Raw genomic sequence first — 57,671 nt, 5'->3', positions numbered from 1 at the left:
AAGCAGTTGCTCATCTTCTTTTCCATGAACTTCAATAATGCATATTCCTTTTGCTGTTGCAGGAAGTGTTTCCAAAATAGCACTGATCACCGGAATGGCCGTAGCATCTCCCACCAACAGATACCAATCTGCAGCCGGATACAACTCCCTACCTTCCAAACGCATCATCACTCCTAGCTTTGAGCCTGCTTCAGCTTCTCTCACCCATTTGGAGGCGGGGCCTCCGTCTCCATGATCTACAAAGTCGATGATTAATTCACTCTTCTCCAGATCAATTCCTCTGTGGGTATAAGTTCTGATAGCCGGAGCTATTTCTTTTGGCGGATACACCCACTGATGATTTTCGTCCAGCGTCGGGAAATGAATTTCGTTCAACCCAGCCGGAGGAACAGCAATCTTATTATTGTCTCCCACCATGGTATTTTTGAATACCTGAACTTCCGGTGAGTATAAATACACTCTGATAAAATGGTCAGTAATGTATTCTTTTCTGGTGACTTCAGCAACAATCTGCCCTGTTGAAATTTTAGCCATAACTGATTTTTTTTTTAAGTTAAAATCCGGTTTCCGATTAATTCAGAAACCGGATTTGAAATACAATATATTTTCAGATCAAAGCATTGTTACCTTCATCGTATTTTTAAAATTCAAAAGTGTAAGAAAGGTTGAATGTTCTTCCTCTTCCTTTATAATTGAACAATTCCGGAAGTCCGTAAGTAGAATACAATACCTGAGAACGCTTGCTCCATATGGTCTGATAATCTGTATTGAATAGATTCTGAATTCCTAAATTGAATTTTCCAAAATGGAATCGGTATCCTATCATCAAATCTGAAGTATTGTACCCTTCCACCACATTATTAAGCTCGTCTTTCTGTTTGAAATTCTGCAAAGACTGGAATCTGAAAGACCAGCTTTTAATGTTATATCCAATATACGTCACCAGTTTTGAAGGAGAAGCATTGTAAATTTCCTGTTTCTGCCATTCTCCTTTGTTATCTACCTCAGATTTGATTAAAAGACCGCTCGCCCCGAAATAAACGCCATTGTTTAAGGAATAAGAAACCTCAGCTTCAATTCCCATGTTTCTTAATTTCAAATCATTCACAAGAATCTGGAATGTCTTTTTGTCTACAGCAACGGTTTTGTCTGAATTACTTAAAAATCCTGCAATCTGAGCTCTTAAACCTCCTTTATTGATACGGTAACCTACCTCAAACTGATTCGTTTTGATAGCCTGAAGGGGCTGTTCTTTCACATTAATACTGGATACTACATCCCAGTTGGTTCCCACCAATTTATACTGTCCGATTCCGTAAAATTTAGCAGGATCTGCTAAGCTTGCCCCTTGGGAAAAAGTTCCCCAAACCTGATGCTGCTCATTGAATTTGTACAACAATCCTGCATTGGCTAAAGTCACATTATAAGAACTTTCACCTCCAGAAATTGCAGATGCTGAGCTTCCATATCCCATGGCAACCTGTGTTTGCTGTTCCGAACCGACAAAGTCATCCATTTTCACATTGATATGCTGGTAACGGATCCCTGCATTCAATTGAAGTTTTGGAAAAATATTATATTTTGCCTGAACATATCCTGCATAGCTCTGTGAATGATTGGTTGGATATCTTCCCAGGCTGTATTTGGTTTCATTCACTAAACCTCCGCTGGACATTGTCTTTGCAATATCATAGACAGATTGTGTCCCTTCAAATTTTTCAAAATCAAAATCTGCTCCATAGGTAATATTCAGCCCTCGCCATGATTTCGATAATAAAGCTTTAATCCCTGAATAGTAAGTATCCTGCTGTGAAGAGGACATATAAGGTATTTTTCCTGACTGCAAAGTAACATTTCCCGGGAATGGATAGAATCCTAATTTTTCACCACGGGTAGCCAATTGTACATATAAATCCTGTCCACCCAAAATCCCGTTTCCGTTATACGCTACGGTTGCCATATAACGTTCTGTTCCTACATTTTTATCAGATGAAAAACCATCTCTCATTTCCAATAACGACGCATTTTTTGTCGTGAATGCACTCAGGTTTTGACCTAAAAATAAACTTCTGTCTCCGTTAAATTTAGAATTGTAATACTGAACAGAGGCTGTTATTTTATGTTTATTGTTAAACTGATACCCACCTGTAGCCAATATGTCAATGGACTGGTTATACTGAAGGTCAGTCTGTGTAATATCTGTAAAAAGCTGTTTCTGATCTGCTCCATACACCCCGCCATTTTGCTGGTAAGCTACTCCCAGTCTTCCGAAGAACTTATCTCCTTTAGTGGCAATAGACTGGGCTGCACGGAAATCATGGTCATCTTTTCCCATAAATCCGGTACGTACTCCCAATTCTGTTTCTCCGCTGATTCCTTTTTTGGAAGGTGTTTTGGTAATGATATTGATAATTCCGCCGGTAGCGTTACCTCCATAAATCGAGCTTGCTCCTGAAAGCACTTCAATTCTTTCGATATTAAATGGATCAATGGCGTCCAGCTGACGGCTTATGGCACGGATACTGTTCAGGGAAACACCATCGATCATTACAAGTGCTGAACGTCCTCTCATATTCTGTCCGTAATTGGTTCTTCCCTGTGGACCAATATCCATAGACGGAATCAGAATCGATAACATTTCTTTAATAGGAACTCCACTTTTGGCCTGTTCCTGAATCTTTTCTTTCTGTACGACCCAAACCGTTCCCGGAACTTCGGAGATTTTTGTGGGTTTTCTTGAGGCTACGATTACCACATCTTCAATACCTTTAGAGGCAATAGAATCTTTAGCTGTCTGGGAAAATAATACTCCCGAAACTAAAAGACCTATGAATGCATACTGCTTTTTCATTCTTTCTTCTCAAAGTTTTATAATCTCACAAAGATAATTCTTATTTAGAAAGAATAAAAATAACAGAATATAAGATTTTCCCTTATTTTATGATAGTAAACATCTTTTTACAGAAAAGTTTTCAAAATCTGGATATATATTAAAACCATTAAGAAGAATTTAAGGAGTAAAGTATAGTTAAGATAAATCATTCTGATTTTTAAGCTTAAAACGAAGCTCATCTTAATACTCTAAAAACCTTAATACAATTTTAATGTTTCAAAAAGTTTAAAATTTGACATTTTCTTAAAAAGCGTAAAATCCCAGCCCAACGAAGGACCAGGATTTTACTAGTAAAAACAAGGTATTTTTTATACTGCAGGCCCTGCCGCATCTTTTATTTCTTCTAACAATTTTCTTCTTTCACGAAGTCTTCTTCTTGCGATAACGGATTTACCTCCCAACACTCTTATAAACCTGAAATACTGGAAACGCTTTGCTCCGAAATGATGGGTCGCAACATAAATCAGCACTCCAAATCCGACTAAAATAATATATCCAAATATCTTTTTGGTGGCTATGATGATCGCATTGAGCTGAATGGCTTTCATATTGGCTGCTACATTCTGAGGAGTAACGGTCATTCCATCCATATAAACAGCAAGATCACCAATTGCTGTAACCTGAAAACGATACTGAAACCATGAATAGAGTGTTGAAAAAATTCCTACGGCAAGAAAAGTTCTCCAAACCAACACAAGCCCGATCGCTGCCAGCATTTCATCCATTTCAAGCTTATCCAGTGTATAAAACCATACGGAAATAAACAGTGAACACATTCCGTAGCCTTTTAAAAACATAGGCAGATACCAGTTGTCATAACTGAACTCCAGTACCATCGAAAAATACATAATAATGGCATATCCAATCATTGCTGCAAAACCGGAAAAAATGTACATTTTCAAAGGTTTTTCTTTTTTGAACCAGAAAATGGCTACGACTCCGGCTAAAATAATTCCGGGAATCATCAGTAGATTCAGTCTGGTATTGGTCAACTGATCATAACCCAAAACTCCCACTGCAAAAGTATTCTGAATAGAAGCTGTTCCTAAGAACATTCCCAGCCAAAAAAGCATAAACAGACCATGCTGAACATTATTTTTTGTAAAAATTTTGAATGAAAGGTACGGTCGCTTTAAAGTTAGCTGACGGATAGAAAGCAGTGCAAAACTCACAAAAGCTGCAATACTTGCATTCATGATATTCTTCGAATTGAACCAATCCTGCTGTCTTCCAAATGAATACACATACGCCGAAAACATGAACGTTGAAATGAAAAGTAAAATACTCAGCCAGTCAATATAATGCAGAGGAACTTTTAACGCAAAATATTTATCATGCATAAAAATCCAGTGTATTAAAGCTAAAATAAAGCATAAAACTGCTGTAAACAGGTAAAACTGCTGCCAGTTGTAGATAAGAGCAAATTCAGCAGCATAATAGGTTGCTACCTGATTCATTACCAGAACGAAGGTATAGAAAGCTCCATAAAACATTCCGCGGTTTCCAATCATCACCATTAATGGCAGGAACAACTCTATGGTGACCATCATTTTCATAAAACCAATCAGCAGAGAAGTAAATATGAAAACCATTGGTTGTAAAGTAGTTCCGTTTATGTAGCTAAGCAAACCTAAAAGTACCAGAAGTAAAACCAGCTTATCCCTTACTTTAAACCTCATTTTGATTCTGAGAACAACAGGCATACAGGCCCCCATCCCGATGGTTGTAGCGTAGTTTGCCCATATAAAATATTCTGTCATGGCGCCGGTACCACTTACCAGAGAACTGATATTTCCTGTGTACACCCCACCGATAGGCATTACCACAGCAAGCAGTAATACAATCAGCAGCAGCTGTACGGGTTTTGGTACCCAATCGCTATATAATCCTTTGTTGTACATATTTTTTTAGGTAATAGGTTTCAGATATCAGATGGCAGACTTTCAACATTCAGCCTTAGCTTTCCATACGCATAATGTCTGGAATCTGATATCTTCCATCTTTTAGTCTTTATTAATATTCACGTTCATATTCATTCCCGCACTCAGCTTATCCAGATCTTCTTTTTTGTTGGAAGTTGTAAATTCTATTCTTACAGGAATTCTCTGCTGTACTTTAATGAAATTACCAGTAGAGTTATCAGTAGGTACGCTTGAATATCTTGATCCGGTAGCTGCAGAAACTGCTGTTACTACTCCTTCAAACTTTTTACCTCCTAAAGCATCAGCTGTCATAGCAATTTTTTCTCCCACTTTAATATTGGGCATCTGGCTTTCAAGGAAGTTAGCGGTTACCCATTTTTGACCGTTAAGGACAATCGTTGCTACCTGTTGTCCCAGCTGGATCAACTGACCTTCAGAAATGGTTCTTCTACCCATCACCCCATCATAAGGCGCTGTAATAACAGTATACGAAAGATTGATTCTGGCCATATCCAAGGCAGATTTCGTTCTTTTAATTTCAGCATCATTAATTCCCAATCTGCTTTTCACTTCCGTAGTAGAAAGGTTGGCGGATTGTTTTTGGTTGACCAGAGTTTCATAAGCTGCCTTTTGCGCATCATATTCTGTCTTTATCTGATCATATTGCTGTCTTGTAACAGCTTCGGCCGCCAAAAGGTTTTTATATCGGTTTAAATTCTGCTCAGCATTCCATAGTCTGGCTTTTGCTCCTGCAATATTAGACTGCATTACGTTGATATTGTTGGAAACAGTATTTACTGAAGAACTTGTTGCTGTTTTTTGAGCCATTGCATTCTGATAAGCAGCTTCTGCCTGTCCCAGTTGTGTAAGAATTTCACGTTCATCAAGGATGACCAAAGTATCTCCTTTTTTAACATTTTGGTGTTCAATGAACTTAATTTCTTTGATATAAGCAGAAACTCTTGTATTGATAGGGTTAATAAATTCCTCTACCTGTGCTGCTTCTGTATACGTTTTGCTTCCGATGTGGAAATATTCACGGATTAACCAGAATAATCCGAAACCGATCACCAGAAAAACGATGATATTGGAAATGATGGCTCTGATTTTATTGGTTTTATTTTTCTTTTTCTTGTTTTCTGCAGCAGATGTAGCTGGAGTTGGTGTTGTATTTTGAGTAGTTTGTTCCTTGTTTTCCATTGTGTTGATTTTCAGTTTTAAAAATTAAAGTGTTCCCGTAGATTTCAAAAGGTTGTAATACTGATACAAAACATTGATTTCAGCATTGGCATAATCAAGTTCTGACTGTAGTTTCTGGTTCTGTGCATCAATCATTTCTGCCTGCACAGCCAATTGGTTCAGATACTTGGCTTCAGTAATCTTGTAGTTTTCTTCTGCCAGTCTTTTAGAATCATTCAGAATATCAGCCTGCTGAATCGCTTCCTGATATTTTGTATAGGCAGCATTCACTCCCATATCTACATTCTGTTGTGTCAGGGTCATCACATCATTCGCCTGATTTTTTTGCAGTTCACCTAATTTTACTTTTTCCTTCGTTTTATAAAGAGTATCTATATTATAGCTCAGAGAAACTCCGGTCTGCCAGCCACCTGAGTACATATCCAAAACAGGATTTCTGGTCGTGATCGGTCTTTGCAGTGTATATCCGCCAAATCCGGCCAGCGTAGGTGCATTATCGGTTTTTATAATCTCAATATTCTTATCTGCAACCGCAATATTTTTTTGAGCAGATTTCAACAGCGGATTGCTTTCATGAGCAAGATCCGTGTAATACTCCATGCCTATTCCGGATTCTTTGTTCTCCAGATTTTCTGTAGGAACAATCTCCGTGTCAGAAGATAATCCTAAAGCAATATTCAGGTTATAATTAAGGATTTTTTTATTGTTGGTAAGGGTAAGAATTCCCTGATCCAGATTTTTGATTGCCAGTTCTCCACGAATCACTTCATTTCGGGTCACCATTCCCTGCTGGTAGAACTTCTGGATATTTTTAAGACGTTCCTGAGCCAGTTTTTTGTTATTCTGAAATACCTCTTGCTGATTGATGATTTTATAGACGTCCAGATAATTGGAAATCACTAAAAATTTTACATCCTGCTTGTTTTTCTCTAAATCCAGTTCGGAAAGCTGTTCACGAAGTCCCGCCATTTCAATAGATTTTTTCACCAGCCCTCCTTTGAAGATCAGTTGTGTTGCCTGTACCGCGTACGAACTTCCATAATGCGGCATTGGAACATTTGTAGAATTCGAAAAGTCTTTGTCGATAGCGATAGCATCTCCTAAATAGAACTGACTTGTAGAAGCTGTGATCGTAGGAAGTTTCTGAAGCTTAACAACATTTGTATTTTGTTTTGCAATACCAATGTTCTGTGCGGAAACCTTGAGCTGCTGATGATTTTGAACAGCGAGTTCCGCCACCTCACCTGCGGTCATCTGTTTAATCTGTTGGGAAAAAAACAGCGCAGGAAAAGCTGCTATCAGTACAGATAGTGCTGTTTTTATTTTCTTTGTCATTTTACCTTGTTTTACAGATGCAAAGTTAGGTCAACAACAAAATCAATCAAATGTTTGATTTCTGGAAAAAGATGTTCAAATGTAATATTTTAGCTTTCGAACTGATGCCTATACTGTGTAGGACTTACCTCCAGATGCTTCTTAAAAAAGTGAGAAAACGAGTATTGATCACTGAATCCGAGAATAGAGGAAACCTCTGAAACCGGTTTATTGGAAGAGTTTAAGAGTACTTTTGCTTCATTGATGACAATTAAAGCAATAATCTGACTTGCAGACTTGCCTGTGATGGTCTTTACAACGGAAGAAAGATGTCTGGTTGTAATGGATTGCCGTTCGGCATAAAACTCAACGGTTCTTTCTGTAAGATGATGTTCTGCAATATCAGTAAGAAATACAAATACAATTTCTTCCTGTCTGGACATCTGATTCATAGAGTTGTTATCTTCCTTGGAAATAATTCCCGCCATCTGATAGCAGAAAACAGAGAAAAGATGCTCTACCATTTCTTTCTTATAAAGCATTTCAGTCTCAGAATCAAGGATATATTTCAGGAAATTGACGCTTTTCCAGACCACTTCCATTTCATCTTCAGGAAAAGGAACTCCTTTATTCATCTGCTGTCTGAAATAACGATAGGTAATCAGACGGTTAAATTTCAATGATAAAGCCGAAATAAACTCTCTTTTATAAGAAACCATCCTGGATTGGAAATCATCTGTCACAGATACTACTTCATAAATGGTTTGCGGATCGGTTACCATAAACATATTAGTAGAAACCTCCAGATCACTGAAGTGCTGACGAAGTTTTATAGTTCCTGATTTAATGAATATAAAAGCAGGATTATCAGGACGGAAAGGTTTATCGACAGCAATTCTCTCGAAAATATTACGTTCCGTAAAAATATCAACTCCAAATTTTTCAAGGGGAGACATAAGACAAATGTAAGGAATCTTACCAGTGATTACAAAATTTTATTATTTTAGCATTAATCCAATTTTCCTTCAGCATGAGAAAGGTTGATCTATTATTTGCCGAATACAGTAAAAGCCATAGAAACGCGACCAACAAGTTCATTCACTGGATTTGTGTGCCTTTAATTTTCTGGACAATTCTTGGTTTTACCTCCCTTATTCCCTCCCCTCATTTTTGTGCTTCCTATTTCGGATGTGCCAGTATCATAAGCATTTTGGTGATTATTTTGATCACATTGTTCTATATAAGACTTTCTTTTCTGATCGCTATCATGATGATTGTGATCATGCTTATGATGGAACATTTCATTTACCTTACCAATATCAGTATGGGAAGACAATCATGGATGATTTATCTTTCCGTATTCATCATTACCTGGATTTTCCAGTTTATAGGGCATAAAATTGAAGGAAAAAAACCTACTTTTCTTAAAGATCTGCAGTTTCTTCTGATAGGACCGATCTGGCTTTTAGGCTTTATTCTGAAAAAAGCAGGGGTCAAATATTAATCTTCCAGCGCATATACCGCAAAACTTGCCAGCCAGTGATCTCCGCCATAATTTCCCTGGAAAAGCAGTGGCAATCCATTATTTAGAAATACATCTGCTGTTTTTCTGAAATCTTTTTTCAATGGATGATTGGCAGGAAGTGCATTTGAGATTCCTTTCATACACCATGCTTTAGAAAAAGACAATCCTACAAGGTGAACGGTTTGGTAATCGCTCAAATCACTAACCACAGGGATTTTTTCAACATTTTCTAAACTTCTTTTTTCGTAGAAAGCATTCAGCCACTGTACAAATTCTTTTTGAGGAAGAACTCTTCGCATTAGATCAGCAATTTCCAGACTTGGCGAAAAGAAATCGGAGCCGTCAGGTTCCAGATAAGCTGGCGTTTTCTGATCTTTCAAGAAAAAGTATTTTGCCTTTTCCATCAACTGGTTTTCAAACTCTTTATCTTTATTAGCTCTTGCCCAATCTATAGCAAAAGCCATAGCAAATGCAGTATTAGGATGAACCCCGGTTCTATTGGGATACGTTTGTTTTGGAAGATAGATTTTCCAGGATTTCAGAATCTGATCTGCAAGCGGTTTCAGATTTTGGTGCCAAATTTTGGCTTTCGGATGATCCCAATTGGTCAGTTCTTCATCCAGCTTTAAGATCCATGCCCAGCCGTAGGTTCTTTCAAAAGTTCCTGTCAGCTGATATTTTGTAAAATAATCTGCTTCTGTCTGTAGTTTTTCTTTTTGAAATGATTCATCAAGAATTTTTTCAATCTCTTTAGCATTAGACAGATTGGGTTTTATTTTCAAAAGTCTTGTGAGCATCCAATGTCCATGAACAGAGCTATGCCAGTCGAAACATCCATAAAAACTAGGGTGGAGATCTTTGGGAGTCAAAGGAACTTCACCGGCATTATTGATAATATGGGCTGTTTTATTTGGATATTCCTGATTGATACAGTGAAGAGGTTTATCGGATAATTTCATGGCCATTTCGTCTGTAAGTTTCGGAATTTCCTGGGCATACATCAGAAATGGAGAAAACACAAATGCTAAAAGACTTTTTTTCATGAATTAAAAATAAAAATAATTTATCAGTCTCAGCAATTTTCAAAGCGGTTTTAGAGCTATTTATTGATTTTATATTAACATTCTTTCGTTTTAAATCTTCATTCATTTTACAAATGATCATTTTTGAGCACACTTTTTGATCATCACCATAAAAAACTAATTAACCCATGAAAAAAATTATTTTCCTATTATCAGGTCTTATCCTTATCAATTGCAGCAAATCAGGTGGTGAAAAACAAGAATTGAAAGCCGACCTGATGGAAGTTATAACCGAAGACAAAACACCTTCTTCCGCAGCGGCACCTTTACCTCCATCAGCTTTTATTTCTGAAAAACTGGCTTCTGATGAGAACGGAACCAACAAAGATGTTTACACCCCAAAGAAAACTGATACAATCTCCAAAAAAATCATCAAAAACGGTGATATGAAGATTCAGGTGGGCGATATTAAAAAGACACAAAATCAGGTCAATGAGATCATCAAAAAAAACAATGCTTATATCCAGAAAGAAGAGTTTCAAAATACGGATATGGATGATAATCTTACTCTGATAATCCGTGTGCCTCATAAAAATTTTGATGCATTGATCAATTCCTTTTCGAATGGTGTGGGAACTGTTTTGTCTAAAAACATTTCATCTAATGATGTCACAGAAGAATATACCGATATCGCCATAAAACTGGCTAACAAAAAGATATATCTTGAAAAATACCGTGACATGCTGAAAAGTGCTGCTACCACGAAGGATATGCTGGAAATCCAGGAAAATATTCGTGAACTGGAAGATGAGATAGATGTAGCTGAAGGCAGACTTCGTTTTATAGATGACCGCGTGAACTACAGTACTCTGAATTTAAACTTATACAAAGAGAAAGTAAGAAGCTCAACCACTTCAAAAATTGGTTTTGGAAGCCGTTTTATGGATTCTCTGACGGAAGGCTGGAACAGTTTTGTAAGCCTTCTTCTGGGAATGGTTTCATTATGGCCTTTCTTTTTGCTGATTCCTGTTATTATTGTTCTTTGGAGAAAATGGAGATCAAAGAAGAGAGATGAGAATTAATTTATTAAAAAATCCGGGCATCTTCGATGCCCGGATTTCTACTGCATTATCAACAATTTATACTGTTTCCAGTACTTATTTAAAATCAATAACAATGCAATAGTCTTGTTAACAGCTGTTAAATATTATTGAAAATTTATTTTCTGATGGTTTTGGTAATACTGCTTCCATCTTTATAAAGGATTTTCACAAAATAGATTCCGGACTGAAGTCGACTTATATTCATGCTATTCTGTACCGGATTCATGAAAGTCATAATCTGAAGCCCGTGAGGAGTAATGACATCTACTCTGCTTATTTTATTATAATAGCTTTCAGGCGCAAAATTGATCAGATGCTCAGATATTATGATTGAAAGATCATTTTCTTTACTGGCAAAAACGGATGCTTTACAAGCCTGCCCTTCATTACAGTCACTTACCACTTTCCAAACTGCATTACTTCCCGGTGCCTCTCCCGGATTAGCATACCATTTGTTTTCCCAGATTTTGCAAGCATGGAATACTTTTGTTCCTGCTGTTGGATAAGTTTTTGTTGGGCTATACTCTTGCGCGCCGCAGTAAGTAACCGAACCACTTGATGTACAACCAGGTCCTTCGGTGCATGCACTTACTTCTTCCCATACCATATTGGTTCCCGGCATTTCTCCCGGATTTGCATACCATTTGTTTTTCCAGATTTTGCAAGAATAGAAAACTTTTACACCTGCTGTAGGATATGCATTAGCAGCATTATATTGCTCTGCTCCGCAATAGGATTGTCCATTTCCTGGTGTAACTTTCTTCGTTCTGACTTTTAATTCATTGCTCGCATCAGAGAGCTGATTGTTCATAGCAACGGATCTTATGGTATAACGATATTCTGTGTCTTGTGCCAATCCTGTTCTTAAAAAGCTTGTTTGTACGGTTTCTCCTACTTTGATTCCATTTTCAAAGATTTGATAATTTTTAATTCCCTGTGAATGGGTAGAAGCCATCCACATGAGTGAAACTGAGTTTTCAGTAACTGCCATCGAATGGAGATTGGATGGTGCTGTAGGTTTTTCAATTGTCCCCTCACTGTTTGTTTTCACGTTGAGTGGCGCGCTTTTCCCTGAAGTAAGCCCCGAAGAACCTTTCGCCTGTATTTCATACATATAAATTGTGTTAGCAGTTAAGCCAGTATCCTGAAAAGTAGGTGTACTTACCTGCTGAATATTTTGCCCATTACGGAAAATAGTATAAGATACTGCGTCTGATTGCGGGTTCCAGCTTATTTTAGCAGAAGAACTTGTTACTCCTACCTGAGTTAATCCTGTAGGAGTGGCAGGTGCAGAAACGTCTGTTCCGGAGGTTACATTCACATCAATTACATTATAAAATGCATTAGTGGTATCTGCTACATCCCAAACCGCTAAAATAATATGATAACCTGTACGGTTAGCAGGAACAGTAATCTGATGAGAAACATTATCCTGTGGTGGTGTTCCGTTGTGTGTGACTGTACCAATAAGCTCAAGATCCTGACGGGAAAGCGGTTGATTAGGATCCCAGCCCTGCTTTGTCATATAATAATGCCATTTTGCAGTCGCATGATACGCCGAGTATTTCCAGATAAAGGCATTCACACCCGTAGAAATATTGGTTTTTTTCCAACGATCAGCAGTTTGGAGATCCAATGTAGTGTCTCCGCCTATACTTCCATTAGCGGAAGCAATCTTTCCATCTGCCGGGCCCAATGCAGGAAAACCTTTTGGCGCTTCCAGAGATCCGGGTTCATTAATTACAGAACCGTATTTTCCAAATGCCACTGAATAGCCAAGCGAGGCTTTATCCAGACTTCCCTGATATCCTCGTGAGGCAGGGCTCATTACATATCCGTGTGCAGACAAATGAATTAAAGAGGGTACCAGCATAACCAACATCAGCAATACCGGAAAAAAAATTTTACGTGTCTTCATATTTAAATATTTAGGGTTGATTGTATCGGAGCAATTTTCTATAAAGCTAATTTTTCAAACCCTTGCCCTCTAAATCACTAAAGAAACACAAAAGGGATTAGCTTAAATTCAGCGAAAAACTTAAATTATAAAATTTTTAACAAAAATCAAATTAAACAAAATAAATTAGTTAATATTTTAAATTAAAACATAAAATAATAATTCATAACATATTATTATTAACATATCATCATGATGTGTTAAAGCATAAAAATAGGAAAAATTAAATAATTAATCACATGTTATTGAAATAAATTTTACTTGAATCAACCTTAAAGAGAGAAAAAAAGAGGTAAAATATTGTTATTGATATGACTGTTAATGAATTACCGAAATTTTTTTTCAATCAAAAAAAAAGAAAGGCTGAGAGAATATTTAATTCTTTCAGCCTGTAAATTGTAAAGATTCTTAAGATTACATTGAATCAAAAAAGAATAAAGCTTATTTCCCAAGTACAAATACTGCAGGAATTTTATGAAGTTCCGGCTTTTGTTTCTGCCAGTCTTTTATGGTTTTTGTCTTGATAAATTCATGTTCAGGATCGTTGATATTGGCCGCAATACAAAGCTTTGTATTGGGTGATAAAAACTTACACAAATCTTCAAAAAGCTGGTTATTCCTGTACGGTGTTTCCATGAAAATCTGCGAATATCCGGTTTTCTGAACGAGGCTTTCAAGATTCATAATATGTTTCTTTTTCTCTCCTTTATCAATAGGAAGATAGCCATGGAAAGTAAATTCCTGTCCGTTGAACCCACTGGAAATCAAGGCCAGGATAATAGATGAAGGTCCAGAAATAGGGATCACTCTGATATTTTTCTCATGACACCATTTTACAATCAGGTTTCCAGGATCTGCGATACATGGTAATCCGGCTTCTGACAGCAATCCAAAATCCTGTCCTTTCAGCATTAGTTCCTGAGCTTCCTTGATATCTGCATTTTCTGTGTATTTATCCAATAAGAATAATTTCAGATCTGCCTGCTTTTTTTCCGGAGCAAAAAACTTAACAACCTTTCGTGCTGTTTTCTCATTTTCCACAAAGAAATAATCTGTTTGCATGATATAATCCTTCAAAACAGGTGAAAAGTGGTTGATAGAAGTATTTTCTGATAAGTAAGCAGGGAGTAAAAAAAGCATTGTATTATTTTTTAGTTCTTTCGTTTAATGTAGGTTGTGGGAAGTATTTTGTCAAATCCATAGAAAAGGTAACGGAGGTGATTTTCCAGGTTCCATTGATCTTCATTAATGTCCAGATCTCTTTTCCCCAGTTTTCCATTTTACCGTCGTACCAAAAACTGTAATCGAAATTGGCAGAAGCTATTGCTCCATCTTCCACAATCTTAATATTGTCAAATTTTTCTTCAGATTTATCATCTTTAAAACTTTTGATAAAAGCTTTATAGTCGTCAGCAAAATAATAATCTGCCTTGGGATTTTTCTCCAGACGCTTAGCCTGCGTTCTATCTTTGTAAATTCCAGTCCAAAGCACCGGCTCCTGGAACAAGGAAAGATATTTGGCTTCATCTCTGGATTTAATACATCCCATGAAGTCGTCCATTACTTCACGGATTTCTGTTTCACCTTTGGTTTGGGCAAAGGTGAAATTAATGCTTAATAAAAGCAGTAAAAGCAGCTTTTTCATGAATATTATTTTGATATTTGGTTCCTGATAGCATCACACCCTTTATCCAAAAGCTGGAAAACCTTTTCAAAATCAGTCATATCCCCCCAATAAGGGTCCGGAACCTCAACATTTTTGTAATCTCCCAATTCTTCTAAAAACAAGGACACTTTCTGGCGTTCTTCTTCGTTTTTAGCTTTAGAAATTACCTCTTCACATACATTAATATCCATGCAGTAGATTTTATCAAAAGTTTCAAAGTCTTTTCTGGTTATAGGTCTTGATCTTTGTTGAGATATATCAATATGATGATTAAATGCAGTTTTAATGGCTCTTTTATCAGGGTGCTCGCCTTCATGCATTGAAATCGTTCCAGCTGAATCTACCACATAATGATCTGGTAGTTTTGCTTTCATAATACCTTCCGCCAAAGGGCTTCTGCATATATTTCCCAGACAAACCATTAGTATTTTCATATCCTGTTTTATTTAAAAAGAGTCTTTTATCATGACAAAACTAAATAAAAAATGAAGAATAAAACTATCCTTCATTTTAATTTATTTCAGCTCAATACTATTATTGTTTGATTCTTTCAGTAAGGTCTTTTACGTACTTCTTGATTTCTTTATCAATTTTAGAAACGTCTTTGATGGTATCGCAAGCATACATTACTGTAGAGTGATCTTTTCCTCCCATCTCCTCACCGATTTTACTAAATGTAGAATTGGTTAATTCTTTGGAGAAATACATAGCAAGCTGTCTTGGTAATGCAATCTCTCTTTTTCTTGTTTTTGACAGTAACTGCTCTTTTTTGATTCCAAAATAATCACAAACCACTTCCTGAATATAAGGAATGTTGATGACTTTCTTCTGGTTAGCAGCAATTCTGTTGATGGTTTCCTTTAATAATTCAAGACTCAGATCTCTCTTATATACTGTAGAGTAAGCGATCACCGAATTGATCACTCCGATAAGTTCTCTTACATTGGTTTTTGTTTCAACAGCAAGGAAATCAAGCATATCTCCCGGAAGAATAATCCCATCTCTACTTAGTTTATCTTCGATAATCTGTCTTCTTGTGGATAGATCCGGAGATTTTATTTCCGCAGAAAGTCCCCATTTGAAACGGGAAACAATTCTGTCCTGAATATCCATAATATCTGCAGGCGCTTTATCGGAAGTAAGGATAATCTGTTTTCCGTTCTGATGCAGGTGATCAAAAATATGGAAGAAACTATCCTGTGTAGCAGATTTTCCTGACAAGAACTGAATATCATCAATAATCAGAACATCTACCATTTGATAAAAATTAGCAAATTCAGTCTGCTTATGAGCTTTGGCAGCAGAGATAAACTGCTGGATAAACTTTTCAGAAGACAAATAAAGAACTACTTTATCAGGAAACTGATTTTTTACTTCAAGCCCAACAGCCTGACCTAAGTGGGTTTTTCCAACTCCATAACCTCCATATAAAAATAACGGGTTGAAAGCTGTTGCACCAGGTCTCTTTGCAATGGATCTGGCTACAGTGGCTGCAAATTTATTGCTTTCTCCTTCTACATAACTATCAAATGAATAGTCCGGCTTCAGGTTAGAATCTATATTTACTTTTCTAATTCCAGGAACTACAAACGGGTTTACAATATTAGCAGAAAAGCCTTGTGGCATTGTTTCCTGTGTTTTTGGGGTAGGAACGCTTTGTCCCTTGATATTCATGGTAACAGGTTTTTCTTCACCTTTTGGTCTGTTTTCCATCACAGAATACCATAATTTCACTCCTTTTCCAATATTTTTCTTCAGGGCAGCAGAAAGTAAGGACAAGTAATTGTCCTCTATATATTCCTTGTAAAAATCACTCGGTACGATCAACGTAAGGTTGTTAGCTACTAATGAAAGCGGCTGAACCTTGTCGAATAACATATCGAAAGATTTTTCAAGTTTTTTCAGGTCAGAATTATCTTCAGCTGCGTTCAGGTTATCACGCATAAACTGAAGGCATTTCTGCCATATCATCATTAAATTGTCATCCATTTTTATGCCCCGATTATTCTTTGTTTGTACTGTGTTTAGAAGGAAGACAAAGGTCTAATTTTTTCTTTTCAAAAAAAAATATTGGAGGTATTGATTATTTAAAAATATATTTGTATGTATAATTTAAGACCTAAAATGATACACACAACACACTCAATACGAGTACGTTACGCAGAGACGGACCCAATGAAATATGTATACTATGGTAATTACGCAACGTACTTCGAAGTAGCGAGAGTTGAGCTCTTCAGAAGCATAGGAATTTCATACGATGAAATTGAAAACCAAGGAATTTGGCTCCCTGTTTCAGACTACAAAATTAAATATATCCGTCCGGCTTTGTATGATCAAAAATTAGAAATTCATACTTATGTAAAAAAAATTCCGGGTGTAAGAATTGAATTTGAATATGAAATTTACAATGAAGAGCATATTAAAATAACAGAAGCTTCCACTACTCTTTTCTTTTTGGATGCAAAAACCAACAAAGTTATCAAGTGTCCGGATTTTCTTATGGAAATGATTGAGAAGAACTGGAAGGAAAGGGAGTAGTTAGCAGGTGGCAGGGATTAGGGATTTGAGAGGCGTTCAACAGAATACAGGTAGAGGCTATTAAAGTCAATAGTGAGTTTTGCTTCGCAAGTGAAGAGTGAATTCTTTAATACAGTTAAAATACCTATCTCTACTTAACCCATAAACAAAATAAACCAGCAACTCGCAACCCATAACAAACAAAACCGCAACACGCACTCTGTTTATGAATTAATTCGCACCTTTGTACCTTTATTTTAATCATCCCTTATATATTATATTATGAAGATTGCATTTTTGGGACCTCACGCCAGTTTCACCCAGCTTGCCACGGCACAGCTTTTCCCTGATGACGAGCTATTACCTCAAGCCAGTATTCTGGATTGTTTTAAAGCCGTTGAAAGCGGAGAAGCAGTAAAAGCGGTTGTGCCTTTGGAAAACTCCATCGAAGGAACCGTTTCTATGACGCTGGATTATCTATATAAAACCCCGTCTATTAAAATTGAAGCAGAAGCAGTAATGCCTATTGCCCATCACCTGATGATTCACCCGGAAAACTCTATTGAGAATATTGAAAGAATATATTCGCATCCGCAAGCTCTTGCACAGAGCTTCCACTTTCTGGACACACATTATAAAGAGATCCCAAAACAGGACTTCTCCTCTACAGCAGCGGCGGCAAAATTTGTTTCAGAAAATCCGGACACTCCTATTGCAGCAGTAGCCAACCAGTTTGCTGCTAATTTATATGGATTAAGGATCATCAACCGCGATATTCAGGATTTTGAACAAAATCACACCCGATTTATCATCATCTCCAAACAACAGAACAAATACCAAAATGACAAACTGGAAACTTTAGGGGAAAAATCAGGAATGCTGATTACGCTGCCTGAAGATCATCCAGGTGGATTACACCAGGTTTTATCTGTTTTCGCGTGGAGAAAGATGAACCTTAGCAAAATTGAATCCAGAACATTAAAGACCGGGCTAGGAAATTATTTCTTCTTTATTAATGTAGAAGGATCTTGGGAAGATGTTCTGCACGAAAATGCCCTTAAAGAGCTTGAATCTATTGAAGCCAATGTTGATTTTCTTGGAAATTACAAAGAATTTCTCCTGGAAAGCTAAACAAAGTCAACAAAAAATGATAAAAAACACTGCCATCAGGTGGTGTTTTTTCTTTTATATCTATTAAAATCACAAAAATTTTAAGAGAAGTCATTCAAGGGATAATAACTTCATTTTACACTATAATAACCCACCATTAAGGGAGAATTATTTTTTATTAAAACCCTTATAAACAGGATATTAATTAAAAAAGAAATATAATAATTCGTAATTAAATTATGACACCAAATTAATTTAAATACAAACATATATTTAAATATATTACATCATATTAATATTAAAATTAAAAATATCACAACGGTTGGTATAATTTTTATTGTATATTTGCTAAGCAACTAATTAAAATCTTGATCATGAAAACTAAACTTTACAGCTTAATGCTAGCGTGCGCAGCTATACCTCTATTTTCTCAAGTCGGTATCAACACAGCTACTCCAACTGCGACTCTAGATGTTAACGGAACATTGAAAGTTAGAGACGTTCCAGCAGCTACTGCACTTCCCGGATATCAGGTTTTAGCAGTTAACCAGGGAACTACTCAGGTCTTTTCTATGGATCCGGCAATATTAATAGCTGCCTCCGGAACCAATACCACAGTGTATAATGCAAGAAAAACTACAGGTGTCAATATCCTGAATTTAGGAGTTTTACCTTCAGATTTCCAGCCTGTCAACTTTTTACAAGCTGACAGAACAATAGGGAGTGCAGCTTTATTTACAAATGCTGATGGTTCTTATAATATTCCATCTACTGGTGTGTATGCTGTTGGCTTTGCATTCAGATATGGAACAGGATTACAGGCTTCATTGCTATCAGGTGCTCCAGGTATCGGAATAGCCAGAACCAGATCTGCAGTAACAACTCTGATAGATACACGCCCATTCAGCGGTATCAACCTTGCATTAGCAATTAACATTACATTTTCTGATTCCAGCATCAACTCCTTATATTCTTTTCAGGCGGGTGATAAAATTTCATTCGGACTTGTTGATACAGGAAATATCAGTGTAGGTTTGTTAGGATCCAGTGTTGCGTCCTTTTACGTCTACAAAGTATCAAACTAGTAAAACATATTGTTAGTTATCTATACCGTTAACCCATCGCTTATACTGTGATGGGTTAATTTTTTTAAATAGCTTTTCAAACATTTCTCTATATTTGATAAAACTAATGAAATGAATGAATTTGTTGCTGTTATAATCCTTATCATAATCTTTATCATTTTCAATAATCTGAATACTAAAATCAGAAAACTTGAAAAGGAAATCTCGGATCTTAATTATAAAATAAATAAGACTCCGGCTCCGGCTGAAGTGATTCATAAAAAAACTTCCACAGAAGAAACTATTGTTGCACAGCAAATACAACCTCATCAGATCTATCATGAAGATGTAAAACAGGGTGAAGGAGCCAAAGAAATACCAACACCAGAGCAAAAAGACTGGCTCACTCCTGTTTTTGATTTTTTAAAACAGAATGCACTGACCATTATTGGTATTTTCACCCTTGTTCTCGGAATCGGGTATTTTGTAAAATATGCTATTGATAAAAACTGGATCGGAGAAACAGCAAGAACTGCTATCGGATTGTGTACCGGAGCGGGAATTATCATTACCGGACATTTCCTCCGAAAAAACTATACCACATTTGCTTCTATCATAACCGGCGGAGGTATTGCCGTGTTATACTTCACAGCTACCATTGCTTTCCGGGAATATCATCTTTTTACACAGAATACTGCATTTCTTATTACTGCTTTGATTACCGCAGCCTCTATTCTCCTATCCTATTATTATAAGAGCGAGGTTTTGATTATTTTTTCATTAATAGGCGGTTTCGCTGCTCCATTGATGATCAGCACCGGACAAAGCAATTACCTTTTCCTTTTTATTTACCTTACTCTCTTAAATATAGGTATGCTGACAGCTTCTTTTCTTCAGCATTGGAAAAGCGTAGGATGGACAGCCTATCTTTTCACAACGGCCTATCTTTTTTACTGGACGAATGAGAGTACAGAATTGCTAAGCATTACTTTTTACCTGATCAGCTATGTGATTTTCTACATTTTTGCTCTGTATGATTATTTCAGGAAAAATGTACTTTCAACATCAGATATTTTAATACTTGCTTTAGCTAATTTTTCGAGTGTTCTCGGATTGCTTTACATTTTTGACACCCTAAATTATGAACCGCCAATCATCTTCCCTCTTATTTTTGCAGCCGTAAATTCCATTCTGCTATTTAGAGAATATGGTCAAAAAAACTTTGGTATTCCTTATTCTGTTTTTGCAGGACTGGTTACCAGCCTTATCACAACAGCTATAGCCATTCAATTCAAAACTCATCTCATCACCAGTATTTGGGCCATAGAAGCTACACTGCTTCTTTTCATCTGGAAAAAAACCGGACATAACATTTTCAGGATTTTCTTTTATATTCTTTTTCCAATGGTCATGATCGCTCAGATTGTAACGTGGACAGAATATCTAGGCACCAACGACTTTAATATTGTATTTAATCCACCTTTTATTACCAGTTCGTTTACCATAGCTTCTATTATTGCCAATTTATATTTATTAAGAAATACTAAACAGGAATCAAAACCCAATACCTTTGTTGAAGATCTCATTACCGTTGCCAGTTATGGAGTTATTTATATTACTTTTCTTCTTGAGATCACTTACCACATTTCAGATATGCCATGGGAAGCGATTACCAGCACAGGAATGCTATTTACGATTTACTATATTTTCTTCTTATTACTTTTCAGAAAAACATTAAATATCAGCAGTAACATCCAAACGGCTCTTATCTATCTGCTTTTTATTCTGGCAACCCTTAATTTATCGGCTTCAGTTTCATCAATTGTCCCCGCTATTTTAACAAAGAGGTTACATTTAAGTTTTTATTTACTGCATTTGCTTCAGTGGATACCTTTTATATATGTATGCTTCAGAATCATTCCTACTTCAGAGTTTAATAAACGTCCGATTTCTTATTGGATGCTGTCTTTGGCCGTTATTATTTGTATTAGTTATGAATTCCATCATTCTTATGTCTTGATGATCTCCCATGATATTCCTCATTCTTATGAAGTAAGTGAGCATTTCAATATTCTTTACCTTCCTATTATATGGACAATTCTTGCCAGTATTTTTATTTACACCGGCTTGAAAAAAGATATTCAGGAATACAACAAGATTGGTTTTGCACTGATAAGCCTTATGGTGTTAAAACTTTATGGTTACGATGTGTGGCAAATGGATAATATCTCAAGAATCAATGCTTTCATTGCACTTGGAATCATCTTATTATTAAGTTCTTTCGCTTTCCAGCGATTGAAAAACATGATAAGAAATATGGTTGATAAAAAAGATAAAACTGAAGATGGCACAGACTGATAATCGGGATAAAAGTTTTTATTTCTAAATAAAACGTAAAACAATTCAACAATTCATTCACATTTTATAAAAAATAACTATATTTATCACGTTTTTAACAGTTACATATTCTGATTATGAAAAAATTACTCTATTCTTTTTTAATACTATCTTCTGCTACTTTATTTGCACAGCAAAAAAATCCTGCTGTAAAGTTTGCAGTTGCTGATAATGCTATTGGAACAGTAGAATTATTCAATGCAAAGAAAAACGTATTACAGGTTTCGAAAGTATACAATTCTCCGGCAAATCTTCCCCAAAGTTTAAAAAAATACAGCTCTGTTTTTACAAAAGGGGTAACTGAATACAAATTCAAAAACGGAGAAAATGTATTTGACAGAATGGCACTATCCAATATGAATGCTCAATATAATCTTCCGGCAGATAACCCTGTATTTATTGAGGGATATGAATTTACGGACACAAGCACAATGATCTATCCTGAAATCACGAAAAGAGCAGAAACAAAAGATTACAACGGTAAGAAAACATTGTTTATCTATACTACCGAATAATTTGAATCATACAAAAAAGGATGCCGTTTGTCAGCATCCTTTTTTATTTCTAATATTTATTGTTCCATTTTTTCTTAAGCTCTTCGTAAATCTTCTTTTCCGTTGAATTATTACCGGGCTCATACAGTTTTACATTCCTGATTTCTTCGGGAAGAAAATCCTGTTCTACAAAGTTACCTTCATATGAATGGGCATACTTATATTCTTTTCCGTAATCCAGATCTTTCATCAGTTTTGTAGGAGCATTTCTCAAATGAAGCGGCACCGGAAGGTTTCCTGTTTGTTTCACCAAAGCCAATGCTTCATTAATAGCCATATAAGCAGAATTACTTTTAGGCGAAACCGCAAGATAGACTGCTGTTTCACTTAATATGATCCTCGCCTCAGGATTTCCAATGACATTGATCGCCTGAAAACAATTATTAGCGACCACCAAAGCATTAGGATTTGCCAGCCCTACATCCTCAGCGGCCAGAATAAGCATTCTCCTGGCAATAAATTTAATATCTTCTCCTCCGGCAATCATTCTTGCCAGCCAATATACCGCTCCGTTAGGATCTCCACCACGCATGGATTTGATAAAAGCAGAAATAATATCGTAATGCTGCTCTCCATTTTTATCATAAAGAGCCATTGTCTCCTGAAGAACTTCCAACACATCGGAATTAATAATTTTCGTTGTATCTGAATTTTTATACTGATTCAAAACCAATTCTACAGAATTGATCAATTTCCTGGCATCACCCCCGGAATATTGAATGAAAGCTTCTTTTTCAAGGATTTTAAAATCGGTTTCTTCATCTTTATTAAATCTTTCGGAAGCAATATCAATCAATTCCTCCAGCTTTTCATAACTCAAAGCTTTTAAAATATAAACCTGACTTCTTGAAAGCAGAGCCGAAACCACTTCAAAACTTGGATTTTCCGTAGTAGCTCCTATTAAAACAATCCAGCCTTTTTCTACAGCGTGCAGCAGTGAATCCTGCTGAGATTTATTAAACCGGTGAATCTCATCAATAAATAAAATGGGCGATTTTCCTGAAAACAGATTCTGTTTCTTAGCATCATCAATAACATCCCTTACATCTTTCACTCCTGAAGAAACGGCAGAAAGTTTATAGAACTTCCTCCCGGACTGCTCTGAAATAATTTCCGCCAATGTGGTTTTTCCTGTTCCGGGAGGGCCCCAGAGAATGAGTGAATTCAGGGTATTATTTTCGATCATTTTTCTGATCGTTCCTTTGTCGCCGGTAAGGTGCTCCTGCCCCAATACATCGTTCAGGGTTTTGGGTCTCAGTTTTTCGGCTAGTGGAATATTTTGATTCAAAGTAATTCTTTTTTAAGATCAATGTTCCGGATTTTTGATCACCGAAACTTATAACAAATTTAAACTAATTTTCATTTTTTTACCCTATTTTTGCATTGTTTTGAAACTTACATTCAATAAAATCATTACATTTCCACTGGTAATTTTGATAAAATTCTACCAATGGTTTATCTCGCCTTTACTTCCCAAAAATTGTCGCTACGAACCTACCTGTTCCCATTACATGATTGAATCACTTCGCGTTCATGGGATCTTTAAAGGTTTCTGGCTGGGATTTAAAAGAATTTTAAGATGCCACCCCTGGGGAGGAAGCGGTTATGATCCCGTTCCACCCAAACATAAATGTCAATAATCAAACTATTAAATCAATAGAAAATGAATACTATTTTTTTCAGAATTTATCTTGTGCTGTTTGCGTTCACAACGCAGCTTTTTTTTGCACAGGAATACCCTGGAGGTTTATCTGACGGAACTTTAGATGTCAACGGAAACAATGTTTCGGTAAAAATCTATTCCACTACAGAAATGGGAGACCTGACAGCTTTTCCGGACAGAGAATCAAATAAGAGCTATTCTTTTGTTGTGATCCTTAACGGATCCAGCCTTGAACCAGCTTATTATAATTATGCAGCTTCGGCGTTAGGAAGGTTCAAGGATTCTAAGTATCAGTTTTTTGATAAAAATTTTAAACTGATAGATGCTTCTGCTACTCCTGAGAATGTTACCTCCTTCAAATATGCAGTAAAATTAGCAAAACCTATCACAGATTCTGACAAAGTAGAACTTAAAACTTCCTTTAAAATATGGGATCCTTCAAAAGGGATTCATATCGGGTCTTTTACCCTTCATTTCTACAGTTTGATGTTTGTATTTGCCTTTGGTTTCGGCTATGTTTTAATGACCAGAATCTTTAATATCGACAATATCAACCAGAGATATCTCGAACCTCTTTTCACATGGACATTGATTGGGACTATTCTGGGAGCAAGATTAGGACATGTTATTTTCTATCAGCCGGAATTATTCAAAGAGGATTTCTGGAGTGTATTTTTACCAATCAGTACAAAAAATGGCTTTAAATTCACGGGATTTTCAGGATTGGCAAGCCATGGAGCTACTATCGCTTTGATTTTCACTACGCTTTATTATTCATTTAAAATCATCAAAAAGAATCCATTCTGGGTATATGACAGATTGGGTATCGTAGTAGCTCTGGGAGGTGCATTTGTAAGAATGGGAAACTTTTTCAATTCTGAAATTGTTGGTAAACCAGCTGATCCCAACTCTCCGTTTGCTCTTCTTTTCCCACAGCAAAGCAGTGAGTACGGTCTTACTGTACCTCGTTATCCCAGCCAGCTATTCGAAGCTGTAGGATATGTTCTATTATTCATTTTATTATGGATCTTATATAGAAAAACGGATAAAAAATATCAGCAGGGATGGTTATTCGGGTTGTTCTTTATTATTCTTTGGGCAATCAGATTCTTTGTAGAGTTCCTGAAAGAGCCACAGGGAGATGAATTCATCCAGATTGGAGGTCTGAATACAGGCCAGGTTCTTTCCATTCCTTTTATGATTGCAGGGGTAATTATTATGATCATTTCTAAGAAATTCAAGATCACTCCAGAAGAGAATGAGAAACCGGAATATATTGAAAAAGCTAAATAAGCAACCGGAAATTGAAAACTCCAGTTTTAAGATAAAAAAGGCAAGTTTGTAGTATTACAGACTTGCCTTTTTAATTATATAAGCACTCTAAGATTTCTCGTCTTTTTAAGTTCCTTTTTGTTACAAACTTACCTCTGCCTTCCTATTTAGTTCTTCAAAAACATTTCCGAATTCATCAATAACATTACTTGGCAACATTGCTTCTTTAGAATATTTTTCTGCAGCAAAATCAGCGGCTCTTCCATGAAGCCATACAGCTAAAATACAGGTTTCTTCCTCAGAATATCCCTGTGCTAATAGTGAGGTTAGAATTCCGGTAAGAATATCTCCACTCCCTCCTTTTGCCAGCCCTGAATTCCCCGTTATATTATAAAATATATTTCCTTGCGGAGTAATAACTTGAGTATGATGATCCTTGAGCACAATATAAATATCCAGTTCTTTTGCCTTGTCCTTTGCCAGCTCAAGCCTTTTAAAAGAATTTTCAGTACTTCCGAAAAGCCTTTCAAACTCTTTAGGATGAGGAGTAAGAATGGATCCTTTAGGTATTAATTTCAGGTTTTCCGGATCTTTTGAAGTGATATTCAAGGCATCAGCATCCAGAATTAATGGTTTTTCATAATTTTTCAGGAAATTCAGAAAGCTTTTTTCGGTTTCTGTGTGGATTCCCAACCCTGGTCCTACACCACAGGTGAAATCTTTTTCAATTTCAAAATTGGTGATCAACTTCTCTCCTCCTTTTATAAACATGGCTTCCGGACATGAAGTCTGAAGTATTTCGTATCCACATTCCGGTGCCACCGTAAAGATTAAACCAGCTCCGGTTTTTAAGGCAGATTTTGTAGTCAGCACTGCAGCTCCTATCTTTCCATAGCTTCCACCTATGATGGCTGCCTTACCAAAACTGCCTTTATGGGAAAATTCATTTCTAGGTTTAAAAATAGATTCTATCAGAGAATCATCTGTTACAAAATAGGCTGTTTCTGTATTTTCTGAATAAGCTTTGTTTAAATCTATATCCAATACTTCTACTTTTCCGGTATATTTTCCGGTTTCAGGATGGAGAAAAGTTCTTTTCCAACATTGGAAAGTCAGGGTATAATCAGCCATCAGAATAACAGGATCATGATCAAATATCTTATCCGCAGACAATCCGGAAGGGATATCAATGGATATTTTAATACTTTTTTTAGCATTCAACTGTTCTACAAGCATTTTATATTCTCCTTCCAGCGGTCTGGATAATCCGGTTCCGAAAAGAGCATCGATAATAATTGTTTTGTCATCAAAATTGTACTGTTCAATTTGATCAAATTTTCTTACAGATATTCCTGACATATCCCGAAGTCTTTTCAAATTTACTGAAGCATCTTCTGAAAATTTTCCTTTAGGATCTTCTACAAAGACATCCACATCAAAGCCTTTCAGATAAAGGAGTCTTGCTACTGCCAATCCATCTCCTCCATTATTTCCGCTTCCGCAAAATACGGCCAGTTTTTTATGATTTTTACAGTGTTCTGAAATCCAGTGTGCCAATGCTGTTGAAGCTCTTTCCATCAATTGAATAGAAGAAACCGGCTCATAGGAAATTGTAAACTGATCCCATCTGCGTATCTGTTCTGCGGTAAAAATTTTCATAGGTAAATCAAACTTTTAAGCAAATTACAAAAGATTTTTCATTATGATGCCACGTCAATAACAAAAATAAAGAGACCTCATTAATGAGATAATGTATCTGTAAAAAGCTGAAATATTCATTAAAACAAATTCTATAAATCCCTCATAAAATTCAATATTTTGGGAATAAAAAACCATAAAAAGTAGTGTTTTTTACATTTTTAAATTATATTTTTGTGTATATACTAATTAAAAAAAATATAAATTATGGGATTTGTTAAAGAATTTAAAGAGTTTGCCTTTAAAGGAAATGTTCTCGATCTGGCTGTCGGTGTGATCATTGGTGCAGCATTTGGTAAAATTGTTTCGTCATTGGTGGAAGATGTAATCACTCCTCTGATCCTTAACCCTGCATTGAAAGCAGCAGGTGCGGAAAACGTTGCCAAACTTACATGGAATGGCGTTGCTTATGGAAACTTCCTTTCGGCTGTCATCAACTTCCTTTGTATTGCTATGGTTCTTTTCTGGATTATCAAATTAGCAAATAAAGTTAACAAAAAAGAAGCTCCAGCTCCTGCAGGACCTACAGACGACCAAAAATTACTTACAGAGATCAGAGATTTATTAAAAAGCAAGAATATATAATCTGATAACAGTTTAAAAATAAAAATCACCTCCATGGAGGTGATTTTATTGTTTTATACCATTTCAAATTATTGAATTTGTAAGATACTTGAAATCTGCTCTGCCAGAGAAAGCCCAATTCTGTCCTGAGCTTCAAGAGTAGAGGCTCCTGTGTGAGGAGTAAGTGAAATTTTAGGATGATTAAGAATCTCCTTAGAAGGTGTTGGCTCATTAATGAAAACATCTAATCCTGCAAATCTTACTTTACCTGAATCCAAAGCCTGAATTAAAGCGGCTTCATTAATAACTCCACCTCTTGAACAGTTCACAACAGCCACTCCTTCTTTCATCATTTCAAACTCATTCTGACCAATCATATACCCATCTTTCTGAGCCGGAACGTGTAAAGTAATAAAGTCTGAATGTTTCAGCACTTCCTGTAACGGTTCAGTTTCGATATCAACATTGATAAACTGATTGTTGTAAAACTTCACTTTAATGCTTGCTTTTCCTACATTATTATCAGCGGCTACAACTCTCATTCCAAGGCCTAAAGCAATTCTTGCCACTTCCTGACCAATTCTTCCCATACCTACAATACCAATGGTTTTTCCTCTCAATTCGATACCGGCAGCATACGCTTTTTTAAGACCTCCAAATTCAGTATCTCCTACCAAAGGCATTTTTCTGTTGGAATCCTGAAGAAATCTTGCCCCTGAAAATAAATGAGCAAAAACAAGCTCAGCCACAGATTCTGAAGAAGCTGAAGGTGTATTGATCACGTGAATTCCTTTTTCTCTTGCATAATCTACATCAATATTATCCATACCTACTCCACCTCTACCAATGATGTCGATGGACGGACATCCGTCAATAATATCTTTTCTTACCTGTGTAGCACTTCTTACCAACAGGGTACGAATCTTATGTTCATTAATATAATCTACCAAAAACTCCTGTGGAACTTTTGTAGTAATCACTTCAAAGCCTTTTTCTGTCAATGCATCTATTCCGGATTGATCCAGGCCGTCGTTTGCTAAAACTTTCATAAAATATCAAGTATATTAAAAAATGAAAGATTTAAAAATTAAAGGAACTGGTTCACATTTAATTTTTAAATCTTTGAATTATATTTTTATTCTCCGTCTTCTTTGAATACTTCAATGGTCACTTGTTTTTCTACCAAATCCGTAAATCTCCCTTTATATCTTGTAGCTCTTACCAGGTGGTTGTCTATCCAGTGGTAATTTCCTCCTCTCGGTTTTCCGCAAAGCACGCTGTGGTATTTGAAACCATGCTTATCCAGCCAGTCGATAGTGATTTGTTTTAGATTTTCGGTTCTTGAAGTAAAAAAGCAGATCTGATGTCCTTCGTCATACCATTTGTTAATGGTTTCCAGTGCATCAGGGTATGGTTCGCAGGTAACCATTCTTTCCGGTTCTTCGTTGGGAACATCATCAGTAATGGTTCCGTCGATATCTATTAAGTAATTTTTTATTCCATCCTTTAGAATAGGACTAATGTGTTCAATGTATTCTAATTCCATTACTAAATATTAAAAAACAAATTTAGCATTTTTACAGGTATCAGACCTATGAATCTTCATTAATGTTAATATTTTACTATAAAAACTATTATTTAAAGAACAATATCAATATTTTATTAGTCATTTTATCACAAATGGTTAAAATTTTTCGTTTTGTTTTTTATCTTTAAACAAATAAATCTAACAATATAAAGAAAGTCAAATAACGAATTTGCCAATTTACTTCGAAGCCTTCACTACTTCTTCCCCCTCATTAAAGGTATTACAAAAAGCATGATGTTTATCTAAAAATTTCCAAAATACATTTATTACTCTTACATTTGTAGGAATGGAAGAATTTGTCGTTTTAGTAAATACTGAAGATGAAGTTTTAGGGCTGATGGAAAAACAACAGGCTCACATCAATGGCTTGTTACATCGTGCTTTTTCTGTGTTCTTGTTCAATAGTAAAGGAGAAATGCTTCTTCAGAAAAGGGCGTCAGGAAAATATCATTCTCCCAATCAATGGACCAATGCAGTATGCTCGCACCCGAGAGAAGGGGAAACTTATAAAGAAGGAGCAGTACGCAGACTGAAGGAAGAATTGGGGATAGAGGCAGAACTTTCAGAAAAATTCAATTTTATTTATAAAGCAGATGTGGGTGGTGGTCTTTGGGAACACGAGCTGGATCATGTATTTGTAGGAAATCACGAAGCTGATTTTAATTTGAATAAAGATGAAGTGGAAGAAGTCCGATTCATTACTCCTGAAGATCTGGATAAAGAAATCGCTGAAACTCCTGAAAACTTTACAGAATGGTTCAAAATCATTCTGGAAGAATATAAACACCATTTCTAATGATAAAAAAGATCTTATTTTCCGCAGCCGTTTTCACGGGAAGTTTATTTTTCGCGCAGAAAGCAAAAGTATATGAAAGCCCCAACTATTCTATTAATGTGCCTGAAGGGTGGAAATCTACTAATGACAGTGAGATTGTGAATATTTTTCCGACAAGTGAAATTGGAGCAATCACCATTTCCGAATACCACGGACTGGAACTTCCAAAAGAACAAATGAAAAAATTTGTTCTGGATCTTAATAAATCTACCGATCCGGAAAATAAAGTAAAAGAAAGCAGAAGCAAAAAAGGGTATACAGAATATTTCTACGAATATTTTGATGAAAAAGGAAAGCTGTATTGGATTACCAAAGCTTTCCAAAAAGATAAAGATCTATATCTGATTACCATCAACTGCGGTCAGAAATTCTGGAACGGAAATTATATGACTCAATTCAATGAGACTTTCAACAGTTTTAAAATAAAGAAATAAAAATTAAATATGAAGAAAACAGCCTTGTACGACAAACATGTTTCTTTGGGAGCTAAGATCGTACCTTTCGCAGGTTTTGAAATGCCTGTTCAATATTCAGGGGTTACAGAAGAACATTTTGCCGTAAGAGAAAAAGCAGGTTTATTTGATGTTTCCCACATGGGACAGTTTTTCATCGAAGGACCAGGTTCAAAAGATCTTTTACAGTTTGCAACGACCAATAATGTAGATGCGCTTGAAAACGGAAAAGCTCAATATTCTTGCCTTCCTAACGAAAACGGAGGAATTGTAGATGACCTTATCGTTTACAAAATGGAAGATGACAAATATTTTGTAGTGGTAAATGCTTCTAACATCGACAAAGACTGGAATCATATTTCAAAATACAATACTTTCGGGGCTAAAATGACCAATGCTTCTGATGAAATGTCATTATTGGCAGTTCAGGGGCCTAAAGCTACTGAAATTCTTCAAAAACTTACGGAAGTAAACCTTTCCGAAATCCCTTACTATCATTTCACTGTAGGAAGTGTTGCAGGAGAAAATGATGTGATCATTTCAAACACAGGATACACAGGAAGTGGAGGTTTTGAGATTTATTTCAACAACGGAAGTGCTGAAAAACTTTGGGATGCCGTAATAGAAGCTGGTAAAGAAGAAGGAATTATTCCTTGCGGATTGGCTGCCAGAGACACTTTAAGACTTGAAAAAGGATTCTGCCTTTACGGAAATGATATCGATGATACAACTTCTCCTATTGAAGCTGGTTTAGGATGGATTACCAAGTTTGATAAAGACTTCGTTTCTAAAGATGTTTTCGCAAAACAGAAAGAAGAAGGAGTTACTAAAAAACTAGTAGCTTTTGAATTGACAGACAAAGGAGTTCCAAGACACGATTATCCTGTAGTAGATGCTGAAGGAAATGTGATTGGAAAAGTAACTTCGGGAACACAGTCTCCAATGAAGAAAGTAGGTTTAGGTCTTGCTTACGTAGACAAGCCTCATTTCAAATTAGGATCTGAGATTTTTATTCAGGTAAGAAATAAGAACATTCCGGCAAAAGTGGTGAAAGCTCCTTTTGTATAATTGGAAAAAATAGTAAAAAGAGAAGAGGCTGTGAAAATCACAGCCTCTTTTTTTGTCTAATAACAGATACAGCATATTTTTCTGTCCGGAGAACAGACATCACCTACCCCGGGAGTATTGGAAATCACTCCGCCTGCAGGCCAACATAATGTATTACAGTTAACCGGAAGGGTTTTCCCTCCACCATTAATTTCCTTTAAAGCTGATCTGTTAAGATTCTTTGTTTTTGAAAAGTTTGTTTTCATATTATTAATTTTGGTAATACAAATATAATCATTCAAACCATAAAACTAACTAATATACAAATACTTACAAAAAATAAATTTTGGAGTATGATATAAAATTATCCGGCTTAATAATAAAAATCATTAAGCCGGATATATAGATTATTTACAATCTTATTACTTAATTTACACCAAAGAACTTCTGCAATTCTTCAACATTTTTCTTATCATTCCCTACAAAAATCTCCTTGTCTGTAATAAAGACAGGTCTTTTCAGGAAAGTATAATGATCCAGCAGTAATTCTTTAAAATCTTTCTCGGTTAAAGACTTCACATCCAATCCTCTCAATTTGATCTGAGTAGATTTTTTACTGAATAACGCTTCGTATGATTTTGTTTTTTTATGCATTTCAGCCAATTCTTCTTTCGTGATCGGCTCTTTTTTAATTTCGCGAAGTTTCCAGTCTGTAAGATCAAATTGGGCTAAAATTTTTCTGCAGGTATCACATGTGTTGAGATAAAATACTTTCTTCATTACTATTTCTAAATCTGTTATTGGTTAAAATTCCCTTTCATTGAAAGTTTCATCTTTCAAAAGTAGGATTTAATCTAAAACTTTGGAAATTATTAAATAACTTTATTCAAATTTTATAAAGATGCAGAACAAGCCTATTACTTTTCAGTTTATTTCGGAGCCTTCAGATGTTAATTACGGAGGAAATGTACATGGAGGAAGTGTTATGAAATGGATTGACCAGGCAGGTTATGCATGCGCAACAACCTGGAGTGGTAATTATTCTGTCACAGTATATGTGGGCGGAATTCGTTTTTATGATCCCATCAAAATCGGGGAAGTGGTAAAAGTAGATGCTCAGGTGATTTTTACCGGAACATCCAGCATGCATATCGCCATTAATGTCTTTTCGAGAAACCTGAAGCAGCCTAATTTTGAGAAAAAAACCCACTGTATTATTGTTTTTGTTGCGGTAGACGAAAATGGTAAAAAACTTCCTGTACCGAAATGGATCCCGGAAACAGAGGAAGAAAAGCAGCAGGAAATTTACGCTAAGCGCCTGATGGAACTGAGAACGCAGATTGAGGATGAAATGAAACCGTTTTTGTAAGAGCGGGTTTCGAGATTACGAGTTTCAAGGTTTAAAGTTTAAAGTTTTGAGTAACCATTAACAAAAAAATGACCAATCACCTTATATGAAAAGTATTCTTACTTTAATGGCTTTGCTTATGATGGCGTTATGCCAGGCTCAGACACATCGGTTTATTTATGAACTGCAGTATAAGATGGATTCTACAGAGACCACTTATGAAAAATTGAATATGATACTGGATATTACCCCAAAAGAGGTAAAATTTTACGGAAGAAATCTGATAACTACAGATTCTTTAAACAAAAAATTCGGGATGAATACCAGTCATACTGATATGTCCGGGCAGGTAGTAAAAAGAAAAGTCAATTCTTTTGATAATGAAAATTTCATCAATATTAAAAACGGATATTATTCCTTTAAAACCACTGATAAAATAAACTGGGTTATTTCTAATGAAACCAAAAAAGTAGAAAATTATACGTTACAAAAAGCGACTACACAATTTGGGGGAAGAAACTGGATCGCCTGGTTCTGTAAAGATATTCCATTTAATGAAGGTCCGTTTAAACTCCGAGGGCTACCCGGTTTAATCTTTGAATTGTCTGATACAAAGAAAAATTTCATTTATCATCTTATCAAAAGTCAGGAACTCGCACAACTCTATCCTACCAATGATTTTCTTGAATCCAATTTTGGGAATAAAGCTGTTCCCATTAATGAAAAGCAAAAATATAAGCTGATCATGGAATTTTATAATGATCCTTTTGCTTTTGAAAGAAACAATTTCAACAAATCCAACAATGATCTTAAAATTAATATCAACGGAAAAGAAATTCATAATGTGGATGAACTGAATACTCAAACTAAAAGTATGCAGGAAGTCATAAGAAAATACAACAATCCGCTTGAGATTGATAAGGCTATTCATTATAAAGAATAAAATTTGAACACAAAAGCCACAAATAGCACAAAACAAATTGAAGTTCCGTATAAGATTCTGTATTTATTTTTTTGAAAAACAAATTCTTTTTATATTTGCAGTATCAAAAGGAAATGGTGTTCTTCCTTACCCAACCGCTTTACAAAAGCTGATGACGCCTGATTAAAAGATTATTAACAAATAACTAATCAGGATTATTATGTCAAAAAGTCAAAGAACACCAGGTAAAAAATTAATTTTTCACACTCATTTTTTTTTCAGAAAATTTCCGGCTCTGCCCTACATTGTAAAATGGCTGTGTATCAGTATTATTATTGGAGGTTTAGTTGGGACAGCTTCTGCAGGATTTCTTCAATCCTTAGAATGGGCAACGAACTTCAGAGAAAATCATCTCTGGCTAATTGCTTTACTTCCTATAGCCGGGTTCCTGATAGGGCTTCTTTATTATTACTTCGGGAAAGATGTGGAAGCAGGTAACAACCTGTTGATTGATACGATTCATGAGCCCAAGGGAATTATTCCTTTTAAGATGGCTCCTTTTGTATATCTGGGAACGATTGCCACTCATTTTTTCGGAGGTTCAGCAGGTCGTGAAGGAACAGCACTCCAAATGGCGGGAGCTATCGCAGACCAGCTTACAAAACCTTTTAAACTTGACAGAAACGAAAGAAAGATACTGATTATTGCTGCTATTGCTGCCGGATTTGGTTCTGTTTTCGGAACTCCACTAGCTGGAGCTGTTTTTGGCCTTGAGATTTTTCTGATTGGAAGAATTCGTTATAATGCCATCTTTCCTGCATTTGCTTCCGCAATTTTGGCAGACTGGGCTACCAATCTCTGGAATGTAAAGCATACCCATTACCATATTGATTTTATCCCAAAACTTGAGTTTCTCCCAATTCTATACAGTATTCTGGCAGGAATAGCCTTCGGAGTATGTGCTGCTGCTTTCAGCAAAATGATCCATTGGATGGGCTCTTTTTTCAAATCAAAAATAAAATATCCTCCGCTTCGTCCTGTTGTAGGTGGAATTATTGTTGCTCTGGCTGTTTTTGCAATGGGGACAACCCGTTACATCGGATTAGGAGTGCCCGTGATTCTAGAATCTTTTGAAAAGCAGCTTCCACTATATGATTTTGCCTTAAAAATGATTTTCACTATCGTTACCCTTTCAGCCGGATTCAAAGGTGGGGAGGTTACTCCTTTGTTCTTTATCGGAGCTACTTTAGGTAGTGCACTGTCATTTTTTATACCATTACCGTTTGGTTTATTGGCGGGAATGGGATTTGTAGCGGTATTTGCAGGAGCCACCAATACTCCTTTAGCCTGTATGTTGATGGGAATTGAATTATTCGGAGCAGAATGTGGTGTATATGTCGCGATTGCCTGTGTTGTCTCTTATCTTCTTTCCGGTCACAACAGTATTTATTCCAAACAGAAAATCGGAGAAGCGAAAAACAGAAGATTTGAAAGCCAGCAGGACAGATCTATTTCAGACTTTTTATAGAGGGTTACAGGGTACGGGTTGCAAGTTATTTTAGTTGCTGGTTACCCATAACGTTAAACTCTCAAACTCACCATCCTCTTCGTCATTTCCAACTATAATTCGTAATTTTACCCCATGTTCGATTACAGATTAAAAGTTTTCCATACGGTGGCTACCCGACTCAGCTTTACTAAAGCTTCAGAGGAACTTCACATTTCCCAACCTGCTGTTACCAAACACATTAAAGAGATTGAAATTCAGGTAGGTGCCAAATTATTTGACCGTAAAGGAACATCTATCCAGCTGACTCAAAGCGGAAAAATTCTATTTGAACATGCAGAGAAGATCAGAAATATCTACCGTGACATGGAATTTGAGATCAGCCAGATCAGTCAGCAGCATAAAGGAAAACTGATTATCGGGGCTAGTACAACAGTTGCACAGTATATTTTACCGGAAATTTTGGCTAAATTCAATTCTTATTATAAAGATATTAAGATTGAACTGCTTACGGGAAATACGGAAACTATTTCAACCCTTTTAAAGGAAGAAAAGATTGATCTGGGTATTATCGAAGGAGAGTCACAATCTTCTTATTTTGAATATAAAACTTTTAAACCCGATGAAATTGTTCTGGCTGCAAAATCAGATCATCCGCTTGCCCATAAAACGTTACACTTAAAAGATCTTTATCAATTAGATATGATCTTCAGAGAGCAAGGTTCCGGAACGCTGGAGTTTATTCAAAACAGGCTTAAAGAAAAGGAAATCAATCTCCATGACCTGAATACTGTCATGCAGCTGGGAAGCAGTGAAAGTATTAAAAATTATCTTCTTCACTCGGAATGTATGGCATTTCTTTCCATCAGTACCATTTTGAATGAGCTTAAAAACAATGTACTGACCGTTATTGATATTAAAAATTTCAGTATTGAAAGAGATTTTCATTTTATTCTTCCTAAAGGGGAACAATCTGAACTGATTAAGCTTTTTCTGAGATTTGCAGAATGAAAAGCAATAAGCAATAAGCAATAAGCAATAAGCAATAAGCAATAAGCAATAAGCAATAAGCAAAGATATAACTTTTAGTTATCCAATATAACAAAATACGATTTACTTTGTAATAGTATTTTCCGGAATTTTGATGCAGATTTTAAAAGTTCGCATTATGAAAGATTTCATTCAAAATGAAATGACACGGAAAGTATTTTTTATTGTATTGGCTATTTTGTGCCTTACTCCATTTATATCCTCACCTATAGCCCTTACTTTGGGATTTGGACTGGCTGTTCTCATAGGTAACCCTTTTGAAAAGCATCTCCATCATTATATTCATTTGTTGCTACAGGTATCAATTGTTGGCCTGGGATTCGGATTGAAGCTGGATGAAGCGCTTCATGCCGGGAAAACAGGTTTGATGTTAACAGTTGTAAGTATTGTTACAGTAATGGTTTTAGGATATTTTCTTGGGAAGGTATTTAAACTGGAAAGACCTTTATCTTATCTTCTCTCTGCGGGAACAGCTATCTGCGGCGGAAGTGCAATTGCAGCCGTCTCTCCTATTATTAAACCCAGTACAAAACAGATTTCTCTTGCATTGGCCATTGTATTTACCTTAAATTCTATTGCTCTGTTTGTTTATCCTGCTATAGGACATCTTCTCAATCTTTCGCAGGAGCAGTTTGGACTTTGGTGTGCAGTGGGAATTCACGATACAAGTTCTGTAGTAGGTGCTGCCGGTAAGTACGGAGATGAAGCTCTGAAAATAGCAACTACCGTAAAATTGGCGCGTGCTTTATGGATTATCCCTGTTTCATTGATTACCATGTTTATTTTTAAAAGTAAAGGTTCTAAAATAAAGATTCCGTGGTTTATCGGTTATTTTATTGTTGCGATTCTATTGAACACTTATTTCCCTATTCTTGAGAGTTTCAGTACTTCAATCACTGTTTTGGCAAAATCCGGACTGAATCTGACTTTATTTTTCATCGGTTCCACCCTTTCTATTCAGACGCTGAAGTCTATTGGATTAAAACCTCTAGCAATGGCAATTATCCTATGGGTTACGATAAGCATTGGAAGCCTTCTTTACATTATCCATTAAAAAGAGCAGAACCCTTTTGAAATCAAAAGGGTTCTGCATATTAAATGTGGAAATGTTTATTTCGTATTGAAATAATTTTCTTTAGATTGCGGCTTCACCACAAGTATATACCTGCGGGCAACCGATATACTGTACACAATACCAAGGTCCTGTTACAGATCCTGAGCAGCTGCATCCGCAAAGAGATAAGTCTGGATTACCGCTTACTCCTCCTGTAATATTTTTCAAGTCTTGTTTTCTCAATTTTTTAGCATTTTTCATAATGTTCATGTGGTTTAGTTTTGATTAAAAATATAGTTTTAGTTACATTCCAAAGTTAAACAAATATTAAATACTCGCAAAAAAAACCAGAATAAAAATTAATAATTTATTGATTATAACTTAATTATTACATTCAAAATAAGGAATACCAGTGGATTATTTATTAAACAATTTAAATTATTCAGTAAATTCAAGATCTCTGTCATGCGTTTCCGAAATGGTAAGTGAAGAATAAAATGCAAGCCCAAATACTACCACTCCTACAATGGCTGCACTTTCCACTACAGGAAAATGTCCTTTAAGAGAATCAAAAGCAAATATCATCACTGGCACAAGCCCTCTTACCATGTTGGGAACAGTAGTGGTTGCTGTATTTCTGATATTTGTTCCGAACTGTTCTGCAGCCAGTGTCACAAACATAGCCCAATATCCTGTTCCAAAGCCCAGCCATACACAAAACAGATAATATTTTGTTTCTGTATTCGTATTACCAAACAGCATAATGGCTACTCCAATCAGGGTAAAGATCAGCATATAAAATATGGCCATTTTACGGGATTTTAAAGCATGGGAAATAAAACCACTCAATAAATCACCTACAGAAATTCCTATATACGCCCACATAATTGCTTTTCCGGGGTTAAGATCCTTGATTCCCATTTCAGGAGCAAACTGATTGGCTAAAACAGCCAGAATCCCAATGCAGTACCATGTAGGCAATCCTACAGCAATACATTTTAAATATCTTATCAATCGGTCTTTATTTGTAAAAAAGGATAGAAAATTCCCTTTTGAGACATTTTTATGGACAATATTCTTATAAATTCCGGATTCGGATACGCTTATTCTCAGCACTAATAGTAAAATTCCCATTATCCCCCCGATAATGTAAGAGATATTCCATCCTCCGGCCAGTTCTACGGTAAGCTGAGCGACTACAGCACCCATTAATCCGAAACCAGCAACCACGGAGGTTCCGATGGCTCTTAAATTCTTTGGCAAGCTTTCAGAAACCAGCGTAATTCCTGCTCCCAGCTCTCCGGCAAGCCCAATCCCAGCAATAAACCTTAAACCGGCATATTGATACACTAAATGCTCTTTAGGGAAATAAGGAAGAAAACCACAGGCAATGTTGGCCAAGGAATATACCAGAATAGAACCAAACAAAACGGAAAGTCTCCCTTTTTTATCGCCAAAAATTCCCCAGAAAACTCCTCCAACAAGAAGTCCTACCATTTGGCAGTTCAGAATAAAGGTTCCGTCCGCATCAGGATTCAGCCCCAATGCTTTTAAACTGGGTATTCTAACGATCCCAAATAAAAGGAGGTCATAGATATCTACAAAATAGCCTAAGGCAGAAATAATAACAGGAATAGAAAAAATGTACTTCAGCTTTGAAGACAGGGACAGTTCTTGCATTTTTAAGTTTTGATAAAAATAAAAAACCTTTCAATTTCTTGAAAGGTTTTTATCAAATATCTTTTTCTGATTATTATCTGGCAATATTCACAGCTCTCGTTTCTCTGATTACTGTTACTTTTACCTGCCCCGGATAAGTCAGTTCATTCTGAATTTTCTCAGAGATGTCGTAAGAAAGCTGAGAAGCTACTTCATCGTTTACTTTTCCGCTCTCTACCATTACTCTCAATTCTCTACCTGCCTGGATAGCATAAGCACTTGATACTCCATCGAAGCTTAATGCTGCAGATTCAAGATCTTTCAATCTCTGGATGTATGATTCCAATACCTGTCTTCTTGCTCCCGGTCTTGCTCCTGAGATAGCATCGGCAACCTGGATGATCGGAGATAGTAATGATTTCATTTCAATTTCGTCGTGGTGAGCTCCGATAGCATTTACTACTTCAGGGTTTTCACCGTATTTTTCAGCCCACTGCATTCCTAAAAGGGCGTGTGGCAATTCTGATTCCTGCTCAGGAACTTTACCTATATCGTGTAAAAGACCTGCTCTTTTGGCTAATTTTACGTTTAATCCTAACTCAGCAGCCATCGTTGCAGCAATGTTTGCAACTTCTCTTGAGTGCTGTAGTAAGTTTTGTCCGTAAGAAGAACGGTATTTCATTCTACCTACGATTTTGATCAATTCAGGGTGTAATCCGTGGATTCCTAAATCAATGATCGTTCTCTTACCTACTTCAATGATTTCCTCTTCGATCTGTTTTCTTGTTTTTTCTACTACTTCTTCGATTCTCGCCGGGTGAATTCTACCATCGGTTACCAATCTGTGAAGGGATAGTCTTGCAATCTCTCTTCTTACAGGGTCAAAACATGAAAGAAGGATGGCTTCCGGAGTATCATCAACGATGATTTCCACACCTGTTACGGCTTCTAAAGCACGGATATTTCTACCTTCTCTACCGATAATTCTACCTTTTACTTCATCAGATTCAATATTGAAAACTGATACTGAATTTTCGATAGCCTGCTCAGTTCCGATTCTCTGAATCGTTTGGATAACGATTTTTCTTGCTTCGTTTTTGGCATTCATCTGAGCTTCTTCCATGATGCTCTGAACGTGTGCCTGTGCTCTTGTTTTTGCTTCTGCTCTCATGGTTTCTACCAATTCTGCTTTAGCTTCGTCAGCTGTATAATTAGAGATTTTTTCAAGTATTTCTACTTTCTTGGCGTTAGCTGTATCTAATTCCTGCTGTTTTCTTTCAAGGATTTCGGTCTTCTTAGCGTAATCTGCAATCTGCTTGTCCAGATCTTTTTCCAATTTTCCAGTCTTGCTAAGTTCATCATTAAGCTTATGCTCTTTGTCTTTCGTTCTCTTTTCAACTTCCTGTATTTTCCTTTCACGGGACTGAATATCTGCGTCATGCTGGGATTTCAGCTCCAGGAATTTTTCTTTTGCCTGAAGGTTCTTTTCTTTCTTTATCGATTCAGCTTGTACATTAGCTTTTTCTATAAGGTTTTCGGCGTTTTTCTTAGCATCATCTATGATGAATTTTGCCTTAGTATTCAGAGAGCTTTTGGAGAAAAACATTCCCAATACAGCTCCGATTACTAAACAAACAACACCGACTATAACTTCTATCATAATTTATATTGAGTTTTAATTGTATTCATATCCTTTGTTAAATAAAAAAAGCCCACAATAATCCAGAGATTGAGAGTAAACTCCTAATCAACACGATTTGAACTGATTTCCACTGTCTGTAATCCGGAAGTCCGGCACGCCATTCGATGGACATTTGTTCGGTAATTGTTTAGCGTTGAGTTTACCTTTAATGTGTTAGAATTATTGTAGGCAGTAATTTTTCAGGAAAAAAAATCTATTTCCCGATTTCATTCAACGATTGGTTAATCTGCATTAATCTTTCGTTGGTAGAATTAATATTTTTTTCGTAGTTCAGAGAAACTACTTCTGCATTGGTTCCCAGTTTCAGGGCACACATTGCCAAAGCATCCTGTTTATCTCTTACATCGAAGTTCTGTTCAAAATCTTTAATCATATTCTCGATCTGCTTCCCTACTTTACGCAAAGTTTCTTCCTCTGCTGCCGGTACGTTCAGCGGATACACTCTTCCTGCAATGTTGACGGTTATTCTCCTTATCTCCATTATAATCCACTGTTTTGAAGCTGAGCAATACAGAAATCAATTTCTTTCACCAATCTGTTGATATGGTTTTTCATTAATCTATTGTGTTCAGGATTTCCTGATATTGCTGAATAAAGTTTTATATTTTTTTGTTCTTCTGCTAATACCTGATTCTTTCTTCTTTCCTCATCATATTTCTTCTTCAATTCTTCATGCTCAATATTTAATTCTTTTAAATTTTCCGTAAGATTTTTATAGTTCTTTTGCAGAGTCGAAATCTTTCTCTCTAATTCTGAAAAATTGTTTTCTAAATCTTGAAGCATTTCAGGTTTGTATATTCTAACTAAAAGCAAAAATAAAAAAATAATAACACTAACAAAAATAAAACGCTCTATATTTTGATATAACAATAAAAAAGGAGGTGCTAATGCACCTCCCGTCTATTTTTGAATGAAATATTTTTACTCAAATTTCAGAACAAACATTACGGCTCTTGTCTGTAATGTAGAAATAGCAGACGACCAATAAGGAGGTGTAGTAGCATTATCAGCCACTTTCTCATTGTTCATAAAGAATGTTCCTCTTACAGCAGGAGTCAGTTTAAATTTGTTGAAATAAAACTGAATTCCCATTTCTGCAGACCACGCAAAGTTGTGCGTTGTAGATCTGTAGATTCCCTGCATGTTATCATCTGTAGAAGTTGCATTAGACTGAAGGTTTACTACATAGTTCACCCCAGCTGCAACGTAAGGTCTTGAATTGTACCATCTCTGACCGTGAAGTTCCAAAAGTACCGGAATATCAATCAAAGTAGATTTAATTTCTCTTACTCTATCCTTTTCCTGTAAAGGGATTGGCATAAAAGGAGGATTGGTCAAAGACCCACCTGCATAAATGTCATTGGATTGAGTATTAAAAGTCAACTGTCTTTGTGCAAACTGTAAACCTGGTTCTATTCTTACGTCAAGATAGTCATTCAGTCTCCATTTTGCAATAAGCCCGGCACCGAAACTATAACTTTCCTTAGAGGTAACAAGGTTTTCATTATCATTCATCCCGTACTTCGGATGTAGAACAATGCGGTAATCCAGTCTGTTCCCGTTCAAATAAAACCCCCAACTGAATTTCTGTTCGTCGAAATCTTCCAACTTATCCATTCTGTTTCGGGTTCTGAATTGCGCGTTTGCAAAGACGGCAACATTTACTGAGGTTAAAACCAGTGCTTTTAATAGAAATTTATTCATAGGTTACTTTGTTGCTTTATAAATTGTGGCTATACCTAAACTTAATTTTTTATATTCAACTTTCTTAAATCCCGTATCTAAAAGAATTTGCTTCATCTTCTCCCCGAAAGGAAAAGCATTTACAGAATCCGGAAGGTATGTATACGCCCTATTATCCTTAGAAACCAATCTGCCGATGGCAGGCAATATATTTTTGAAATAAAACATATAAAATGGCCCCATGAAACCCTCTACCTTTGAAAACTCCAGTATATAAACACTTTTGTTATCTTTAACTACTCTTCTTAACTCTGCCAAACCTTTGGTAAGGTTTTCAAAATTCCTTACTCCAAATGCAACGGAAACAGCATCAAATCTATTGTCCTCGAAAGGTAAATTTTCTGCATCTCCTTTTTGCATGGAAATTTTGCCGTCTAATTTAAGTTTTTTTATTTTAATAACGCCAACATTCAGCATTTGTTGTGATAAATCTAATCCAACTACTTTAGAACCGGTTCCTTTTTCAATCGTAATTGCCAGATCTCCCGTTCCTGTAGCCACATCCAGCACTTCCTGCGGATTATCATTTTTCATCCATTTTACCAGTTTATTTCTCCACAGAATGTCAATTTTCATGGATAAAACACGGTTCAGAAGGTCGTACTTCGGTGCAATATTGTCGAACATATCCTCTACCTGGCTCTTTTTTGTAGCCTCTGAATTGTAGGGAGTAACTTTGGTGATATCTTTTGTCAAAACTTAAAACTTGTAATATTCTTTATAATAATTTAGGTAATCCTGCTTTCTGAAGATTTTAGATCTTGATTCCACTTGCTGGATATTCTTGATCACTTTATCATAATCTTCATCTACATTGTAGTAAAAATCTTCTGTGTAAAGCTTGTTGAAGCGTTTCGCTCCTCCGTAATAATCCTTTCCGTCAATAACGGTTTTATCAAGTGCCGACAGCAACGAATCTTTTTTAAGATTGTATCCGTAATACTGATCATTCACATAGTAATCCTGGTGGGTAATATTAATCAGACCACGAAGTTTATTCACTTCAAATGCTGAATCATAAAGCATTTTTTTGTTCTGATCAAAAACCTGAATAGAGTTTTTCCCTTTATTCAAATCCACATGCACATACTGCCCCGCTGAAATAATTCCTTCAGATCCGTTATTGATCTTAAAGTAATACGTATTCGGGGTAGGATTATCTACCACATAATAATTCTTCTTGGCTAAAAAAAGGAAGTAGATCCCAAAGGCAACGATAAACGCCACAGCTGCAATAAGTAAGCCTTTTAAGGACGAGTTGTTTTTCATAGATTGTAAAGTACAATTTTTGCAAATTTAATAATATTTTTAATTCTCTGTTATTAATATTAATTATTAACTTTGCATCTTTAAAAAAATCATATAAACGAATGCCGAATACGATCATTATTGGCTCTGGGTCTTATATTCCGAACAGAGTTATTGGTAGAGATTACTTCATGAATTCCGAGTTCTATACTGAAGACGGAGTAAAGATTGAAAAGCCTGTGGAAGAGACCATTGCGAAATTTGTAGAGATTACAGAAATCGAAAACAGGAGATTCATTGAGGATGATCTTTCCAATTCACAAATCGGTTATGAAGCTGCAAAAATCGCCCTTGAGGATGCAAAAGTAGACGGCGAGGAATTAGATTATATCATCTACGCAAGTAATTTCGGGGAAGTTACCGAAAACGGATACGCTGATTTTATGCCGACTATGGCAGCGAGAGTAAAGAATAAGCTTGGAATCAAAAACAGAAAATGCATCACGTATGATATGGTTTTCGGATGCCCAGGGTGGGTAGAAGCAATGATTTTATCTGATAATTTAATCAAAGCCAAGGTTGCTAAAACCATCCTTGTGATTGGAGCTGAAACATTAAGCAGAGTAACAGATCCATATGACAGAAACAGAATGATCTTTGCTGATGGTGCCGGAGCAGTAGTTGTAAAAGCCACTGACGAAGAAAATGTGGGAATTATTGCCCACAACACGATCTGTGATAACGGACCGGAATTAAACTACCTTGAAAACCAACCATCTATCAATAAAGAAGCAGATCAGAAACGTCTTTATGTAAGAATGTTGGGAAGAAAGATTTATGAATATGCTCTTAAAAATGTACCTGATGCGATCAAGGATACTATTACAGATGCAGGTCTTTCTATTGAAGATATAGATAAAATCTTAATACATCAGGCTAACGCTAAAATGGATTACGCTATGATTGAGAGACTTCACAAGCTTTATGATGTGAAAGAATATGATCACGCGATCTCTCCTATGACCATTCAGGATCTTGGAAATACTTCTGTAGCAACCATTCCTACCATGTATGATTTAATAATTAAAGGAAAAATGGCAGGTCAATCGTTTAAAGAAAAAGGTAACGTTGTGATGACTTCGGTAGGTGCCGGAATGAATATCAATGCTATCGTTTACAGATTTCCTTAATAATATTTAATAAACAAAAAAAATATAAAAGCACAGGGAAGTTATTCTTTGTGCTTTTTTTGATCAGAACATGCAAAAGAATCTTTTAATCATCGCTGGAATCTTCCTTTTTTTGGAAGTGTATATTTATCAGGCCATCAGAACACTTACTGATAATTCCTGGATCAAAATCGGATATTGGGTAATTTCGTTAGCTGTATATGGATTTTTCGCCTATGAAGTCACTCATTACCAAAGGTCAGACCGAAGTATGGTAAGGGCTCAGATTATGATTTCATTATTTTTGATTTTTATCCTTCCAAAAATTTTCGTGGTTCTGTTTTTATTAATTGATGATATCTTCAGAGTCGGAGGCTACCTTATTGGCTTTGCAAAACCTGCGGAAAATTTCTTCCCGGAAAGAAGGAAGTTCCTGAGTCTTGTAGGACTTGGCATGAGTGGTGTTCTTTCCGCTCTTTTTATTGACGGAATTACGTTTGGAAAATACAGACACAAAGTAAGACGGGTAAGAGTTAATTTCGCCAATCTTCCCAAAAGTTTTAAAGGTTACAAAATTATTCAGATTTCCGATGTGCACAGTGGAAGTTTCTCTGATCCGAGCAAGTTGCAGCATGCCATTGACCTGATCAACGAACAGAAGCCTGATTTGGTATTATTTACCGGAGACATGGTGAATAACGTTGCGGATGAGTTCAAACCCTTTATTCCTTTATTCTCAAAAATTCAGGCTAAAGACGGCAAATTTGCGGTATTAGGAAACCATGATTACGGAGATTATGTAACCTGGGAATCACCTGCAGCCAAAAAAGAAAACCTTGACACCCTGATCAACTATGAAAAACAGGCAGGTTTTGATATGCTGAGAAATGAACACAGAGTCATTGAGAAAAACGGAGAAAAACTCTACATTCTGGGTGTTGAAAACTGGGGATTGAAACCATTTCCTCAATTCGGAAAAATAGATGATGCTTTAAATGGTGTGCCAGAATCTGCCACCAAAATCTTAATGAGCCATGACCCTACCCATTTTGATTATGTAGTAAAAAAACACCCTTCCAACATCCATTTGACCCTTTCGGGACACACACACGGAATGCAGTTTGGTCTGGATCTTAAAAATGTAAAATGGTCACCAGTACAATACAGATACCCAAAATGGGCTGATTTATACGAAAGCGAAGGAAAACTACTGTATGTAAACAGAGGATTTGGGGTATTAGGATATCCGGGAAGAGTGGGCGTATTGCCGGAAATCACCCTTTTTGAACTGAGCTAGGGGTGCGGGGTTCGGGTTGTTAGTTGCGAGTTTATTTTATTACGGGTTTCGAGATGTGAATTGCTGGTAGTGATTTTATTTTGTTTCGAGTTGCGGGTTGTTTTTGTTCCTGATTACCCACTACACTAACCCCTCAGACACTCCCACTCTCAAACTCCCTAAAACCTGCAACCGAATATCAGCAACCTAACACCTATTACCTAAAAAATATAATCTTTCATGCGGGAAGTAGCCATTTCCCTGTCGTTAAGAAAAGTAAGGAGGGCATCTAATTTGTCCTCCATTTTTTTGCCCGAAAATAAGCTTCGGTAGAATGGTATTTCAAAACGGTACTTCTTAAAATCCGTAAACTGCCATGTATTTAAATAGATCAACACAAACTCTTCATTCTGTAGAGTCTCCAGCACCATATTCTGATAATACTTCATTGGCAGGATCTGAAATACAAAATCATTGTAAGGGAGCTGACTGTACGGAGAGATACTTTCCGGGACAATACTCAGCCCGTCTTCTTCGGTAATCACTGTATCTCTTTTGAGTCTTTTGAAAGGAAAAAGAATATTGGCATTATCAATATTGGAGACGTAATTAAATTCCATCAGCTTCAAAATTTCCTGTGAAACTTTTACATCTTTCTGACGAATTCCCCTGATCTGTTTTTCCAAAAGTTCCTGAATATTCTTCTTGGCATTTTCAATTTCTTCAGGATTGGAATCTTTATGATAAAAAGCAATTTCATGCCCTTTGGATGAAATTGCTTTTATTAAATTCTGAAGTTTTCCGGTAAGAGAAATCTCTACAAAAAAACTTGATTTGATATCATGAATATCTAAAATTCTAAGAATCGCTCTGGTATTATCTTCTATGATTTTCAATCTCTCATCAGCAGTAATCTGAGAGCCATTTTTTACTTCAGCTTCAATACACGTGATGTTAAAAGTCAATAATACCATTTAAATTAAAGTTTATGTAAATTATATAAAATACTACAAATCAGATGTTAAAATAATAATTAATTAAAGTAAAACTTTACATTATTAATCCTTCCCTAATTTTACCTTCAGATTCTTAATCATATCTTTTGTCATTTCAGAAATTCCGAAATCATAAGTCAAGCCCCAGTCTTTTTTAGCTACAGAATCATCAATTGAAGCTGGCCATGAGTCTGCAATTGCTTGTCTGAAATCCGGGTTATAATCAATCGTAAAATCTGGAATTTCTTTCTTGATTTCATCTGACAATTCTTTCGGAGTAAATGACATTCCACCCAAATTATAAGAAGAACGAACCGTTACACTTTCTTTAGGAGCTTCCATTAATTTCAGAGTTGCATTGATGGCATCATCCATATACAACATCGGCATTCCTGTATTCTCGGAAATGAAACTTGTATACTTTCCATCTTCAATCGCTTTGTAGAAAATCTCAACTGCATAGTCTGTGGTTCCACCTCCTGCCGGAGTTTTCCATGAGATCAATCCAGGGTATCTGATACTTCTTACATCTACCCCATATTTGTCGAAATAATATTCGCACCACTTCTCCCCTGCCATTTTAGAGATCCCGTAAACAGTTGTTGGGTTCAGTACCACATCCTGTCCTACATCATGCTTTGGAATTCCTTTTCCAAACACTGCGATAGAACTTGGCCAGAAGATCTTTTTAAGAAGTCCTTCTTTCGCCATTTCACAAAAATGAAGTAGTGGTTCAAGATTCAGTTTCCACGCAAAAATAGGCTGCTTTTCCGAAGTTCCGGATAAAAGGGAAGCAAGGTGATACACTGTGGTGATGTCGTAATCTTTAATTACCTGTCTTACCAATTGGGTATTGGTAACATCCATTCTTTCATAGTGTCCGGCAGAAGTAATTCCTTCCTGCCATCTGTCTAATCCTGAAGCAACCACATTTTCAGCGCCGTGGATTTCAACAAGTCTGTTCGTCAGTTCGGTACCAATTTGTCCCAAGGCACCTGTAATCAGTATTCTTTCCGTATAGGATTCCATTTTCACATTTTTTTTAGAATTGTACAAAAGTAAAAAAAACATGTTAACCATAATAAAAAAGGTTTGTTTAAAATATTTCATTGCTAAAAGGTATTGAAAGCCAGTCAAAATTCTCATAAACAATAGAAATAATCAAATACAATCATCATCAGTTGACATTAACTTAAAATTCAATAATTTTGTTTCAAAGAAAAACAATCATATGAAGAAGATTTTAATTGCTTCGATGCTGTTAGCGGCTCAACTCAGCTGGGCCCAATTCACAGATATCAATATTATTAAGGAAGTACAGGTAAAAAATAAAGGGGTTGTAGTCTCTGCACACCCATTAGCCAGTGAAGCGGGAGTCAAAATCTTAAAGATGGGCGGAAATGCCTACGATGCTGTTACCGCAACACAATACGCTCTTGCTGTTGTATATCCGCAAGCAGGAAATATCGGTGGAGGCGGATTTTTGGTTGGCGTAAAAAGCAATGGTGAAAAATTCACTCTGGATTATAGAGAAACAGCTCCTAAAAAGGCTTCCAGAGATATGTATATTGATAAAAAAGGAAAAGCAGATACCGACCTTTCCCAAAACGGAAGACTGGCAGTAGGAATTCCCGGAAGCGTAGCTGGATTCTTTGCCACCCTGAAATACTGTAAACTTCCTATGGAAAAGATTATTCAACCTGCTATTGATCTTGCTGAAAAAGGATTTGCTATCACCGATAAGGAAGCAGATATGCTGAACAGCCAGCGAGAGAAATTCCAGAAACATAATAAATCTTCTATCATTTTTGTAAAAGAGACTCCATGGAAAGCCGGAGATCTTTTGGTTCAAAAAGACTTAGCTGAGACTTTGAAACTTATCCAAAAATTAGGTGCTAAAGGTTTTTATGAAGGAAAAACAGCTGATCTCTTGGTTGCAGAAATGAAAAGAGGCAACGGAATTATTACCCTGGAAGATCTTAAAAATTATAAAGTTGCCGAAAGAAAAGCACTGGAATTTGATTACAAAGGAAACGATGTTGTCACCATGCCTTTACCCTCAAGCGGCGGGGTTCTTCTTGCTCAAATGCTAAGAATGGCCAGTTTTGAAAATCTTGAAAAATACCAGCAAAACTCTACAAAAGCTGTTCAGATTATGACTGAAGCAGAAAGAAGAGCCTATGCAGACAGAGCAGAATATATGGGTGATCCGGATTTTATTCAGGATAAAACATCTTACCTGATCTCTGATGACTATTTGAAAGGAAGATGGAAAAGCTTCAGTTTTGACAAAGCTACTCCAAGTGCGGATGTAGGAAAAATCATAGAACAGCCCAAAGAATCTATGCAGACTACTCATATTTCTGTATTGGATAAGGATGGAAACGCCGCTTCTGTAACCACAACTCTTAATGGTTATTACGGAAGTAAAGTTTTAGTTTCAGGAGCCGGATTCTTTTTAAATAATGAAATGGATGATTTCTCTATAAAACCGGGTGTACCGAACATGTTCGGAGCTGTAGGAGGAGAAGCCAATTCTATCCAGCCTAATAAGAGAATGCTTTCTTCCATGACTCCAACGATTATCCTTAAGAATGGAAAGCCTTTTATGGTTGTGGGAACACCTGGAGGGACTACAATCCCGACTTCCGTGTATCAATCTATTGTAAATGTGGTAGATTTTAAACTGAATGCCAACACTTCTGTCAATGCACCGAAGTTCCATCATCAGTGGCTGCCAGAAACCATTACTGTGGAAAATAATTTCCCGGAAAGCACTATTTCTGAACTGAAAAGCAAAAATTACGTGATTGAAAAAACAAAATATATCGGGAAAACAGAAATGATTGTCCTTGATGAAAAAGGAAATATTCATGCTGTGGCAGATGGGCGTGGGGATGATTCTGTAGCGGTGGAGTAATTACATTTATAATCAATTAAATAAATACAGCTCCGGCTTCATTCATAATAAGGTTTTTATCTTTTATAAATGAAGCCGGAGTTTTTATGCGTAAGCCATGTAAAAGATTATTTTCAATGACTTTTGTCATGTTTTTAGATAAATTTTCTTAATTTTCGCCCTTAAAAAAACAAAACGACTGTTCTTTGAAAGCAAAAAAAATATACAATCAGCTTTATTTCCAGGTGATTATAGCCATTGTTGCCGGTATTCTTCTTGGAAAATTTTACCCTGAATTGGGAGAAAAGATGAAACCTTTGGGAGATGGATTCATCAAATTGGTGAAAATGATTATCGCTCCGGTCATTTTTATTACCCTTACTTTAGGAATCGCCCATATGACCGATTTAAAAAAAGTAGGAAGAATTGCCATCAAGGCAATGATCTATTTTTTTACCTTTTCAACCCTTGCTCTCATCATCGGATTAATAGTTGGAAACATCTTACAACCGGGTCATGGTTTAAATATTGATCCTTCTACTCTTTCGGGTGATGTGTCACAATACCAGGCAAAAGCTCACGAATCAACGCTTACTGGCTTCATTATGAACATTATTCCTGAAACTTTATTCAGTCCTTTGGTGGGTGAAAATATTCTTCAGGTTCTTTTGGTTGCCATTTTAATGGGAGTTGCTTTGGTATTAACAAAAGAAAAAAGTCAGAAAGTAACTGATTTTCTACAAGATCTGTCGACTCCGGTATTCAAAATTGTTCATATGCTTATGAAGCTTGCCCCCATTGGAGCTTTCGGAGCTATGGCATTTACCATTGGGAAATACGGACTTCATTCTGTGTTGAATCTTATATTTCTGGTCGCTACATTCTATATTACCTCTATTCTTTTTGTTGTTTTGGTATTGGGAGCGGTGGCATGGTATAACGGGTTTAATATTTTCAAACTCCTTTTCTACCTTAAAGAAGAACTTCTTCTTGTTTTGGGTACAAGCTCTTCAGAGTCTGCCCTGCCGGGAATCATGGAAAAACTTGAAAAAGCAGGCTGTTCAAGAGCCATTGTAGGTCTTGTGGTTCCTACCGGATATTCTTTTAATCTTGACGGAACGAATATTTATATGACGCTTGCCTCTCTCTTTATTGCACAGGCATTAAACATTCACCTCCCTATTGAAAAGCAGCTAATGCTTCTTTTAGTAGCCATGTTAAGTTCAAAAGGGGCTGCTGGAGTTACTGGTGCCGGATTTGTAACATTGGCTGCAACATTAGCCGTAGTTCCTGAAATCCCGATTGCTGGAATGACCTTAATTCTTGGAATTGACAAGTTTATGAGTGAATGCAGAGCTTTGACCAATGTAATCGGAAATTCTGTGGCCACAGTAGTGGTTGCCAACTGGGAAAAACAGCTTGATAAGAAGCAGCTTCAATATTGCCTGGATCATCCAACAGAAGTTGAGAAAAAACTTGAAGTTTAGATGGGGAGTTTGAGATTGGGAGTGTTTGAGGCTTTAGCGTTGTGGGTTACCAGGAACAAAAAACAACCCGCAACTCGCAACAAAATAAACTCACCCCCTTAAATCTTAAACCTTAAACCTTAAACCAAAATATTCAAGCTCGCCGGCTGTACTTTAACATGAATAGGTGATTTGATTTTATTGAATTCACCGTCCAGATGCCAGTTTTTGGTATTTACTTTAAATGATATTTCGGAAACCGGAAGATACGTCACGTACTCATCATCTTTCAATCTTTTGGTAAACATTCTGAAAGCAAAGAGTGCAGAATAAGTAAGCGGAAATTTTTTCACCAAAACCATATCCACCAATCCATCACTTTTGCTTGCTTTAGGGGCAATATAAGCATTGTTACCAAACTGGCGTGTATTGGCGATATTCATCATCAGATAACGGCCGTTGTACTGTTGATATTCCTCATCCATAAACTTCACCTTGATCGGCTTATAATTGAAGAATGTTTTCAGAGAAACCTTGATGTAGTTTTTGAATCCGCGGCTAGTTTTTTCAAACTCTTTGACTACTTTACCATCAAACCCTGTTCCTGAAACATTGATTGAAAGCCTGTCGTTTACCGTAAATGTATCAATCTTTCTGGAGTTTTTGACTTTTATTTTTTCTAAAAGTTCGTCCAGATTTTTACTAAATTGGGTTTCATTGGAAAATCCGTTTCCTGAACCTGCCGGAAAAATCGCCAGAATTTTATCTGTATTAATAAGGTTTTTTGCCACGGTAGAAATGGTTCCATCTCCTCCTATGGCTACAAAAATATCGACCTCATTAAAGTGCTCTTTAATAAACTCATCTGTTCCCAAGATAGATTCAGAAACGTAATACAGTGGATTTTCAACCTTATTTTTAAGCTCGTTCAAAAACGGCTGATAATTTTTTTTGGCTGAAAATGGATTGATAATAAATGCTACTTTTTTCATCAACGCAAAAATAGAAAATGCTTCCTGAACTGGAAGCATTAATTTACTTAATTTTCATTCTTTCTTTAAATTCTGCATTTAAAGTTCCTTTTAGGTCCTCCCACGAAACAGGAATGGTAATATCTCCTGCTGCAAAAGCTGCAATTTCGTAAGGGCTGTAGTGGAAATACAGGTTCTTATTATCAAAATAAAAGTTATCCGATGCCGGAATTTTCTCTACCAACAGCATCTCCGAGTTTTTTACTTCGCCGTCACCATCCATCGTTCCGCTGTTAATCTTATCAATATTTTTCATCAGAATGGCTTCAATCATATTTTTAGGCATTGAAGTAATGTCTTTCAATTCTACCTTTTTGTTATTTTTAAGATCGAAGACTCTTTCTGAAAAGCCGTAATTATCATGGGCTCCCCCTTCATAGCCACTTCCTGTATATTGTATATGCATATAGCCGTTGGTATTAGAAATCAAATTCATATGTGAGCTTGAATACCAATCTTGGGCATAAGTGATATCTGAAGCCAAGTCTTTATTATCATTTTTAACAGAATTGAAGTAATTATTCTTTTCATTATCCAGATAAGCCTGAAGTCCGGCTTTAGAGAAGTCTGTAATTTTTTCATTCTGGAAATAGATACTGTCCAGCAGCTTTTTATCTTTTATTGTTGGGAAAACCAGGAGTTTTGAAGTGAAAGAAAGCTTTAATGAATCTGTTATCTTCATAGAATCATTTACTTTTACAGAGTCTACAATAAACTTTTCGGGAATTTGGTTTTCTGTCTTTTCTGAGGATGATTCTTTTGCTTTGTTTTTATTACAGGCAGTAACTGCCAGAAAAGAAGACAATACTAAAACAGCAATCGTGTTTTTCATAATTTAATTTTTTTGATAATAAATACAAAAACCATTCAAAAGATGAATGGTTTTTAAAAAAACTTATTTTTTTAATTAAATTTTGTTCAAACTTATATGAAGCATTATTTTTTAACAAGGCTGATCACCTGATTTTCAAATTTTGATGCCACACCCCAGATCTGTTTGAATGCAGGATAATATTCTTTTGGATAATCTGAACTTCCAATTTTTGTAGTGGTGGTAACTTCCAGTTTATTTCCTTTTTGTTCTATAGAATAGGTATATGAGATTTCTTTATCTTCTGTAACAATCTTTTTTTCTTTAGGCATTTCCTCAATCACATATCCTTCCGGAATTTCAAGGGTAACTTTTTTAACTTTGGTGGTTGGAGATCCAAAGTCAATAGGATATTTTCTGACCTCAGCCTGATCAAACTCATTAGAACTCTTACTTAAAAACAACATTGGATTGATAATCATTTTCTTTCCTACTCTATCAATAAGGTTTGAAGAAGAGAATTTCATACTGCTTTCAAAATCTCCATTTTCCAACACTTTTGAATTGATATCCGTAAAATCCATGGAGAAGTTTTCCTTATACTGTTTTTTATATTTTTCTGCATTATCATCATAGCTATCTTTCACATACATTGCATAAGCACCGGTATCTCGGTCTGAATAAGTACCTGAAATACTTCCGTCATCATTAATTTTAGCATTAGCTGTAAGGAAGGTATTGCTTGATTTTAAATTAGACATTTGAATCTGCAGGGTCTTTTCTTTAGTCACCAGAATTCCAAATTGATTCCAGTTTTTAAGAGGAATTTCATCCAGTGAAGACTGCTTTGAGGTGGCATCATAAATATGCAGCTGATTATCAAGGTTAACAGCAGCTAGCACAAAATTCATGTTGGAAATATTGGGTGAAACCAGATTAATTATTCCGTTTTCTACTGTAGAAATCACCAAAGGATCAGCTTTAAGACCTGCTTCACGAAGCATCATTACCAAGAAAAGATTGATTTCTGCCGCATTTCCGATTTTAGTTTCCACTAATTTTTTAATTCCATCTTCAGTGTAGACTCCTTTGTCTTTATTCCATGTAAAAGTTTTCTGAACATATGAAAAAATAGCATTTGCTTTTTCAAGATCGGTTTTCATCCCTGAAACGGCTGCCGGCATATTTTCTTTTGCCAGTTTTGTTCTTTTCAGTTCTCCACCAAAATCATCACTTTCATAAAGCCTTTTCCCGATCTGATCCCACGAAGATGAGTAGAGCTTAAGTTCTCCAAAATTGGTAGAGTTCAGTTCCGCCCCTATCTTCGTTCTGAAATTCCTGTCATTTCTTACAAACTTTTCAGTTTTAAAAACCCTTTATATTTTCATAGGCAAATCTATAGGTTCTGTACTGAGCCCCATATAGATTTCTTTCTTCCATTTCCCTGTATTTAGGAGTCATTTCTCCTGTATAGTTTACATTATACGACATATTGATTGGAGCATCCAACACATATTCTGTATTCAGTGAAGGGGTATCAGATTCAATTAATACTTCCGGAATAATGAATCGGAATGGAGATATAATTTCATATTGATACTCTAAGACGGATCCGTTTTTCACACTTGGAAAAGCAAATTTAGTCAGGGTAACATATTTATTCTCTTTACTTTTATATTGGGAACTCTTCTCTACTTTTACGGGAACTACATTTCCATTTTCAAGATTATAGGTAAAAGCCTTGAATTTACCGAGTGATTCTCTATTGGTTCCTACATTGTAAATAGGAATTTCAAGATTCAACCAGTCTTCAGCTTTATCTTTATCGTAAATTTTAACTCTGTAATAATACCTTTTGTGAAGGTTTCCTGTATTGGCATCCACCATAAAGTAAGCTGATTTATACAAAATCTCAGCAGGAGCATTTTCATCTAATAATGATTTCACTTTAGACAGATCCGCATCATTGAATTTAGGGGGATTCAGAAATTCATACTTTTTCTGAGCATTAAACATGATTGCATTGGCAGAGCAAAGCACCAATACTATTATTTTTTTCATGGTTATATTTTAGTTATTAAGATTTTTGAATTATCCATGTTCAGAATTTTTTTTCTGAAACTTATGTAATCGTTGTATTTTTCTTTTGGGTATAGTCCTTTATTAATTTGCATTTTTCTAATTACTTTTATCTCGTCGTTACTTTTAACGAAGCTTAGCTTATAAGATCCAAATTCTGAAGTGATATTGGAATTATCGGGAGTTTCGTCAATTTTGTAACCTTGAGGAAGAATAAATGCAATTTCATATTCATCTTCATAAGACATCCCTACCTCAAAAGGAAGTTCACGACTTTCATCGGTTTTAAAAACAGCATCTGTAAAAATAGGGACAGATCTGAACAAAAGACTGTTTCCTGCTTTTTTAGAATAATTATTAGTCTTAAAATCCAGATCATAGGTAATGGCAGCATTGTCTCTGTCATTATTAAAGTTTTTCATTTCAACCTTTTCAAAGTTTAAAATATCAAATATCCTTTTTACTGCATCATTTTTTTCTTTAGGGTTAAGATTAGCCAATCTTAAATTATAATCATACTGATTTCCCGTATAGTAAAAATTTCCAGTTCCTATAATACTGTTATCCTCATGAAGGTTAATCTTCAATGTCTGCTTTTCTTTATTCTGTTCTGCTTTATATACAGGTGTATTGATCAGCTCTATTCCTTTTTGAGTCACAGCCAGTACATTCCTATCCGTTGTGCTGTAACTTAAATGGTTAAAAGCTATTTGCTGAGACGTGTTTTCAAGCCAGATATTTCCTTTTTCAGTAGGAACCATCAGAATAACATGGTTTCCACCCATAGATGGGAATTCAGGATCAAAAGAGACCTGTGAACTGCTGGAATTGATAATACAATACGTGGATGGAATTCCTGCCTCGGTCAAAAGAATTCTCATATAATTGGTAAGCCCTTTACAGTCTCCATATCCTTTTTTCTGAACTTCATCCGGTAGCATAGGCTGCCAACCTCCTATTCCTAGAGATACAGCAATATAGCGGCTTTTGTTCTGCATGTACTGGTAAATTTTCTTTACTTTATCTTCCACGGATCCCTGCAGCTGTAAAGAGGCTACTTCAGCTTTAATAGCAGGAGTAGATCCTGAAACGGGTATCAAAAGGTCATTATAAATCCATGTTCCGAAATCTGTCCAGTTATTCAAAGTTCCCTGTTTTCCTGCCAGGCTGAATCTTGCCAGAGCAAAATCTACTGCAGGCAAAATCTTAACAGGCTGTGGTATCATAAAGGCATCATCAATAGCAGGGACATTTTTGTATGCGTAAGTCTTATCATTTCCGCTACCGCTTTCTATTACAGATGTATAATTATATTTTGAAGGATAAATCTTGGTTCTCAATTCAATTCCTGAATTATTAATGATTTTGAACTGAGCTTCTTCCAAAGATGTTTTCACAGAGTTAAAAGGCACAAAATCAGGGATAAAAACTGTATTTTCATCATTTGTTTCATAAGAAAAATCCACCGTATAAGGATACTGAGCCGGTGTATATGAGTATACCAACGTTCTGTTATCAGAATAAAAAACTCCCTGAGAGTTATTTGATATATCCTGAAAATCAGACTTTGAAACACTCTTGATCTTTTTCCCGGCTTCATCATAAATGGTAACTTTTATGTTTGAAATACGCCTTTGTTTATCATAAGGAATATAAATGACAGCCTGTTCGTTACCGTCTTTATTTAACACTGTAGTAACGGTATTATACTGGTATTTTATTTCATCGATCTTGTTGATCTGAGCAGTCGTGAAGTCCTTTCTTACAACGACGTTAGCATTTTTCTTTAAATTCTCGGGAATAGCAGAGGCAGGATAGCTCTGTGCAAAATGTAATGAGGCGATAGATAAAGCCCCTAAAACTAATATTTTCATCATAGTTATTAAGATTATGCAAAAATAATAAAATCTTAATAACTGTTAAAAAAAATATAAAAGGCTTCAACATGTGAAGCCTTAACCTAATACTTAAAAAAGTACCATCCTAAATGTACTTATAAGGTTATGAACACATTATCAACTTTTCATCATCAAATTCTGAAAAGTTAAAACAGAATATTTATATTCATTCTATATTGGGAGAAGGGAATATCTATTCTGTGGTATGAAGGGATAAACTTCATATTGTCTGCGTTTCAAATTTAATATAAATTATAATTCAGATATTTTAGTTGCTGTAGAATTAATAATAAGGGGAAGTACAATAAATTCTACAATTGAAAAAATATTCATAAAAAAGACCTCATTGCTGAGGTTTAAAAGATTTTTATGAACTCATCTTGACTTTCTTTTTATGAATTTTTTACAAGCAATAACAATAAAAGCTAAATAATTGAATCCGATCCAG

The 57,671-nt window shown here is 35.9% G+C and carries 55 protein-coding genes and 1 riboswitch (1 of these 56 running past the window's edge); of the genes, 22 read left to right on the top strand and 33 right to left on the bottom strand.

Features of this window, described 5'->3' with window-relative positions; translation table 11 throughout:
• From CQ046_RS06945 to CQ046_RS06920, 6 genes are all read right to left on the bottom strand, one after another.
• A protein-coding gene (locus CQ046_RS06945) for a siderophore-interacting protein (protein WP_105701552.1) crosses the window boundary here: on the bottom strand, positions 1-534 show its 5' portion. 279 nt of this gene lie to the left of the window's left edge; only the first 534 of its 813 coding nucleotides appear in the window; it begins with the start codon at positions 532-534; its stop codon lies beyond the left edge, outside the window.
• A 106-nt stretch (positions 535-640) separates the two neighbouring features.
• Positions 641-2,851, bottom strand: a complete 2,211-nt coding sequence (locus CQ046_RS06940) for a TonB-dependent receptor (protein WP_105701551.1) — start codon at positions 2,849-2,851, stop codon at positions 641-643.
• Between the two features lie 350 nt (positions 2,852-3,201).
• Positions 3,202-4,794, bottom strand: coding sequence for an MFS transporter (locus tag CQ046_RS06935; RefSeq protein WP_105701550.1), 1,593 nt, complete (start codon positions 4,792-4,794; stop codon positions 3,202-3,204).
• A gap of 102 nt (positions 4,795-4,896) precedes the next feature.
• Positions 4,897-6,015, bottom strand: a complete 1,119-nt coding sequence (locus tag CQ046_RS06930; protein WP_105701549.1) for an HlyD family secretion protein — start codon at positions 6,013-6,015, stop codon at positions 4,897-4,899.
• Positions 6,016-6,039: 24 nt separating this feature from the next.
• Positions 6,040-7,350 carry a TolC family protein gene (locus tag CQ046_RS06925; RefSeq protein ID WP_105701548.1) on the bottom strand — a complete coding sequence of 437 codons (1,311 nt, stop codon included), beginning with the start codon at positions 7,348-7,350 and terminating at the stop codon, positions 6,040-6,042.
• Positions 7,351-7,439: 89 nt separating this feature from the next.
• Positions 7,440-8,285: a helix-turn-helix domain-containing protein gene (locus CQ046_RS06920; protein WP_105701547.1), complete on the bottom strand. Its 846-nt coding sequence runs from the start codon at positions 8,283-8,285 to the stop codon at positions 7,440-7,442.
• Between the two features lie 74 nt (positions 8,286-8,359).
• On the opposite strand from CQ046_RS06920, the gene CQ046_RS06915 reads away from it, so the two are divergent.
• Entirely contained in the window at positions 8,360-8,833 is a 474-nt protein-coding gene (locus tag CQ046_RS06915; protein WP_105701546.1) for a DUF962 domain-containing protein, read from the top strand.
• Here the strand turns inward: CQ046_RS06915 and CQ046_RS06910 are convergent.
• Positions 8,830-9,897: a DUF2891 domain-containing protein gene (locus CQ046_RS06910; RefSeq protein WP_105701545.1), complete on the bottom strand. Its 1,068-nt coding sequence runs from the start codon at positions 9,895-9,897 to the stop codon at positions 8,830-8,832. The genes CQ046_RS06915 and CQ046_RS06910 overlap by 4 nt on opposite strands.
• Before the next feature lie 167 nt (positions 9,898-10,064).
• On the opposite strand from CQ046_RS06910, the gene CQ046_RS06905 reads away from it, so the two are divergent.
• Complete coding sequence (locus CQ046_RS06905) at positions 10,065-10,958, top strand: DUF4349 domain-containing protein (protein WP_105701544.1); 894 nt, start codon at positions 10,065-10,067, stop codon at positions 10,956-10,958.
• A gap of 136 nt (positions 10,959-11,094) precedes the next feature.
• Here CQ046_RS06905 and CQ046_RS06900 read toward each other — a convergent pair whose 3' ends face one another.
• From CQ046_RS06900 to dnaA, 5 genes are all read right to left on the bottom strand, one after another.
• A complete protein-coding gene (locus tag CQ046_RS06900) occupies positions 11,095-12,897 on the bottom strand; it encodes a lytic polysaccharide monooxygenase (protein WP_105701543.1) in 1,803 nt (600 codons plus the stop codon).
• Positions 12,898-13,377: 480 nt separating this feature from the next.
• Positions 13,378-14,076 (bottom strand): SAM-dependent methyltransferase, encoded by a 699-nt coding sequence (locus tag CQ046_RS06895; protein WP_105701542.1) that lies wholly within the window; start codon positions 14,074-14,076, stop codon positions 13,378-13,380.
• 4 nt (positions 14,077-14,080) lie between these two features.
• Complete coding sequence (locus CQ046_RS06890; RefSeq protein ID WP_105701541.1) at positions 14,081-14,581, bottom strand: nuclear transport factor 2 family protein; 501 nt, start codon at positions 14,579-14,581, stop codon at positions 14,081-14,083.
• A gap of 5 nt (positions 14,582-14,586) precedes the next feature.
• The gene (locus CQ046_RS06885) at positions 14,587-15,036 is read right to left on the bottom strand and encodes a low molecular weight protein-tyrosine-phosphatase (protein WP_105701540.1); all 450 of its coding nucleotides are present in this window, start codon (positions 15,034-15,036) and stop codon (positions 14,587-14,589) included.
• Positions 15,037-15,136: 100 nt separating this feature from the next.
• On the bottom strand, positions 15,137-16,591 hold the full coding sequence (gene dnaA / locus CQ046_RS06880; protein WP_105701539.1) for a chromosomal replication initiator protein DnaA: 1,455 nt from the start codon (positions 16,589-16,591) through the stop codon (positions 15,137-15,139).
• Between the two features lie 135 nt (positions 16,592-16,726).
• Between dnaA and CQ046_RS06875 the strand changes: the two genes are divergently transcribed.
• From CQ046_RS06875 to CQ046_RS06855, 5 genes are all read left to right on the top strand, one after another.
• Complete coding sequence (locus tag CQ046_RS06875) at positions 16,727-17,143, top strand: acyl-CoA thioesterase (RefSeq protein WP_105701538.1); 417 nt, start codon at positions 16,727-16,729, stop codon at positions 17,141-17,143.
• Positions 17,144-17,404: 261 nt separating this feature from the next.
• The gene (gene pheA, locus CQ046_RS06870; protein WP_105701537.1) at positions 17,405-18,253 is read left to right on the top strand and encodes a prephenate dehydratase; all 849 of its coding nucleotides are present in this window, start codon (positions 17,405-17,407) and stop codon (positions 18,251-18,253) included.
• A 353-nt stretch (positions 18,254-18,606) separates the two neighbouring features.
• The gene (locus CQ046_RS06865; RefSeq protein WP_105701536.1) at positions 18,607-19,317 is read left to right on the top strand and encodes a hypothetical protein; all 711 of its coding nucleotides are present in this window, start codon (positions 18,607-18,609) and stop codon (positions 19,315-19,317) included.
• 111 nt (positions 19,318-19,428) lie between these two features.
• Entirely contained in the window at positions 19,429-21,654 is a 2,226-nt protein-coding gene (locus tag CQ046_RS06860; protein ID WP_105701535.1) for a DUF2339 domain-containing protein, read from the top strand.
• A gap of 116 nt (positions 21,655-21,770) precedes the next feature.
• Positions 21,771-22,208, top strand: a complete 438-nt coding sequence (locus CQ046_RS06855; RefSeq protein WP_105701534.1) for a hypothetical protein — start codon at positions 21,771-21,773, stop codon at positions 22,206-22,208.
• Between the two features lie 49 nt (positions 22,209-22,257).
• Here the strand turns inward: CQ046_RS06855 and CQ046_RS06850 are convergent, their stop codons facing one another.
• Entirely contained in the window at positions 22,258-23,535 is a 1,278-nt protein-coding gene (locus CQ046_RS06850) for a replication-associated recombination protein A (protein WP_105701533.1), read from the bottom strand.
• A 100-nt stretch (positions 23,536-23,635) separates the two neighbouring features.
• On the opposite strand from CQ046_RS06850, the gene yidD reads away from it, so the two are divergent.
• Both yidD and lgt read left to right on the top strand, forming a co-directional pair.
• The gene (yidD, locus tag CQ046_RS06845) at positions 23,636-23,887 is read left to right on the top strand and encodes a membrane protein insertion efficiency factor YidD (protein ID WP_047423501.1); all 252 of its coding nucleotides are present in this window, start codon (positions 23,636-23,638) and stop codon (positions 23,885-23,887) included.
• 449 nt (positions 23,888-24,336) lie between these two features.
• Positions 24,337-25,203 (top strand): prolipoprotein diacylglyceryl transferase, encoded by an 867-nt coding sequence (gene lgt, locus CQ046_RS06840; protein WP_105701667.1) that lies wholly within the window; start codon positions 24,337-24,339, stop codon positions 25,201-25,203.
• Between the two features lie 120 nt (positions 25,204-25,323).
• Here the strand turns inward: lgt and CQ046_RS06835 are convergent, their stop codons facing one another.
• A complete protein-coding gene (locus CQ046_RS06835) occupies positions 25,324-26,841 on the bottom strand; it encodes an NAD(P)H-hydrate dehydratase (protein ID WP_105701532.1) in 1,518 nt (505 codons plus the stop codon).
• Positions 26,842-27,087: 246 nt separating this feature from the next.
• Here CQ046_RS06835 and mscL point away from each other — a divergent pair, with 246 nt between their 5' ends.
• Positions 27,088-27,465: a large conductance mechanosensitive channel protein MscL gene (gene mscL, locus CQ046_RS06830; RefSeq protein WP_105701531.1), complete on the top strand. Its 378-nt coding sequence runs from the start codon at positions 27,088-27,090 to the stop codon at positions 27,463-27,465.
• 68 nt (positions 27,466-27,533) lie between these two features.
• Here the strand turns inward: mscL and CQ046_RS06825 are convergent, their stop codons facing one another.
• Both CQ046_RS06825 and CQ046_RS06820 read right to left on the bottom strand, forming a co-directional pair.
• Positions 27,534-28,493 carry a D-2-hydroxyacid dehydrogenase gene (locus tag CQ046_RS06825; RefSeq protein WP_105701530.1) on the bottom strand — a complete coding sequence of 320 codons (960 nt, stop codon included), beginning with the start codon at positions 28,491-28,493 and terminating at the stop codon, positions 27,534-27,536.
• Between the two features lie 86 nt (positions 28,494-28,579).
• Positions 28,580-28,990, bottom strand: coding sequence for a phosphoheptose isomerase (locus CQ046_RS06820; RefSeq protein ID WP_089695560.1), 411 nt, complete (start codon positions 28,988-28,990; stop codon positions 28,580-28,582).
• A gap of 328 nt (positions 28,991-29,318) precedes the next feature.
• Between CQ046_RS06820 and idi the strand changes: the two genes are divergently transcribed.
• The 3 genes from idi to gcvT are packed head-to-tail and all read left to right on the top strand — an operon-like array spanning position 29,319 to position 31,387.
• On the top strand, positions 29,319-29,828 hold the full coding sequence (gene idi, locus CQ046_RS06815; protein ID WP_105701529.1) for an isopentenyl-diphosphate Delta-isomerase: 510 nt from the start codon (positions 29,319-29,321) through the stop codon (positions 29,826-29,828).
• Positions 29,828-30,301 carry a hypothetical protein gene (locus CQ046_RS06810; protein WP_105701528.1) on the top strand — a complete coding sequence of 158 codons (474 nt, stop codon included), beginning with the start codon at positions 29,828-29,830 and terminating at the stop codon, positions 30,299-30,301. Before idi ends, CQ046_RS06810 begins: the two co-directional genes overlap by 1 nt.
• Before the next feature lie 9 nt (positions 30,302-30,310).
• Positions 30,311-31,387, top strand: coding sequence for a glycine cleavage system aminomethyltransferase GcvT (gcvT, locus tag CQ046_RS06805; protein ID WP_105701527.1), 1,077 nt, complete (start codon positions 30,311-30,313; stop codon positions 31,385-31,387).
• A gap of 56 nt (positions 31,388-31,443) precedes the next feature.
• Here the strand turns inward: gcvT and CQ046_RS06800 are convergent, their stop codons facing one another.
• Both CQ046_RS06800 and CQ046_RS06795 read right to left on the bottom strand, forming a co-directional pair.
• Positions 31,444-31,632, bottom strand: coding sequence for a hypothetical protein (locus CQ046_RS06800; RefSeq protein WP_105701526.1), 189 nt, complete (start codon positions 31,630-31,632; stop codon positions 31,444-31,446).
• Between the two features lie 160 nt (positions 31,633-31,792).
• Positions 31,793-32,146, bottom strand: coding sequence for an arsenate reductase family protein (locus CQ046_RS06795; protein WP_105701525.1), 354 nt, complete (start codon positions 32,144-32,146; stop codon positions 31,793-31,795).
• Between the two features lie 121 nt (positions 32,147-32,267).
• Between CQ046_RS06795 and CQ046_RS06790 the strand changes: the two genes are divergently transcribed.
• The 5 genes from CQ046_RS06790 to CQ046_RS06770 all read left to right on the top strand — a co-directional run bounded on the left by CQ046_RS06790 (position 32,268) and on the right by CQ046_RS06770 (position 37,247).
• A complete protein-coding gene (locus CQ046_RS06790; protein ID WP_105701524.1) occupies positions 32,268-32,735 on the top strand; it encodes an acyl-CoA thioesterase in 468 nt (155 codons plus the stop codon).
• 85 nt (positions 32,736-32,820) lie between these two features.
• On the top strand, positions 32,821-33,657 hold the full coding sequence (locus CQ046_RS06785) for a GLPGLI family protein (RefSeq protein ID WP_105701523.1): 837 nt from the start codon (positions 32,821-32,823) through the stop codon (positions 33,655-33,657).
• 100 nt (positions 33,658-33,757) lie between these two features.
• A riboswitch (Fluoride riboswitch) is annotated at positions 33,758-33,825 on the top strand.
• Positions 33,826-33,856: 31 nt separating this feature from the next.
• A complete protein-coding gene (locus tag CQ046_RS06780) occupies positions 33,857-35,164 on the top strand; it encodes a voltage-gated chloride channel family protein (protein WP_185126160.1) in 1,308 nt (435 codons plus the stop codon).
• 114 nt (positions 35,165-35,278) lie between these two features.
• A complete protein-coding gene (locus CQ046_RS06775) occupies positions 35,279-36,154 on the top strand; it encodes a LysR family transcriptional regulator (RefSeq protein WP_105701522.1) in 876 nt (291 codons plus the stop codon).
• Positions 36,155-36,311: 157 nt separating this feature from the next.
• Positions 36,312-37,247 carry a YeiH family protein gene (locus CQ046_RS06770; RefSeq protein ID WP_105701665.1) on the top strand — a complete coding sequence of 312 codons (936 nt, stop codon included), beginning with the start codon at positions 36,312-36,314 and terminating at the stop codon, positions 37,245-37,247.
• An 81-nt stretch (positions 37,248-37,328) separates the two neighbouring features.
• Here the strand turns inward: CQ046_RS06770 and CQ046_RS06765 are convergent, their stop codons facing one another.
• From CQ046_RS06765 to CQ046_RS06730, 8 genes are all read right to left on the bottom strand, one after another.
• Positions 37,329-37,517 carry a hypothetical protein gene (locus CQ046_RS06765; RefSeq protein ID WP_105701521.1) on the bottom strand — a complete coding sequence of 63 codons (189 nt, stop codon included), beginning with the start codon at positions 37,515-37,517 and terminating at the stop codon, positions 37,329-37,331.
• A 168-nt stretch (positions 37,518-37,685) separates the two neighbouring features.
• On the bottom strand, positions 37,686-38,927 hold the full coding sequence (locus CQ046_RS06760) for an MFS transporter (protein WP_105701520.1): 1,242 nt from the start codon (positions 38,925-38,927) through the stop codon (positions 37,686-37,688).
• Between the two features lie 73 nt (positions 38,928-39,000).
• Entirely contained in the window at positions 39,001-40,566 is a 1,566-nt protein-coding gene (rny, locus tag CQ046_RS06755) for a ribonuclease Y (protein ID WP_185126158.1), read from the bottom strand.
• Between the two features lie 235 nt (positions 40,567-40,801).
• Complete coding sequence (locus CQ046_RS06750; protein ID WP_105701518.1) at positions 40,802-41,089, bottom strand: cell division protein ZapA; 288 nt, start codon at positions 41,087-41,089, stop codon at positions 40,802-40,804.
• Positions 41,089-41,391, bottom strand: a complete 303-nt coding sequence (locus tag CQ046_RS06745) for a hypothetical protein (RefSeq protein WP_047376863.1) — start codon at positions 41,389-41,391, stop codon at positions 41,089-41,091. The genes CQ046_RS06750 and CQ046_RS06745 overlap by 1 nt, the downstream gene beginning before the upstream one ends.
• A gap of 138 nt (positions 41,392-41,529) precedes the next feature.
• On the bottom strand, positions 41,530-42,312 hold the full coding sequence (locus tag CQ046_RS06740; protein ID WP_105701517.1) for a porin family protein: 783 nt from the start codon (positions 42,310-42,312) through the stop codon (positions 41,530-41,532).
• A 3-nt stretch (positions 42,313-42,315) separates the two neighbouring features.
• A complete protein-coding gene (gene ubiE / locus CQ046_RS06735) occupies positions 42,316-43,047 on the bottom strand; it encodes a bifunctional demethylmenaquinone methyltransferase/2-methoxy-6-polyprenyl-1,4-benzoquinol methylase UbiE (protein ID WP_034695974.1) in 732 nt (243 codons plus the stop codon).
• A 3-nt stretch (positions 43,048-43,050) separates the two neighbouring features.
• Positions 43,051-43,620: a hypothetical protein gene (locus tag CQ046_RS06730; protein WP_105701516.1), complete on the bottom strand. Its 570-nt coding sequence runs from the start codon at positions 43,618-43,620 to the stop codon at positions 43,051-43,053.
• A 101-nt stretch (positions 43,621-43,721) separates the two neighbouring features.
• Here CQ046_RS06730 and CQ046_RS06725 point away from each other — a divergent pair, with 101 nt between their 5' ends.
• Together CQ046_RS06725 and CQ046_RS06720 are read left to right on the top strand one after the other, a co-directional pair.
• Positions 43,722-44,789, top strand: a complete 1,068-nt coding sequence (locus CQ046_RS06725) for a 3-oxoacyl-ACP synthase III family protein (protein WP_105701515.1) — start codon at positions 43,722-43,724, stop codon at positions 44,787-44,789.
• Positions 44,790-44,859: 70 nt separating this feature from the next.
• Positions 44,860-46,065: a metallophosphoesterase gene (locus tag CQ046_RS06720; RefSeq protein WP_105701514.1), complete on the top strand. Its 1,206-nt coding sequence runs from the start codon at positions 44,860-44,862 to the stop codon at positions 46,063-46,065.
• Between the two features lie 200 nt (positions 46,066-46,265).
• Here CQ046_RS06720 and CQ046_RS06715 read toward each other — a convergent pair whose 3' ends face one another.
• A complete protein-coding gene (locus CQ046_RS06715; RefSeq protein WP_105701513.1) occupies positions 46,266-47,018 on the bottom strand; it encodes a polysaccharide deacetylase family protein in 753 nt (250 codons plus the stop codon).
• Between the two features lie 84 nt (positions 47,019-47,102).
• A complete protein-coding gene (locus CQ046_RS06710; protein ID WP_105701664.1) occupies positions 47,103-48,068 on the bottom strand; it encodes an NAD-dependent epimerase/dehydratase family protein in 966 nt (321 codons plus the stop codon).
• 202 nt (positions 48,069-48,270) lie between these two features.
• Between CQ046_RS06710 and ggt the strand changes: the two genes are divergently transcribed.
• On the top strand, positions 48,271-49,959 hold the full coding sequence (gene ggt / locus CQ046_RS06705; protein ID WP_105701512.1) for a gamma-glutamyltransferase: 1,689 nt from the start codon (positions 48,271-48,273) through the stop codon (positions 49,957-49,959).
• A 185-nt stretch (positions 49,960-50,144) separates the two neighbouring features.
• Positions 50,145-51,425: a dicarboxylate/amino acid:cation symporter gene (locus tag CQ046_RS06700; protein WP_105701511.1), complete on the top strand. Its 1,281-nt coding sequence runs from the start codon at positions 50,145-50,147 to the stop codon at positions 51,423-51,425.
• 119 nt (positions 51,426-51,544) lie between these two features.
• On the opposite strand, the gene CQ046_RS06695 is transcribed toward CQ046_RS06700, so the two are convergent.
• From CQ046_RS06695 to CQ046_RS06680, 5 genes are all read right to left on the bottom strand, one after another.
• Positions 51,545-52,435 (bottom strand): diacylglycerol/lipid kinase family protein, encoded by an 891-nt coding sequence (locus tag CQ046_RS06695; RefSeq protein WP_410493677.1) that lies wholly within the window; start codon positions 52,433-52,435, stop codon positions 51,545-51,547.
• Between the two features lie 4 nt (positions 52,436-52,439).
• Entirely contained in the window at positions 52,440-53,267 is an 828-nt protein-coding gene (locus CQ046_RS06690; RefSeq protein ID WP_105701510.1) for an RsiV family protein, read from the bottom strand.
• A gap of 104 nt (positions 53,268-53,371) precedes the next feature.
• Positions 53,372-54,430 (bottom strand): transglutaminase-like domain-containing protein, encoded by a 1,059-nt coding sequence (locus CQ046_RS23860; RefSeq protein ID WP_228406896.1) that lies wholly within the window; start codon positions 54,428-54,430, stop codon positions 53,372-53,374.
• A 181-nt stretch (positions 54,431-54,611) separates the two neighbouring features.
• Positions 54,612-55,307, bottom strand: a complete 696-nt coding sequence (locus tag CQ046_RS23855) for a DUF3857 domain-containing protein (protein ID WP_228406895.1) — start codon at positions 55,305-55,307, stop codon at positions 54,612-54,614.
• A gap of 2 nt (positions 55,308-55,309) precedes the next feature.
• Positions 55,310-57,202: a DUF3857 domain-containing protein gene (locus CQ046_RS06680; protein WP_105701509.1), complete on the bottom strand. Its 1,893-nt coding sequence runs from the start codon at positions 57,200-57,202 to the stop codon at positions 55,310-55,312.
• Positions 57,203-57,671: the final 469 nt, after the last annotated feature.

This window comes from Chryseobacterium sp. MYb7, from assembly GCF_002979455.1.
Classification (GTDB): Bacteria; Bacteroidota; Bacteroidia; order Flavobacteriales; family Weeksellaceae; genus Chryseobacterium.
The sequence above is the reverse complement of the archived record's forward strand: the minus strand, read 5'-3'. Positions and strand labels throughout refer to the sequence as shown.

Coding starts and splice junctions, on each gene's coding strand:
- CQ046_RS06810 (WP_105701528.1), top strand. CDS start 29,828: ATGATAAAAAAGATCTTATTTTCCGCAGCCGTTTTCACGGGAAGTTTA.
- CQ046_RS06940 (WP_105701551.1), bottom strand. CDS start 2,851: ATGAAAAAGCAGTATGCATTCATAGGTCTTTTAGTTTCGGGAGTATTA.
- CQ046_RS06710 (WP_105701664.1), bottom strand. CDS start 48,068: ATGGAATCCTATACGGAAAGAATACTGATTACAGGTGCCTTGGGACAA.
- CQ046_RS06765 (WP_105701521.1), bottom strand. CDS start 37,517: ATGAACATTATGAAAAATGCTAAAAAATTGAGAAAACAAGACTTGAAA.
- CQ046_RS06935 (WP_105701550.1), bottom strand. CDS start 4,794: ATGTACAACAAAGGATTATATAGCGATTGGGTACCAAAACCCGTACAG.
- ggt (WP_105701512.1), top strand. CDS start 48,271: ATGAAGAAGATTTTAATTGCTTCGATGCTGTTAGCGGCTCAACTCAGC.
- pheA (WP_105701537.1), top strand. CDS start 17,405: ATGAAGATTGCATTTTTGGGACCTCACGCCAGTTTCACCCAGCTTGCC.
- gcvT (WP_105701527.1), top strand. CDS start 30,311: ATGAAGAAAACAGCCTTGTACGACAAACATGTTTCTTTGGGAGCTAAG.
- CQ046_RS06890 (WP_105701541.1), bottom strand. CDS start 14,581: ATGAAAAAGCTGCTTTTACTGCTTTTATTAAGCATTAATTTCACCTTT.
- CQ046_RS06680 (WP_105701509.1), bottom strand. CDS start 57,202: ATGATGAAAATATTAGTTTTAGGGGCTTTATCTATCGCCTCATTACAT.
- CQ046_RS06910 (WP_105701545.1), bottom strand. CDS start 9,897: ATGAAAAAAAGTCTTTTAGCATTTGTGTTTTCTCCATTTCTGATGTAT.
- CQ046_RS06720 (WP_105701514.1), top strand. CDS start 44,860: ATGCAAAAGAATCTTTTAATCATCGCTGGAATCTTCCTTTTTTTGGAA.
- CQ046_RS06915 (WP_105701546.1), top strand. CDS start 8,360: ATGAGAAAGGTTGATCTATTATTTGCCGAATACAGTAAAAGCCATAGA.
- CQ046_RS06885 (WP_105701540.1), bottom strand. CDS start 15,036: ATGAAAATACTAATGGTTTGTCTGGGAAATATATGCAGAAGCCCTTTG.
- CQ046_RS23860 (WP_228406896.1), bottom strand. CDS start 54,430: ATGCCGGCAGCCGTTTCAGGGATGAAAACCGATCTTGAAAAAGCAAAT.
- CQ046_RS06760 (WP_105701520.1), bottom strand. CDS start 38,927: ATGCAAGAACTGTCCCTGTCTTCAAAGCTGAAGTACATTTTTTCTATT.
- CQ046_RS06745 (WP_047376863.1), bottom strand. CDS start 41,391: ATGCTTCAAGATTTAGAAAACAATTTTTCAGAATTAGAGAGAAAGATT.
- CQ046_RS06740 (WP_105701517.1), bottom strand. CDS start 42,312: ATGAATAAATTTCTATTAAAAGCACTGGTTTTAACCTCAGTAAATGTT.
- CQ046_RS06800 (WP_105701526.1), bottom strand. CDS start 31,632: ATGAAAACAAACTTTTCAAAAACAAAGAATCTTAACAGATCAGCTTTA.
- CQ046_RS06780 (WP_185126160.1), top strand. CDS start 33,857: ATGTCAAAAAGTCAAAGAACACCAGGTAAAAAATTAATTTTTCACACT.
- CQ046_RS06865 (WP_105701536.1), top strand. CDS start 18,607: ATGAAAACTAAACTTTACAGCTTAATGCTAGCGTGCGCAGCTATACCT.
- CQ046_RS06930 (WP_105701549.1), bottom strand. CDS start 6,015: ATGGAAAACAAGGAACAAACTACTCAAAATACAACACCAACTCCAGCT.
- CQ046_RS23855 (WP_228406895.1), bottom strand. CDS start 55,307: ATGAAAAAAATAATAGTATTGGTGCTTTGCTCTGCCAATGCAATCATG.
- CQ046_RS06835 (WP_105701532.1), bottom strand. CDS start 26,841: ATGAAAATTTTTACCGCAGAACAGATACGCAGATGGGATCAGTTTACA.
- CQ046_RS06695 (WP_410493677.1), bottom strand. CDS start 52,435: ATGCTTCCAGTTCAGGAAGCATTTTCTATTTTTGCGTTGATGAAAAAA.
- CQ046_RS06875 (WP_105701538.1), top strand. CDS start 16,727: ATGATACACACAACACACTCAATACGAGTACGTTACGCAGAGACGGAC.
- CQ046_RS06770 (WP_105701665.1), top strand. CDS start 36,312: ATGAAAGATTTCATTCAAAATGAAATGACACGGAAAGTATTTTTTATT.
- dnaA (WP_105701539.1), bottom strand. CDS start 16,591: ATGGATGACAATTTAATGATGATATGGCAGAAATGCCTTCAGTTTATG.
- CQ046_RS06690 (WP_105701510.1), bottom strand. CDS start 53,267: ATGAAAAACACGATTGCTGTTTTAGTATTGTCTTCTTTTCTGGCAGTT.
- CQ046_RS06730 (WP_105701516.1), bottom strand. CDS start 43,620: ATGAAAAACAACTCGTCCTTAAAAGGCTTACTTATTGCAGCTGTGGCG.
- CQ046_RS06750 (WP_105701518.1), bottom strand. CDS start 41,089: ATGGAGATAAGGAGAATAACCGTCAACATTGCAGGAAGAGTGTATCCG.
- CQ046_RS06775 (WP_105701522.1), top strand. CDS start 35,279: ATGTTCGATTACAGATTAAAAGTTTTCCATACGGTGGCTACCCGACTC.
- CQ046_RS06900 (WP_105701543.1), bottom strand. CDS start 12,897: ATGAAGACACGTAAAATTTTTTTTCCGGTATTGCTGATGTTGGTTATG.
- CQ046_RS06855 (WP_105701534.1), top strand. CDS start 21,771: ATGAAAAAATTACTCTATTCTTTTTTAATACTATCTTCTGCTACTTTA.
- CQ046_RS06860 (WP_105701535.1), top strand. CDS start 19,429: ATGAATGAATTTGTTGCTGTTATAATCCTTATCATAATCTTTATCATT.
- CQ046_RS06790 (WP_105701524.1), top strand. CDS start 32,268: ATGCAGAACAAGCCTATTACTTTTCAGTTTATTTCGGAGCCTTCAGAT.
- CQ046_RS06785 (WP_105701523.1), top strand. CDS start 32,821: ATGAAAAGTATTCTTACTTTAATGGCTTTGCTTATGATGGCGTTATGC.
- CQ046_RS06715 (WP_105701513.1), bottom strand. CDS start 47,018: ATGGTATTATTGACTTTTAACATCACGTGTATTGAAGCTGAAGTAAAA.
- idi (WP_105701529.1), top strand. CDS start 29,319: ATGGAAGAATTTGTCGTTTTAGTAAATACTGAAGATGAAGTTTTAGGG.
- mscL (WP_105701531.1), top strand. CDS start 27,088: ATGGGATTTGTTAAAGAATTTAAAGAGTTTGCCTTTAAAGGAAATGTT.
- CQ046_RS06920 (WP_105701547.1), bottom strand. CDS start 8,285: ATGTCTCCCCTTGAAAAATTTGGAGTTGATATTTTTACGGAACGTAAT.
- CQ046_RS06905 (WP_105701544.1), top strand. CDS start 10,065: ATGAAAAAAATTATTTTCCTATTATCAGGTCTTATCCTTATCAATTGC.
- CQ046_RS06820 (WP_089695560.1), bottom strand. CDS start 28,990: ATGGAATTAGAATACATTGAACACATTAGTCCTATTCTAAAGGATGGA.
- CQ046_RS06925 (WP_105701548.1), bottom strand. CDS start 7,350: ATGACAAAGAAAATAAAAACAGCACTATCTGTACTGATAGCAGCTTTT.
- rny (WP_185126158.1), bottom strand. CDS start 40,566: ATGATAGAAGTTATAGTCGGTGTTGTTTGTTTAGTAATCGGAGCTGTA.
- CQ046_RS06895 (WP_105701542.1), bottom strand. CDS start 14,076: ATGCTTTTTTTACTCCCTGCTTACTTATCAGAAAATACTTCTATCAAC.
- CQ046_RS06795 (WP_105701525.1), bottom strand. CDS start 32,146: ATGAAGAAAGTATTTTATCTCAACACATGTGATACCTGCAGAAAAATT.
- CQ046_RS06825 (WP_105701530.1), bottom strand. CDS start 28,493: ATGAAAGTTTTAGCAAACGACGGCCTGGATCAATCCGGAATAGATGCA.
- CQ046_RS06725 (WP_105701515.1), top strand. CDS start 43,722: ATGCCGAATACGATCATTATTGGCTCTGGGTCTTATATTCCGAACAGA.